We start from the raw sequence: 55,775 nt of genomic DNA on the forward strand, positions 1-55,775 counted from the left end.
TGTGCGGCAGGGCGTTGGAGACGATCGTGGACGACAGGATCGCCACGAACATGCCGAGCAGCAGCCCGGACAGTGCCTCCATGATCTGCCGGTGCGTCATCGGGGCGTCGCCGTGGGAGCCTCCCCCGTGCTTGGCGTGAGCCCGCACACCGGCTGGTGTGGTCGTTGCCATGGGCTTCCTTTTCTTACGTGCTTGCGGGTGTACGGGTGGTCTCTTCGTCTACGGGAGCGGGGAGCCGCAGCGGGGCGGACCGGCAGTCGCCGAAGGACGCGCGCAGACGCGTCATCAGCCGGATCAGCTCGCCGACGTCCTCGTCGGTCCAGTCCGCGAGCCGCTCGGCCAGCAGGTGCGTGGTCCGCCGGGACAGGTCGTCGAGCTGGTGCAGGCCCTCCGGCGTCAGGCGCAGGATGCGCGAGCGCTTGTCCGCCGGGTCGGGGTGCCGCTCGATCCAGCCGCGTGCGGCGACGTGCGCGACATGCCGGCTGGTCACCGACATGTCCACGGCGAGCAGCTCCGCGAGCTTGCTCATGCGCATGTCGCCGTGGCGGCCGAGCAGGGTCAGCACGGCGGCCGAGCCGGCCGGGCAGTCGGGCGGCAGGATCCGCCCCATGTCCCGTTTCACGGCTCCGACGGCACTGAGCTGACGCGCCAGCTCTTCAAACTGCGCCTGCCCGGCCATCACACCTCCCGTATTCGTTGCTTGGGGCAACCATAGGACTGCTTGGTTGCTGAAGGCAAACAAACAGGGGTCCGGCGGCGCAAAAACTTGGCAAAGGCAAGTATTGCGATCGTAAATATGCAGGTGACTGCGGGTGGCGTGCCCCCGTCTGTCCCGGTGGCCCCGCACTTGGGTCGGTCACCGGGATTCGCTAGGGTCTCGGGCCATGGCTAACACCCAGGGCCCCCAGGGCAATTACGACCCCGCAGGCAGCACCCAGATGTTCCGCGCGTTCGTCGACGAGGCCCCCCAGGGGCCCCAGCAGCAGGCGGCCTCCTCCGGCCCCCGGGTCGGTCTGATCATCGGCGTGATCGTGGCGCTCCTGGTGGTCGCCGGCGTCGCTTATCTGGCGGTCAAGTAGGACTCACTCCCACCGGACGGAGACGTCCCGCGTCTCGACGCGCATGCCGACCGGCACCCGCCAGGCGTCCACGCACACCGTCCAGGTGGGGCTCCTGTGCGTACCCGGCGCCACCGCTTGCCGGTGTCCTCGGTCACCGGGTCGCCCCAGGAGAGGTCGGCGGGTGCGGCGGGGGCCGTCGTACGGCTCGGAGCGGGGGCCTGGCTCGGTGAGGCCGCCGGCGGAGTCGTACGGCCGTCCGGGCCGCCGTGGGGTGCCGGGGCTGCCCTCGCCGGTCGGTGCCGGCGCCGGCACCGGTGGCGCGGAGCGCGGGTCACCGGACGCGATCGGTTCCTCCGTACACGCGGCGGAGCCGGTCCCGCGCGGGGCCGTCCCGGGGTGCGCCGCGGCCCTCGTCCCCGTCGAGCGGCACGAGGATCACCGACCCGGACGGCGCCGCGGCCGTCGGGCCGCCCGGCCCCGCGCCGACCGCCGTGTAGCCGCCGCCCGGACCACCGCCCGCGCACGCGGCGAGCATCCCGCCCAGACAGACGACGGCCGCCGACGCTGCCGTAACGGCGCCTCGGCGGCCACGCGTCCATGCCGTCGTACGAAGCATCCCGGTACGAGGCATCCGGTCATGGTGGCTGACGCCTCGTCGGACGGGAAGCCGACGGGAAGCGTCAGTCCGAGATCAGACCTTCCCGCAACTGCGCCAGCGTCCGGGTCAGCAGACGGGAGACGTGCATCTGGGAGATGCCGACCTCCTCGCCGATCTGCGACTGGGTCATGTTGGCGAAGAAGCGCAGCATGATGATCCGGCGCTCCCGGGGCGGGAGCTTGGCCAGCAGCGGCTTGAGGGACTCCCGGTACTCCACGCCCTCCAGGGCCGTGTCCTCGTAGCCGAGCCGGTCGGCGAGCGAGCCCTCGCCGCCGTCGTCCTCGGGGGCCGGGGAGTCGAGGGAGGAGGCGGTGTAGGCGTTGCCGACCGCGAGGCCGTCGACCACGTCCTCCTCGGAGACACCGAGCACGGCGGCCAGCTCGGTCACCGTGGGGGAGCGGTCCAGCTTCTGGGACAGCTCGTCACTGGCCTTGGTGAGGGCCAGGCGCAGCTCCTGGAGCCGGCGCGGGACGCGCACCGACCAGGAGGTGTCGCGGAAGAACCGCTTGATCTCGCCCACGACGGTCGGCATCGCGAACGTCGGGAACTCCACGCCCCGTTCGCAGTCGAACCGGTCGATCGCCTTGATCAGGCCGATGGTGCCGACCTGGACGATGTCCTCCATCGGTTCGTTGCGCGAGCGGAACCGCGCCGCCGCGTAGCGGACCAGCGGCAGGTTCAGCTCGATCAGGGTGTCCCGGACGTACGCCCGCTCGGGGCTGTCCTCGCCCAGCGCGGCCAGGCGCAGGAACAGCGAGCGGGACAGGGTGCGGGTGTCGATGGCGGCCGTGACCTGCGCGGCCGGGACAGCTTCGGCGGCCGGGCCGGCGGCCGGGGACGGCACGGCTTCGAGGGCCGTGACACCCTCGAAGCCGTCGAGGACGTCGAGAGCGTCGAGCTCCTTGGGCGCTGCCTCGCTCAGCGTGGGCGTCAGCACCTTCGAGCTGCCCTGGTCTGCGGACATGCCACCCCCTTTGGGTCGCGGGACGGTCGCGGCGGCGCCGTCTCTTTCCGAGCGACGCAGCCTTCACCTGAATACCGGAGCCGGAGCCCCGGCAAACGCGCTTCCCGCAGAATGTCACATGTCGGCAACGCGCTGTACCGACATGTCGACATGTCAGATCGGAATCGGCCCTGCAAACAAGGGGTCTGACGGGATTTCGGGGCCGAAGTGTCGGCAACAGCCCTGGTGAGCGATTCGCCCGCGCCGGTTAACGCTCGATCGGGTTTGCGATGCAGTGGTGTTCGGGGCGTGCTTCCGTGCGCCCGCTATGCATCAGCCGCCACGGCGTCTGCTGCGGTTATGCGTCGATCCGATTTGCGGAACGCAGCCGCTGGAAGCTACGGGCGAGGAGGCGCGAGACATGCATCTGGGAGACGCCGAGTTCCGCGCTGATCTGTGACTGGGTGAGATTGCTGTAGTAGCGCAGGAGGAGGATGCGCTGTTCTCTCTCGGGGAGCTGGACGAGGAGGTGGCGGACCAGGTCGCGGTGTTCCACGCCGTCCAGGGCCGGGTCCTCGTAGCCGATCCGGTCGAGCAGTCCGGGCAGCCCGTCGCCCTCCTGGGCGGCCTCCAGCGAGGTGGCGTGGTACGAGCGTCCCGCCTCGATGCAGCTCAGCACCTCGTCCTCGCTGATCCGCAGCCGCTCGGCGATCTCGGCGGTGGACGGCGAGCGGCCGTAGAGCGTGGTCAGGTCCTCGGTGGCGCTGTTGACCTGCACCCACAGCTCGTGCAGCCGGCGCGGGACGTGGACCGTGCGGACGTTGTCCCGGAAGTACCGCTTGATCTCGCCGACCACGGTGGGCATCGCGAAGGTGGGGAACTGCACGCCCCGGTCGGGGTCGAAGCGGTCGATGGCGTTGATCAGCCCGATGGTGCCGACCTGGACGACGTCCTCCATGGGCTCGTTGCGGGAGCGGAAGCGGGCGGCGGCGTAGCGTACGAGCGGGAGGTTCGCCTCGATCAGCGCTCCCCGCACCCGGTTGTGCTCCGGCGTGCCGGGGGTGAGGTCCTTCAGTTCGGCGAACAACACCTGGGTCAGGGCCCGGGTGTCCGCGCCGCGGCGCTTCTCGGGGGCCGGCGGGGTCGGAGTGGGCGCCTCTTCCTGGGGCGGCGCAGTACTGGCCGACACGGTCAACGCCACCTCTTCATCGGTCAATCATCCGTCAAAAGCGGTCATAGCATCACAAGACATGTGCACCGTGTGCAAGCACCCGATAACCTCGTGTTGTGGTTCAAACGCTGATGAATTGGGTACGCATCGCACGAAAAACCCCTCGCCGGACGGCGAGGGGTTCCGGCGGGCGCGGGGCTCAGAACGGGTAGTCGGCGATCACCCAGGTGGCGAACTCCCGCCACAATGCGACGCCCGCCTGGTGGGCCGGGTGCTCCAGATAGCGCTTGAGGGCGTCGGCGTCCTCGACGGCCGAGTTGATCGCGAAGTCGTAGGCGATCGGCCGGTCGCTGATGTTCCAGGCGCACTCCCAGAAGCGCAGCTCCTCGATCTGGCCGCCGAGGGCCCGGAAGGCCTCCGCGCCCGCCACGACCCGCGGATCGTCGCGCTCGACGCCCTCGTTGAGCTTGAAGAGGACCAGATGGCGGATCATGGGGTGTGCCTCAGCTCTTTCCTCCGTGGGCGACCCAGGTCATGAAGTCGCCGACGGCCTTCGCGGCGTCCGATATGCCCTCGAAGCCTATCTGCACGTAGTCGGCCGCCTTGGCCGGATCCGTGATGATCACGTACAGCGCGAAGACCACGAGCACGTACACGGCGATCTTCTTGGCGTTCACCGCCATCGCGGCCTCCCCTGTACCAGCGCCCTCGGGCCCCTGCTGCCCGCCGGCCGCGAGTGTAACGTTCGGCCTTCCGTGTACGGCCAACAGCGCGCCGTCCCACGCGGCTTGTGTCCGGAACGCGCGAAAGGCCCCGTCGTTCGACGGGGCCTTTCGGTGAGCGGTAGCGGAGGGATTTGAACCCTCGGTGACTTGCGCCACACTCGCTTTCGAGGCGAGCTCCTTCGGCCGCTCGGACACGCTACCGAGGGAGACCCTACAGCACGGGGGGCCGTGGTTCGAAATCGATATCCGGCGGCGGCTCAGCGGGCACGGAAGAACTCGGTGAGCAGCCGCGCGCACTCCGCCGCGAGCACGCCCTCGATGACCTCCGGCCGGTGGTTGAGCCGGCGGTCGCGCACCACGTCCCACAGGGAACCGGCCGCGCCCGCCTTCTCGTCCCGGGCGCCGTAGACCACCCGGTCCACCCGGGACTGGACGAGCGCGCCCGCGCACATCGTGCACGGCTCCAGCGTGACGACGAGCGTGCAGCCGGTCAGCCGCCACTCGCCGAGCCGGGCCGCCGCCCGCCGGATCGCCAGGACCTCGGCGTGGGCCGTGGGATCACCGGTGGCCTCACGCTCGTTGTGCCCGGCACCGAGCACCGTCGTACCGTCCGGGGACAGCACGACGGCGCCGACCGGGACGTCCCCGCCCCGGACGGCCAGCCCGGCCTCGTCCAGGGCGAGCCGCATCGCGGCCCGCCAGGGGTCCCGCACCGGGTCCGGCGTGCCCCGCGCCCGCTGTGGCGTGGTCAGCGGACGGTCTCCAGCACCTCCGAGGCGCCCAGGGCCTCGGCGATCGTGTTCAGCGCGTCGTCGGCGTCCAGCGCGCGCAGCTCCTTCTCGCTGATGCCCAGGTCGTCCAGGATCTCGCTGTCGCCCACCGGGCTGTGCGGCACCGCGTCGCCGGCGGCACCTTCCTCCTCGTCGTCCTCGGACTCGCCGTCCTCGGTGCCGTCGAGGTCCAGGGCGTCCAGGTCCGGGCCGTCGTCCGCGCCGGGCTCCCGGCCGAGCAGCTCGTCGGTGAGCAGCAGCTCCCCGTACGCGCTGCGCTGGGCGGCGGCGGCGTCCGAGACGTAGATGCGAGGGTCGTCCTCGCCGTCCACGCGGACGACGCCGAACCAGGCGTCCTCCTGCTCGATCAGGACGAGCACCGTGTCCTCGTCGGGAGAGGCTTCCCGGGCCAGGTCGGCCAGATCCGACAGGGTCTCCACATCGTCGAGCTCTGTGTCGCTCGCTTCCCACCCGTCTTCGGTGCGCGCGAGCAGTGCGGCGAAGTACACCGTGACTCTCCCACTGGTCATAGGCGTGCCGGTTGGGGGTCCCCCCGGCGGAGGTACTTGGGCGGAGAGAGCTGGGCTCCGAGCCCCACCCACTCGGAATCGTGGCAGAAACAAGCCGTCCAGGGGACGTCTTCGGCTCCCTGTGTCTGGCTGTTTCGATCGTGGATCCGTGATCGGCTCACCAGCGCGCTCATTGCCGCCACCTGCGGATCGTACGCGGCTTTTCCCGGCGCTCACGCACGCCCGCCTCCCGACACCGGCGCGGGCGTGGCTCCTTCGTCCCACGAACGGCCGTGGATCTACCAGCGGAACGTCCGCATACGCATCGCGTGGCGCAGCCGTGCGGCCTTGGCGCGTCGGGGCTGGACCCGGGCGCGCAACGCACGCGCTTCGGCGAGTTCCCGCAGGAACTGCGCCCGGCGGCGCCGGCGTTCGGTCTCGCTCTCGGGCTTGTCGGAATCGGTCCGCGCGGAGCGCGCAGCGGGGCCGGCCGTGTCGCCGGTGGGCCCGGAGGCGTCCGCGGGCAGGTCAGGCAGGTCAGACACGTCACACCACCCCAGTCCGTCCCTCCCACTTTCCCCCGGATGGCCGGTTTGACGCCAGCGTGAGGGCGGTCCGGGGCGCAGGTACCGTTAGGGGCATGCGTCTCCATGTCGTCGACCACCCCCTGGTCGCCCACAAGCTCACCACTCTGCGCGACCAGCGCACGGACTCCGCGACCTTCCGGCGGCTCGCCGACGAACTGGTCACCCTGCTCGCCTACGAGGCCACGCGGGACGTGCGCACCGAGGCCGTCGACATCCAGACGCCGGTCGCGGTGACCACCGGCGTCAAGCTCGCCCGTCCCCGCCCGCTGGTGGTGCCGATCCTGCGGGCCGGTCTCGGCATGCTGGACGGCATGGTCCGGCTGCTGCCGACGGCCGAGGTGGGCTTCCTGGGCATGATCCGCAACGAGGAGACGCTCCAGGCGTCCACGTACGCCACGCGCATGCCGGAGGACCTCTCGGGCCGCCAGGTGTACGTCCTCGACCCGATGCTGGCCACGGGCGGCACGCTGGTCGCGGCGATCCAGGAACTGATCAAGCGCGGCGCCGACGACGTCACGGCGGTGGTCCTGCTGGCCGCTCCCGAAGGCGTCGAGGTCATGGAGCGGGAGCTGGCGGGGACGCCGGTCACCGTGGTCACGGCGGCCGTCGACGACCACCTCAACGAGCTCGGGTACATCGTGCCGGGGCTGGGGGACGCGGGGGACCGGCTCTACGGGGCGGCGGAGTAGGTCTTCGCCCCCCCCGGGGTGCGGCTCGATCGCCCCTTCCCTTCAGCAGCTCTTCTTCGGGGAGGCCGTCGGGGCGGGCTCGCTCAGCTTGGCCAGGGCCTGATCGGCCGCCCCCTGCTTGGCCAGCCCCTTGAAGGCGTCGCCGATGACGAGGTCGAGGTCGGCCGTCCTGCGGCTGTCGGCGCGCAGTTGCGCACCGTCGAGCTGGGTGCCGAGGACGCGCAGTGAGGTGTCCCGCGCGGCGGCGGAGCCGAGGAGTATCCCGGCGCCCTTGACCTTCTTGTCGTACTGCTTCGACGCGTTGCCCACGTCGCCGATCTTGAAGCCGCGTTTCCTCAGCTCGTCCGCGGTGGTCTTGGCGAGCCCCGTGCGCTTGGTCGCGTTGTAGACGTTCACGGTGATCTGGCCGGGCCTGGGCAGGGCGTGCACCCGGGCCGCCGGGGCCGCGGCCGTTTTGGTCCGGCAGTCCTTCGTGGCGCCTGTCGCCGTGTACTTGTCGCCGCCTCCGGTGAAGACGTCGACGAGCTGGAGCGTGCCCCAGCCGATCAGGCCGAGTGCGGTGACGGACGCCACCGCGACGGCCACGAGCCTGCCGCGCCGCCGGGGCGGACGCATCCGAGGGTATTTGTCCCCCGTGACGCGGTACTGGCCGCCCATGCCGGGGGGAGTCAGCATGCTCATGGGCGCAGCGTAGTGCGCCCGAGCGGCGATGCCTATCAGATGATCAGTCGATGCCGCTGGATGCCGCCCAGCGGAACCCGAAAGGGCCAACGGCCCTGCCGCGCCGGGTCAGTCGAGTTCGAGCACGCGCGCGTGCAGCACCTGGCGCTGCTGGAGGGCGGCGCGGACCGCGCGGTGCAGGTCGTCCTCCAGGTAGAGGTCGCCCTGCCACTTCACGACGTGCGCGAAGAGGTCGCCGTAGAACGTCGAGTCCTCCGCCAGCAGGGTCTCCAGATCGAGCTGCTGCTTGGTGGTGACGAGCTGATCGAGGCGGACCGGGCGCGGCGCGACGTCCGCCCACTGCCGGGTGCTCTCCCGGCCGTGGTCGGGGTACGGCCGGCCGTTTCCGATGCGCTTGAAGATCACACGGAAAGCCTACCGGCCAAGACGTTCCGGGCGCAGCCATGGCGACGGAGTGCGAGGCTTGAAAAGATGGATCAAACCGGGCATATCGGTAACTACGGGGACAGGGGTCGGAGATGAGTGACAGCGAGACCGTGCCGCCCGCCGGCCCGCGGGGGGCGCCCGCACTGCCCGAAGAGGCCCGGAAGATCGCCGCCGGTTACGCCTTCACCGGCCCCGCGCTCGATCTCGGTGCCCTCCTGTGGGACGGGGCGTGTCGCGCCGACGCGCCGGTCCGCATCCCGCTGTCCGTGCTCAACCGGCACGGGCTGGTCGCGGGCGCCACTGGCACCGGCAAGACCAAGACCCTCCAGCTGATCGCCGAGCAGTTGTCGGCCCAGGGCGTGCCCGTGTTCCTCGCGGACATCAAGGGCGACCTGTCCGGCATCGCGCGGCCGGGGCAGCCGAACGAGCGGGTGCGCAAGCGGTCCGCCGACGTGGGCCAGGAGTGGGCCCCGGCCGGCGTCCCGGCGGAGTTTTTCGCGCTGGGCGGCCTCGGCCACGGCATCCCCGTACGGGCCACCGTCACCAGTTTCGGCCCCGTGCTGCTGTCCAAGGTGCTCCGGCTGAACCAGACCCAGGAACAGTCCCTCGGCCTGATCTTCCACTACGCCGACACCAAGGGCCTGGAGCTGATCGACCTCAAGGACCTGCGCGCGGTCGTCGCCTTCCTCACCTCCGACGAGGGCAAGGCCGAACTCAAGGGCATCGGCGGCCTGTCCGGTGCCACGGCCGGGGTGATCCTGCGCTCCCTGACGGCCTTCGAGGCGCAGGGCATGGCGGACTTCTTCGGCGAGCCGGAGTTCGGCACGGCGGACTTCCTGCGCACGGCGGAGGACGGCCGGGGCATCGTCTCGGTCCTGGAACTCGCGGCGGTCCAGGACAGACCGCTGCTCTTCTCGACGTTCCTGATGTGGCTGCTCGCCGACCTCTTCCACGACCTGCCCGAGATCGGCGACGCCGACAAGCCCAGGCTGGTGTTCTTCTTCGACGAGGCGCACCTGCTGTTCGACGACGCGTCCAGGGCGTTCCTGGAGTCGATCACCCAGACGGTCCGCCTGATCCGCTCCAAGGGCGTCGGCGTCTTCTTCGTCACCCAGACGCCCAAGGACGTGCCCGGCGACGTCCTCGGCCAGCTCGGCAGCCGCGTCCAGCACGCCCTGCGCGCCTTCACCCCCGACGACCACAAGGCCCTGCGGGCGACCGTGCAGACCTTCCCGAGGTCGGCGTACGACCTGGAGGAACTGCTCACCGGGCTGGGCACCGGCGAGGCCGTGGTGACCGTGCTCGGCGAGACCGGCGCCCCGACCCCGGTCGCCGCCACCCGGCTGCGCGCCCCGCGGTCCCTGATGGGCCCGGTGGACCCCGCCGAACTGGACCGGGCGGTCCGTGACTCCCCGCTCCACGACCGTTATGCACAGGCTGTGGACCGCGAGTCGGCGTACGAGCGGCTGAGCGCCGCCCGGCCGGCGGAACAGCCGCGGGAGCCGGCCGCCGCGCGCGCTCCCCAGGAGGAGCCGTCGCTGGTCGAACAGGTCGTCGGCAGCGGGATGTTCAAGTCGCTGGCCCGTTCGGTCGGCACCCAGCTCGGCCGTGAGATCACCCGCTCCCTCTTCGGCACCGCCCGGCGGAGGCGGTAGTCCGCCCCCGCCGGTGCCGGGTCAGCGGTCCCGCTCCTCGGGCGACCGCTGGGGTTCCGGTGTCCGCTGGTCCGGCCGGGATGCCGTACCGCGCCGGGCCTCCGCGCGCAGCAGGGCGCGCAGGACGGCGTAGGGATCCTTGGGCATGGCTGTGCTGCTCCTTGCGTCGAGCCGACTGACCTTGCGGGGACGCGGGTCCGTCAGCAGCGCAGGACCACCGTGCGCAGCAGGGGCGCGGTGTACGGCGCCCGGGGCGCGGCGGGGCCCGGCCGGGCCGCCGCAGCGGCGGGCGCCGGGACGGGGAGGGGTGCGAGGCGTTCGGGCGTGTCGGCCCGGTGGATCGCGCGGGCGGGCGGCCGTAGCGGTGTGTCGAGGACATCGTGCTCGGCCGTCTCGGCGGCCACGGCGAGGTCCGGCACCGCCTGGGCCGGCACGTGCGCGCCGGGCACCCACAGGGCGAGGAGCAGCACGAGGACGCGTAGCCAGGTACGGCCCCGGGGCGTGCTCCTGCTCCTGCTCACACCCCCTGTTTTCCCGCGGCACGCGGGAAGCGCAGCACGTCGGGGACGAGATCCACCCGTCCGGAGTACGTGGGTGGGAGAGAGGTTTACGGCGGTGGCCGTCGCGGGGCGGGGCATGGGCGTCGGGCCGGGGTCGCAGCGGGGAGTACGGCGTTGGTCACAGGGTCTGCGGTACGTGGCGCGCCCGGCGGCGGATGCCGAACGCGGTCACGATCTCCACGATGCCCACCACGACCAGCCAGATCCCGCCGACGAGGGTCAGCACGGCGACCGACTTGAACGGCGAGTCGATGAGCACGATCCCGGCGATGAAGGTCAGGATCCCGAGGAAGATCTGCCAGCCCCGGGCGGGCATCCGGGAGTCGTGCACGGCGGCCAGGGTCTGCGTGATGCCGCGGAAGAGCCAGCCGATGCCGATCCACAGGGCGAGCAGCAGGATCGACTGCATGGGCCCGCGGAAGCAGAACAGGCCGAGCAGGATGGACAGCGCGCCGCTGATGAAGGCGAGGACGCGCAGGGAGGTCGCCCGGTGCGTGCCGAACGCGGCCACCAGTTGGAGGACCCCGCTGTACAGCAGGTAGAGGCCGAACAGCACACCGGCGGCCACCAGGGAGGGGCCGGGCCAGACCAGCACCAGGACGCCGAGCACCAGGGAGCCGACCCCGGTGAGCAGGACGATCTGCCAGGCGGCCCGCGACAGGGCGTGCAGCGGGCCCTCGAACGGCGGCTCCGGCTCGTGGTGGGTGCCGGGCGGCGCCGCGGCGGGGTGGCCGCCCGGTGACGCCCCCGCGTGAACGTGCCGGTCGTCGTACGCACGGTCCCGCTCGGGACCGCTGCTCGGTACCTCGCTCATGCCCCATGCTGAGACCGGCCGGGCGGCGCGGGCCAGCGGGGTGGGCCGAGCGGGTGATCGGGGGACGGGGCGGGGCGGCGACCGTCCCGGCCGGGGCGTGGGCGGGGCGGGCGCCTTACCTCTTCGCCGCCTTGGCCGCCTTCGCCGCCGCCTTCATCTCCTGTTTGTGGGCGCGGACCTTGGCCAGGGACTCGGGGCCGGTGATGTCGGCGACGGACCGGAAGGACTTCGCTTCCCCGTAGGCTCCCGCGGCCTCCCGCCAGCCCTCGGGCGCGACGCCGAGCCGCTTGCCGAGCAGGGCCAGGAAGATCTGCGCCTTCTGCTTGCCGAACCCCGGCAGGTCCTCCAGCCGCCGCAGCAGCTCGGCTCCGCTGTCCACGCCCCGCCAGACCGCCTCCGCGTCCCCGTCGTAGTGCTCGACGAGGTACTGGCACAACTGCTGGATCCGCTTCGCCATCGAGCCCGGGTAGCGGTGCACCGCGGGCTTCTCGGAGAGCAGCGCGGCGAAGGCCTCGGGGTCCATCGCCGCGATCTCGTGCGCGTCCAGGTCGTCCGTGCCGAGCCGGTCGGCGATGGTGCGGGGTCCCTTGAACGCCCATTCCATGGGGATCTGCTGGTCCAGCAGCATCCCCGTCAGCGCGGCGAGCGCGGAGCGTCCGAGCAGCGCGTCGGCCGCGGGGTCCTGGGCGAGGTGCAGGGTGACGTCCATGCGTCGATGATCCCGCGCGCGGGACGGCTCCGCCCGCCGGGTGGCCACTCGCCCCCGGTGGTCCCCGGCCCGCCCGCCGCCGCTCACCGCGCGCGCCAGTACCCCAGGGCGTGCACCCGGTGCTTCGGCACACCGAGGTCCTTGCGGACGTGGGCCGCGAGCGTGCGGGTGGTCGCGGTGTCGCAGGCGATCCAGACGTACGGGTGCGGGGTGCCGGCGAGGACGGCGGGCAGCTCGGCGCGGACCCGTTCCACCAGGTGGGCGCCCGCGTCCCGGCGCGGCACCGCCCGCACCTCGTGCCGGTCGGCCTCGGTCCGGCAGGGCAGCCCCGCCGGGTCCCCCTCGAACCAGACGGTGGCCGGGGCCGGGCCCAGCGCGCCGAGCAGGGAGTTGAGCGCGGGCAGCGAGGCCGGGTCGCCGATCGCGACGACGTGGGACGGCGCCGGTTCGGGGTCCCGGAAGCCGGTGCCCTGGACGGTGGCCTCGATCGTGTCGCCGGGCCGCGCGGCCCGCGCCCAGTCGGAGGCCGTGCCCGCGTGCAGGGCGAACTCCAGGCCGAAGGTGCCGGCGGCGGGGTCGGGGTCGACCAGGGTGTAGGCGCGCTGGTGGGGCCGGCCGTCGGCGGAGAACCACAGCCGTACCCACATGGTGGGGTGGACGCCGGTCGCGGCGAGCAGTCCGCCGTCGCTCAGCCGGAGCCGCCGGTACCGCGGTGTCACGTCCTCGGCGTGGAGAACGGTCAGCAGGAAGTCCTTGGCGCCCAGCAGTCTGAGGACCGCGCCTTCCCAACCCCGCCCCTGCCCCATGGCTCCTCCATCGTTCGCGTACGATTCCCGCACAGAAGTTAGGCAAGGCTAACCTAAAGAGCAAGGCGCAGGAGATTCCCGGGTGACCATCGAGACCTACCGCGACGCCTGGGGCATCCCCCACCTGCGGGCGTCCAGCGCCCGTGAACTCGCCCGCGCCCAGGGCCGGGTCACCGCCCACGACCGGGCCTGGCAGCTGGAGGTCGAACGCCACCGCGCCCAGGGCACCTCCGCCTCCTTCCTCGGCGCCGAGGCGCTCTCCTGGGACGTCTTCGCCCGCCGGGCCCGGCTCGACGACACCGCCCGCCGCTGCTTCGCCACGCTGGAGCGGCGGGACCCGGAGACGGCCGACTGGGTGCGGGCGTACGTCGACGGGGTCAACGAGGGGCTGCCCAACGGCGCCGGCCGCGCCCCCGAGTTCGCCCGTGCCGGTCTGGCCCCCGGCCGCTGGCAGCCGTGGACGCCCCTCGCCGTCTGGCTCGGCACGCACATCCTCTTCGCGGGCTTCCCGGCCAAGCTCTGGCGCGAGCGGGCGATACGGCACCTCGGCCCCGAGGCGGTCGGCCTGTTCGCCACCGACGGGCCCGGTACGGCGGGCAGCAACGGCTGGCTGGTCACCGGCGACCGCACGGACACGGGGCACGCCCTCATCGCCGGCGACCCGCACCGCTTCATCGAAGCCCCCGGCGTCTACCAGCAGATCCACCTCTCCTGCCCCGAGTTCGACGTCGTCGGCCTGGCCGTGCCCGGCGTCCCCGGCATCGCCCACTTCGGCCACACCGGCACGGTCGCCTGGGCCATCACCAACGCCATGGCCGACTACCAGGACCTCTACCGCGAACGGCTCCGACGCACCGGCGCGGGCATCGAGGCCCTGGGCCCGGACGGCACCTGGCACCGCGCCACCCGCCACACGGAGACCGTCCACATCGCGGGCGAGGCCCCCATCGAGATAGAGCTCGTCGAGACACCCCGGGGCCCGGTGATAGCCGGGGGACCGGAGGGACTTGAGGCGATCGCCGCGCGCCCACCGGAGAACGCGGACGCCTTCCGGCGCGCGACGAGGAGGCCCGCCGACCCCGCTCCCAACTCCTCCCCGCCCCCCGCCGCCTCCCCGGCCGGCACGTCCGAGCGTCGGTCCGGGAGGTCCGCCGAGGCGGGCCCCGTGCGCGGACGCGGGGACGCCGAGGGCGGGGACGTACCGCCGGGGCCCCGCGCATCCGGCGGCGAAAGCCGCGCCGGTGGTGCGGGTGGGAGCGAGGACCCGGTCGACGGCGCCGCCGAGGCGCTCGCCCTGCGCTACCCGCCCCGCGTGACGGGGGACCTCGGGTTCAGCGCCCTCCTCCCCCTTCTCCGCTCCCGCACGGTCGCCGACATCGACACGGCCCTGGACGCCTGGACCGAGCCGGTCAACGTCGTACAGGCAGCCGACACCGCCGGAGGCACCCTGCACCGCGTCGCCGGCCACGTCCCGCGCCGCGCCGAGGCCAACCGCCTGAAGCCGGTCCCCGCCTGGGAGCCCGGCCATGAATGGCAGGGCGCGCACGAGACGCCGTACGCCCGCCCGGCGACCGAGAACGGCATCGCGGTGATGGCCAACGCCCGCGGCCTGGCCGCCCCCCTCGGCGTCGAGTTCGCCCCGCCCCACCGCGCCGCCCGCATCCGCGCCCTGCTCGACGCGCGCCCCACCTGGAGCGCCGACGGCATGCCCGCGATCCACACCGACACCCACCTCGGTTCCGCCGCGGCCCTCCTGGATCGCCTCGCCGCCCTCACCGGACTCAGCCCGGCCGCGGCGGCCCTCCGGGACCGTCTGCTCGCCTGGGACCGCCGGATGGCGGCGGACAGCACGGACGCGGCGGCGTACGCGGCGGTGCGGAGCGCGGTCGTGCGCCGGCTCGCCGCCCACCCGGTGTTCGCCCCGCTCACCGAGCCCCCGGCCTACCCGGACGTCCTGCTCCCGTGGCTGGCCCTCGTCCCGCGCGTCGGCCACGCCCTCGAACACCTCCTGCGCGCCGGGGACCTGTACGGCATCGACCGCGCGGCAGCCGTCCGTGGCGCCCTGGAAGAGGTCGCCGCCGCACCCCCCACCGGTCCCTGGTCGGCCACCCACCGCCTGGCCCCCTGGACGGCGCTCCGGCCGGCCCCCGGCCCCGGCGCGGACGGCCCCGGTCTCGCCGGTGACCACGACTGCGTGCTGTGCACCTCCGCCGTGCCCGGTCTCACCGACCGCACCGCCCGCGGCCCGGCCGCCCGCTACGTCTGGGACCTGGCCGACCGCGCCAACAGCCGCTGGGTGGTCCCGTTCGGCGCCGACGGCGTACCCGGCGCCGCCCACCACCGCGACCAACTCCCCTTGTGGACCGCGGGCGAACTGGTCCCGGTGGTCACCGACTGGACCCGGCTCACCCCCGAACCCATGGACGAACCCGAGGAAACCCAGGAGACCGAGGAATCCGATGACTGACCTGCACGTCCAGCACATCGACGGTTACGGCACCGTCCGCGTCCGTCCCCTCGACCCGGAGGGCGACGCGGACCTGATCCACGCCTGGGTCAGCGACGAACGCGCCGCGTTCTGGGGGATGAACGGCCTCACCCGGGACCGGGTCGCCGAGGTCTACGCCCACATGGACACGCTCGACACCCACCACGCCCACCTGGTCACCGTGGACGGCGGACCGGCCGCGCTCCTCCAGACGTACGAGCCGTCCGCCGACCGGGTCGGCGAGTGCTACGACGTCCGCCCCGGCGATCTCGGCGTCCACCTCCTCCTCGCTCCCGCCGGTCCCGCCGGCGCGCGCCCCGGCTGGACGTCCGCCCTGGTGAAGGCGATCACGACCTACGTGCTGCTGGTCCTGGACCGCCACCGGATCGTGATCGACCCGGACGTGCGCAACGCCAAGGCCATCGCCCGCTTCGAACGCCAGGGCTTCGAGCGGGGCCCGGCCGTCGTCCTCCCCGAGGTCGACCTGCCCGACGTGTACCTGCCTCGGAAGCACGCGCAACTCGCCTTCCTGGACCGGGCGGCAGCCTTCCCCGGGTGACGACGCCCGACGACGGGATCGCGCTCCCCCTCTTGCTCCTCGCCCCCACCGGCCGCCGAACCGCCCCGACCTGGTGAGCACGCGGCCGGTTCCCCTCGTACCTACGGGGAGGCACGGGTGCACGGTGGGAACGGAGGCTGACGGTGCTGCGCGACGCGGACAACGACGGAGCCCACGGCGGAGACCGTGAGCGAGCCCGGGACGGCGACCGGCGACCGCGCGGCCGACGCGGCCCGTCCCGGCGCCCGGCAGAGACGTTCCTGCTGCTCCTCCTGCTCCCCGCGCTCCTCCCCGCCCTCCTCCTCGGCACGGCGGCGCCCGCCTCGGCGCACGCCGTCCTGCGCGCGACGGACCCCGCCGACGGAACCGTCCTGCGCACCGCCCCCCGCCACGTCACCCTCGCCTTCACCGAGTCGGTCGGCCTGCTGACCGACTCCTTCCGGGTCTACGACCCCGCGAACCGCCGCCTCCGCACCGGCCCCGCAGGCCACGCCGCCGACCGCTCCGACACCGCGCGCGTCACCCTCCCCGCCCGGCTCGCCACCGGGACGTACACGGTCGCCTGGCGGGTGGTGTCCGCCGACAGCCACCCGGTGTCCGGCGCGCTCACCTTCTCGGTCGGGAAACGCACGGCTGCACCGGCGGCCCTGCCCCAGGACCGCACGGAGAACGGGGCCACCACGGCCCTGCACACCATCGCGCGCTACCTCGCCTACCTCTCCCTGGCGCTCCTCCTGGGCACGGCCGCGTTCGTGGCGTACTGCCGCCCGCCGACGACGGCCCACCTGCGCGCCCCCGCCCTGGCCGCCGCGGTGACCCTGGTGGCCTCCACCCTCGCCGTGTACCTCCTGCGCGCCCCCTACGAGGAGGCCGCCTCCCCGACGACCGCCTTCTCCCTCTCCGCCCTCACCCACACGGCGACGACCCGCCCCGGCCGGCTCCTGCTCCTCCGCCTGGCGCTGCTGCTCCTGGCCGCGGTCGCCGCGGTCCTCCTCGGAACCCTCCGCGTCCGCCTCCCGCGCCGCGCCACCCTCGCGGCGGCCGCGGCCCTCGCCGTCGCCCTGGCCCTGACCTGGTCGGCGTCCGACCACGCCTCGGCGGGCGTCCAGGTCCCGGTGGCGATCGTCTCGTCCACCCTGCACCTGCTGGCCACGGCGGCCTGGCTGGGCGGCCTGGCCGCGCTCCTGTGGACACTGCGGCGCGCCCCGGGAACGGCTGCCGTCCCGCCGGCCCGGGTCCCGGCCCGCTTCTCCCGCCTGGCGTTCACATCGGTGGTGGTCCTGGTCGTCACCGGCGTCTACCAGTCCTGGCGCGGCCTGGGCTCCTGGCAGGCACTGACCGGCACGACGTACGGCCGCACGCTCCTGGCGAAGCTGGCGCTGGTCACCGCGCTGCTCCTCGCGGCGGCCTGCTCCCGCACCTGGACCGCCCGCCTGACCCGTCCCGCGGGGGCCGCCGTCCGCGCCCGCGTCCCCGAACCGGCCTCGGGCCCACCGCTCCCCGAGTTCCCCCCGGAACCGCCCCCGGCCCCGCCGCTGCGCCTCCTGCGCCGCTCGGTCCTCCTGGAGGCGGTGGCCGCCGCGCTGGTCCTGGCCCTGACCACCCTCCTGACCGGCACCGTCCCCGGCCGCGCCGCGACGGAGTCCGCCCCGTCCGCGCCCTTTGCGGCGACGGGCGTCCAGACGGCCTCGGTCATCACGATCCCCTTCGACACCGGCGCGCCCGGCGGCCACGGCAAGGTCCAGATCACCCTGGACCCCGGCCGCGTCGGCACCGGCTCCCTCCAGGCGGTGGTCTACGGCCCCGACGGCGGCCTCGCCACGGTCCCCGAGCTCCGCGTCACCCTCACGCTCCCGGCACGGCGCCTGGGCCCCCTGGACACCCGGCTCACCGATCGCGGCGGCTACTGGTCCACCCCCGCCTTCACCGTGCCCCTGCCCGGCACCTGGACCGTGAAGGCGACGGTCCGCGTGTCGGACCTGGACCAGGTGACGGTGTCGGCACCCGTGCGGGTGACGCGGTAGGTGCGAGGGGGGCCGGATGGGGTCAGACGGCGTGCAGGAAGAGCTGCGGGGACCAGCCGGTGCAGTGTCCGGGACCCGCCTCGTCGATGGCGCCGGCGCACGCCCTGACCTTGAAGTTCCAGTCGCCGCGCGCGGGCGCGTCGACCGTCGCGACCCGGTACTCGCCCATGCGCAGCTGCCAGCTGTACCAGCCGAGCCGTGACGGATACGTGTACCGGACCTCGTAGTAGGAGTAGTGGGGGCTGGAATAGCCGCCGTAGTACACCCTCAGCGTGTTGGCGCACCCGTCGAAGCGGGCACCGGCGTACGGGGTGTCCGCGTACTTGAACCGCTTGGGCGTCCCGCCCAGGTCGGTGCCGCCCCCCGGCGCGTACGCGTCCTCGGACGCGCACTGGCCCGCCGGGGCGGAGACGGACACCCGTGCCTGCGCCGCGGTCGCCCTGCCGCCCACGAGGACGACGGGGACCAGCAGAGCCGCGGCAGCAGCCACAACAGGGAACGAACGCCCCAAGGCCCTCACCTCCAGCGAAAGAACCTCAGCCACCACAGTGCCCTTTCGCCCCACAGGTCGCATCCGCTGACCTGGATCACCGGCCGCAGGCGCATCCGGTCGCCGTCGGGGTCTCCTCGGTGCCCTGGCCGGTGCAGCAGCCCTCGCCGGTGGCGTCGGGGCCGGCGCTCCTGCCGAGGGTGTCGGCGTCGGCCTTCACGACGTACACCTCCCACGGCTCCTTGCCGGGTCCGTGGACCCAGACCTTGTCCTGGAGGGCGTAGCAGCAGGAGGTGTCGTTCTCCTCGAAGGCGGCCAGGCCGGCGTCCTTGAGCCGGGTGGCGGCGGCGTTGACCTGTTCGGTGGACTCGACCTCGACGCCGAGGTGGTCCAGGCGGGTCTCCTCGCCGGGCTCGCCCTCGATCAGCACGAGCTTGAGCGGGGGCTCGATGACGGCGAAGTTGGCGTAGCCCTCGCGCCGCTTGGCCGGTTCGGTGCCGAACAGCTTCGAGTAGAAGGCGATCGACGCTTCCAGGTCACTGACACGCAGGGCGAGCTGAGCGCGGGACATGACGGGCTCCATCCGTTGTATTGATGTCTGTCGATGCAAGATTGCGTGCTGGATCGAAGACTGTCAACATAGAGGAATGTCGAATCAAGAGCTGAGGGTGCTCGGTCAGAGCGATGGCGCCGGAGCGTGCTGCCCCGGGCTGCTGACCGCTCCCCTGGACGAGGACCAGGCCGTGGAGCTGGCGAAGGTGTTCAAGGCGCTGGGCGATCCGGTGCGGCTGCGCCTGCTGTCGATGATCGCCTCGCGGCCGGGCGGCGAGGTCTGCGTCTGCGACCTGACCCCGGCCTTCGACCTGTCCCAGCCGACGATCTCGCACCACCTGAAGCTGCTGCGGCAGGCGGGCCTGATCGACTGCGAGCGGCGCGGCACCTGGGTCTACTACTGGCTCGTCCCGGAGACGACCGACCGGCTCGCCGGCATCCTGACCCGTCCGGCCGGCGAGCCGCTGCCCGAGCGCACCGCGCCGGCCGGAGCCGCGTCGTGAGCCCTGCCGCCTGGTTCTGGGTGACGCGTTGGCCAAGGTGACCGTCACCGGAGTCTCCCTGCCGATCGCCCTGGGCCTGCTCGTGATGATGTACCCGGTGCTGGCCAAGGCCCGCTACGACCGCCTCGCCACCGTCACCCGCGACCGCCGCCTGCTGCTGCCGTCCCTGCTGCTCAACTGGATCGTCGGCCCGGCGCTCATGTTCGCGCTGGCGTGGCTGTTCCTGCCGGACCTGCCCGCCTACCGCACCGGCCTGGCCATCGTGGGCCTCGCCCCTGTCCTCATCGGCCTGGTGTACGTCGCCCTGTACGCCCGCCGCTGCTTCACCGCCCCCGCCGCCCCCGCGCCCCAAGAGGAACCCACCCATGCCTGACAGTGCCACGCCGTCCGTGCTCTTCGTCTGCGTCCACAACGCCGGACGCTCCCAGATGGCCGCCGCCTTCCTCACCCACCTGGCAGGCGACCGCGTCCAGGTCCGCTCCGCCGGCTCCGCCCCCGCCGACACCGTGAACCCGGCCGTCGTGCAAGCCATGGCGGAGGTGGGCATCGACATCACGGCCGAGGTGCCCAAGGTGCTCACGGTGGAGGCGGTCCAGGCGTCCGACGTCGTGATCACCATGGGCTGCGGCGACACCTGCCCGGTCTTCCCCGGCAAGCGCTACCTCGACTGGGAACTCCCCGACCCGGCCGGGCAGGGCGTTGAAGCGGTCCGCCCGATCCGCGACGAGATCGAGCAGCGCGTCCGCGGCCTGGTCGACGAGATCGCCCCGGCGAACTGACCGTGGGTACGGCCGCCAAGCTCATCCATGTGACCGGAGTCATGCTCAGGAAGGTCGCTTCGGCAAGTCGGAGACGCCCTCTGGGCACCGCTGGAGCGGGCCGGGAACCCCACTGAGACGGAAACCGAGACGGGCGAACGCCAGAGGGCCGGACCAGTTGACGTGGTCCGGCCCTCTGGGCTGGCGGAGGATACGAGATTCGAACTCGTGAGGGGTTGCCCCCAACACGCTTTCCAAATGTTCGTATGGGGTTCCGGCGGGGGTCGTGGGCGTCCTGACCTGCGGCGGAGCGTTCAGGGCGGCCTTGTCCGGACGGGGCTGGATGGGGGTGAACGCAACCAGAACTGCAACCATGCGGCCCGGGTAACGGGTGAGACGGTGGCGGCAGAGCGGTCAGCCAGCGTCCACAGAGCAGCCGGCTCACTCCCTGCTCCGCGCACCTGGGCCGGCCGCCCAACGATCTGCCCGCCTGTACACTCATCCCTCGAAAGTGCTTGCCCCTGGGCTTGCGCGAAGTTTTTCGGTGACCATAGCGGTGGGGAAACGCCCGGCAACATTCCGAACCCGGAAGCTAAGCCTGCCAGCGCCGATGGTACTGCGAGGGGGACCTCGTGGGAGAGTAGGTCGTCGCCGATCTTTGTTTGAGGGCCGCTTCGCCTCGCGGGGCGGCCCTCGTCGTTTATTCGTGAGTGTCGTCGTAGGGGCCGAGGAAGCGCTCGCCGTTGAAGTGCACCATGTGTGTCTCGTCCTCCGCGACCCAGACTTCCGTTTCCCACGCGATGTCGGCTGCGAACCGGCGGAACTTCATCTTCGTCGGGAAAGCAGTGACGAAGACCAGTCCCGGGCGCGCTCCCTCGAAGAGCTTCTTGAGCTGCGCGACCCGCAGACCGTTGACTGGCCCGGTCGAGGTGACTGCCTCTACAAGCACCAGCCAGTCCCTCTCCGTGTAGTGAATGACCACGTCAGGCATCTTGCCGTGAGCATCCACGACCACGCCGAGCTCGGCGAGGTACTCGCGTTCGTTGACGATCCACTTGGAGCCCGTATCGCCCAGGTAGACGACCGTGCCTCCCGGGGTGAACTGCGATGCGAAGCGTTCGACGACAGCCCCGATGAGTTCGCTGTGCTCGCCAGGGCTGAGCACGACCTCCCTCCCGTTGGGAAGCCTGACGGGGACTCGATGAACCGACCTCTCGGCAGCCCAGAGCTCGATCAGCTTCTCCCATTCGGTGTGGAATTCGTCAAGCGAGTCCTGCCATGTCGAAGTTCCGTAGGTCGTTAGCGCCCTTATAGCCAGCTGGCTCGGGTGGTATCGGTTGTTCTTATCGTTTGTGGCCCGTCCAGGGGCGTCAGAATTCTTGACGAGGATGCCGGCATCGATGAGATGGTGGACGGATTCCTTGCGCACTGACTCGCGGCTGTTAGGGGCGTACCTGCTCGGGTCCTTCGTCCCTTTCGGGATGTCGGGGTAGTGGGCGACCATCCAATCCATGCACTCGGTGATGCCGAGGGTGTTGGAGCTCGCCTCCGTCCATTCCTGATCCGGGCGAAGGTCGAGCATTGCAAGCAGGACCAGCGCGGTCCGGGTGTTCTGCTGCTTCTGAGGCATCCCTATGGCGGCGAGAATATCCCTCGCCTCTTCGAGCTTCTTTTCTTGCTGTGCCTTTGTCACTCGCTGGCCCTCCCCAGTCACATCGATGCAGTGAGTGTTGCTCAGGCTACAGGGCATCGGGGAGCACGCTGCCAGTCGAGGGGGCCCATCTTGAGGGACGTCAACTTTCAGCCATGTCGACCTTGATCAGTCATTCTGCGGCGGTACTCGTGGACCCTACGCTTCGCCGGACGAGACGGTCTCCTCCAGCTCCAGATGACGTTCGACGAGGTCGTCGAGTTTCTCTTGATCGGGCCACCCATCCTCTATCCACTCGCCACCGATTGCTTGCAGCTGGGCCTCGCTTGGGTAGCGGAGGTTCCGTAGGTCGGTCGCGTTCACCTGGGTGTGGCCGCTGAACCGACGAATGAGCCGGTCTAGCAGGGTGGAGTTGAGCCAGAAACAGAGACCGCGTGCGACGTCCTTGGGGAGTCCGGCCCCTGCCCTGTGGAACACGTTTACGTGATTCTCGAATCCAATCCGAGGGCCGGGGGTCACTTCCGGATCGAATACGGTAGCGACCACTCGGCGCTTCTCCTCCTTGGAGGAGAGGCGTTTCACCACAACGTAATACCCGGATGGGAAAGTCATCTTATGGGTGTCTGGGGTGAGCATGATCGCATTGTTTTTCTTGGCGCCGGGCACAGGCCAATAGATTCCGCCGTTACGCATGTGAAGCGGATAGATGAGGGGAACCGTGCCCTCCTCCGGGTCGGCTCGCAGGTGCTCCTTGGAGCGGAAGTCCACAACGCGCCCCGTCGAAACCTGGCAGTCAATTTGTGTGAGAGTTGCGGGAAGGTTGGCATGGGTAGCCGCGAGCTGTGCGTCTTCCTCATCTGCGCTGATGTGGATGAAGTGCTCGCCGTCTTCCGGATTCACCATCTCGCTGTACTCCACCGAGCGGCTGCGGATTGCACCGCCGTAGCTGTGACTTGAGGAAACGATGATGGATCCTCGGTCGGATGTGTCGGTGCGCGTTGCCGAGAAGATCACGTTCTCCTGGAGCACGTCCGTATCGGCGAATACCTTATTTCGCGATTCAAACAGGTGCACGCGGTCAATGCGCATGCGGTCCAGAAGATACTTGCGGAACGGTCGGAAGTAAGGGCCGTTCGCAAAACTCCGGGGCGTGATGGCGACGAGCTGGCCGCTTGGGGCGAGGAGGTGAATCCCCAGTGCCATGAATGCCGAATAGAGGTTCGAGGTCTCTGTGCAGGCCGCAGCAACTGCCCTGCGCTCACGTGAGTTGGCGGCCAGCTTCTTGTAGGGGGGGTTCATGACTACGAGGTCGAACGGACCCCGATCCTCACCGAACAGTCCTGCATCCTCGGTCGCCCAGGTGATGAAGTCGTCCTTCACCAGGGTGGTCTCGACCCTTCCGCCGGTCGCTTGGGCCGTGCTCGCGCAGTCTTCCAACGTTGCAGAGAGGGTCTTGTGAAGCTGTGGATCGTTCTCGCATACGGTCACGTTGATCTGGGCTTGTGGGTGTTCGCGGAGGATGCGCGATACGACCGAGGCAGTCAGAGACCCCGCCCCAGCACCGGGGTCGAGGAGCCGAATCGGGGCTGCGCCGTCTAGCCGCGCCAGCGAGGCAATGAAGTCCGCAGCGGGGGCAGGCGTGAAGTACTGACCGCGCTTCGCACGCTCCTTGGGGTCAAGAGCCGAAGATGACTCCTGCCTCCTCGCTTCCGTGCGGGTCACAAGATCCGTTTCCGCTGCTGCTACCTCTGCTACCTCTGCTGCCATGGGCACAGCGTAGCCAGATCGCGCCGGATCCGATGAGCCTGTGGAAAACCCTTCGGGTGATCGCTTCTACCGGATGCACGGCTGCTCGCCGAGGGCTGCAAAGTGGAGCGCGAAGCTGTCGGTCAGACTTGCGGACGCGGCCTTTACCTTGGTCGGGGTAGCGAGGGGCGGGAAGCCAATAATCCCGGATTCGGTGTCTGCCCCATTCCCTGGGTGAGGAGAAAGGGGCGCGGCCCGCCGCGGTTGTCTGACTACAGCTCGCGCAGGCCGGTCAGGACTCGCCCGATGAGCATTGGGGCGGCTTGCTGACCGCCGGAGCCGGGCTCAGCAAGGGTGATTCTGGGACGAGCGGGAACCTCTGCCCAGACGACCTTTCCTGGGTATGGCTGTGAGTAGCCCCAGCGGCTGGCCATGGCCTGGATGAGGACGAGCCCGCGGCCCCCGCCGGCGCTGGCGTCATGTGGGCGAGGTGCCGGCGGTCGTGGGTCGGGGTCGCTGATTGCGAGGATAACGCCATAGTCGATGGGCCAGAGCATGAGCCTGATCGTGCCGAGGTCGGTGGATTCGGACGTGTCCGTCGGCTGCCGGCCATCCGATCAACCAGTCGGCGATCTGGCGCATCGAGAGCGGCAAACCTCATCGCAGGGTCAACCTCGACGAGGCGCTCGGCTTCTGCAAGGTTTTCGACATCACCATGCAGGACCTGATCGGACCGCCAGGAGAGCTGGCCACGCCCCGCATCCGCCAGCTCGCCCGTGAGTACGTCCAGATGACGCTGGAGTACCGCCAACTGCGAGCGGCGATCGACCGGAACCAGATGTACCTGCACGAGATCCAGATGGAACTCGACGCCTACGGGGACAAGGGGCCCGAGCAGAGAGGACAGGTCGACGAACTCCTCCGGCTCGAAGAGCGAGCCGCGATGAAAGGCCGACACCCGTCCCGGGCACACCTGCGAAACCAGGAGCAGTCACCCGCTGGCGAGTAGCCGGCCGTTGCCACCTTTTACGGCGCTACGAACGCCGAGAAACCTCACGCGCGGCGACCTCTGTCGCCGACGATCACCCACCCATCCATCCCTGAACGACGACGCCAGCCAGGCCGACGGGAGTTGCCGCTCCCGCGACGCCGCGATGCTGGCGGGAGGAGTACCCCTTGTCGCAGTCCGCCCTGCCCATTTTCCAGATAGCCCAGCTCCCGGACGTCCCCGAAGACGCCCTGCGCACCCTGATGGCCGCGCGGCGATCCGCCGGCGACACAACCCTGGTCGCCCTCACCGTCGCCGAGGCCGCCCGCCGGATCGGCATCGGCCGCACCAAGCGGTACGAGTACGTCGCCTCAGGCGAGATCGCTTCCGTCAAGATCGGCAGCTTGCGCCGCATACCAGCAGAGGCAGTGAACGACTTCCTGGCCCGCCGCCTGTCGGCAACCGACTTCGGGGCCGCCGCGTGACTCGAGCCTCCGCACCGAAGTCCCGCCAGCCCAATGGGGCCTCGTCCATCTTCCAGGGCAAGGACGGCCGTTGGCACGGCTACGTCACCGTCGGGACCAAGGACAACGGCAAGCCCGACCGGCGCCACGTCAGCCGCAGGACCCGCCCCGAGGTCACCAAGCTCGTACGCGAGTTGGAACGGCAGCGCAACAAGGGCACGGTCCCCAAGGCGGGCCAGAGCTGGACACTGGGCAGCTGGCTGACGCACTGGGTGGAGGACATTGCCGCCGCGCACGTCTCGGAGAACACCATCGACGGCTACCGCGTCGCGGTGAACCACCACCTCATCCCCGGCCTCGGCGCCCACCGCCTGGAGAAGCTCGAACCCGATCACCTGGAGCGCTTCTACAAGAAGATGCAGGACTCCGGCAGTGCCGCAGGCACCGCTCACCAAGTCCACCGCACCGTGCGCACCGCACTCAACGAGGCGGTCCGCCGCGCCCACCTTTCTGCCAATTTAGCCGCGATCGCCAAAGCCCCGCGCCTGGAGGGAGAAGAGGTCGAGCCGTACACGGTCGAGGAGGTCCAGCGCCTCCTCGCCGAAGCGGGCAAGCACCGCAACACCGCCCGCTGGGTCATCGCGCTCGCCCTGGGCCTGCGCCAGGGCGAGGTCCTCGGTATGCAGTGGGACGACGCCGACTTCGAGCTCGGCGTCATCCGCGTACGCCGTGGTCGGCTGCGGCCCCGCTACAAGCACGGCTGCGGCGACCGCTGCGGACGCAAGCCCGGCTTCTGCCCTCAGAAGATCAACACCCGGCGTGAGACGAAGAACGCCAAGTCCCGCGCCGGTCAGAGGCCCATCGGCGCCCCCGACGAACTCCTCCAGCTCCTGCGCCAGCACAAGGAGGAGCAGGCACGTGAGCGAGCCCGGGCCCGTGACCTGTGGACGGAGAAGGGGTACGTGTTCACGTCGCCTACTGGCGAGCCCCTGAATCCGAACACGGACTACCACAAGTGGAAGGAGCTGCTGAGGGCCGCAGGCGTCCGAGATGCCCGCCTTCACGACGCCCGCCACACTGCGTCGACGGTCCTGCTCATCCTCGGCGTCCCCGACGCGGTCGTCGACGCCATCATGGGCTGGGAGCCCGGCAAGTCCGCCCGAATGCGCCGCCGCTACCAGCACCTGACCAGCCGCGTCCTCAAGGACACTGCTGCCAAGGTCGGCGGCCTCCTGTGGGGCACGGACCAGACTCCGAAAAGTGCTGCGTCGGAGGCTGGCCAGAGCCCCGTCCCTGCCGAACTGGTGGTGCACGTTGCCCGCCTCGGCGGGCGACGGGTTCCCTTCCTTCACCGTGAGCACGCCGACGAGGTCGTCGCACGGTGGAGCGAGGACTGGCCCGACCACACGGCCGAGGTCGAGGAATGGGACCGCTGGCGCTGGGAACAGCAGGACCCCGACGGCGCGAGCGCCATCCGCGACCGCGTGCCGGAGCGGGCCGTGGTCTTCCACGCCCGAGCTCTGTTCCTCCCCGGTGGCGACCGCGCGGCGACAGGACTCCCCGAGCAGTGGTCGGTGCCGGCCTGGGACTTCGAGACCGACCGCTACACCGACCGCGCCTCGGCCTGGCGCACGGCTCGCCGCCCCGGCTCGGGCCAGGAGGTCGAGGCCCAGGTGCGAGGCACGGATAAGGCGGCCGTCGAGGCTGCCTTCGCCGAGGCTTGCGCACAGGCTGTGGACCGCGCCCGGCATCCGGGGAAGTACGGCGACACCGACGAGTGGTGACCTTGAGGGTGGCCGAACCACTGCGTGGTTCGGCCACCCTCAAACGTTCAGGCCCCAGGTTTCCCGTCCAGTACGCCCAGGTCAGAAGGGTGCCGCTGGTGGGGCCTCACCGTCAAAGCTCTGCGGGGCGGGCTGACCGGAAGCGACGCTTCTGTTCATCCGCTCCCCACGGCTCCGCATAGTGCATCTCAGCCAGGACCGTCCGCAGGTCGGTGTGTTCGAAGTGGCCCTTGTCGGCCAGGTGGATGATCACGCCCACCAGCTCGCGATACGTCCGCAGGCGGCCCACCTCGAGCCCGTATCCGTCCCAGTGCTCTGCCGGACGGCACCGATAGTGGTGCACCACCCACTGGGCGCGGGGTGGAATGTCGCGTGGATTGATGCTGTGGGCTTCGAAGTCATTGGGTTCGGCAGCGGCGATCCGCTCTCGCCGGCCCCGCTCGAACGCCTCACGGGCTTCATGTGCCTTCTTGTGCTCGCCGCTGCTGAGTGACAGCTCGCCCTCGCCCGGGGCGACCTCTTGGCCGCACTGCTGGCAGTAGGCCGTGATCTCCGCAGTCAGCTGCCGTCGGGCTTCGCTGTACGGCTCGCCCGTCTCAGCCATCCGGGCTCGGATTTCCTGCTTGCGGGCGCGACCTCTGGTCATCGGGTGTCCTCGCTGACGGAGCCCCACACGCACCGTCGCACCACGGTTGACCTGGGCAAACAGCCTCGTGCGAGTCGGTGACCCTTGTCCTCGTCGCTACTGGCGGTGTGGGCGCGTCTGTAGCTCGGAAGCGGGCGCGCACGAGGCGCCGCTACGAGCGGAGTATAGCGACACATGGCCTTGCGGCGCGCTGCTCGTCGAAGCGGTGCCGAGCTCGCCGTCGCGCGCTGGGCGGTCAGTTTTTTGTTAGGCGCAGCGCCAAAGCGCGAAAGGGGTGACGGCAACTGCAACCACACACGTCGAAGGGCCCCACTGCGAACAGTGGGGCCCTTCGACAACGTGCCTGGTGAGGCACTGGCGGAGGATACGAGATTCGAACTCGTGAGGGGTTGCCCCCAACACGCTTTCCAAGCGTGCGCCCTAGGCCTCTAGGCGAATCCTCCGCCGGAAACATTACATGACCGAGGGGAGTGCTCGCGAACTCGTTCCCGCAGGCCGTCCCCGGGTGGGGTCGCGGGCCCGATCGGGTTCGGACCGCCGCCCGCCATCGGGTACTGTGGGGCACAGCCCCTCACGCGGCGCTATCTGACTGAACTCCCCCAGGGCCGGAAGGCAGCAAGGGTAGGTCGGCTCTGGCGGGTGCGTGGGGGGCCCTTGCGTTCCGGGGCCCGGGGTGCGCGTCCGGGGCGGGCCCGGTTGTCAGTGGGCGCCATTAACCTCGTATGCGTGTCGTCTCTCGCGCTGTACCGCCGCTATCGCCCGGAGACCTTTGCCGAGGTCATCGGGCAGGAGCATGTCACCGACCCGTTGCAGCAGGCGCTGCGGAACAACCGGGTCAATCACGCGTACCTGTTCAGCGGTCCGCGCGGATGCGGCAAGACGACCAGCGCGCGCATCCTGGCCCGCTGCCTGAACTGTGAGCAAGGTCCCACCCCGACGCCCTGCGGAGAGTGCCAGTCCTGCCGCGACCTCGCGCGCAACGGACCCGGATCGATCGACGTCATCGAGATCGACGCGGCCTCCCACGGTGGTGTGGACGACGCCCGTGAGCTGCGCGAGAAGGCCTTCTTCGGCCCCGCGAGCAGCCGCTACAAGATCTACATCATCGACGAGGCCCACATGGTCACGTCGGCCGGCTTCAACGCGCTGCTGAAGGTCGTCGAGGAGCCCCCCGAGCACCTGAAGTTCATCTTCGCGACCACCGAGCCCGAGAAGGTCATCGGGACCATCCGGTCGCGGACCCATCACTACCCGTTCCGGCTGGTGCCGCCCGGCACCCTGCGGGACTACCTCGCCGAGGTGTGCCAGAAGGAGGACATCCCGGTCGAGGACGGCGTACTGCCGCTCGTCGTGCGCGCGGGCGCCGGCTCCGTGCGTGACTCCATGTCCGTCATGGACCAGCTCCTCGCCGGTGCCGGGGCGGACGGTGTGACGTACGCCATGGCCACCTCCCTCCTCGGCTACACCGACGGCTCCCTGCTCGACTCCGTCGTGGAGGCCTTCGCCACCGGTGACGGCGCCGCCGCCTTCGAGGTGGTCGACCGGGTCATCGAGGGGGGCAACGACCCGCGCCGCTTCGTCGCCGACCTGCTGGAGCGGCTGCGGGACCTGGTGATCCTCGCCGCCGTGCCCGACGCCGTGGAGAAGGGGCTCCTCGACGCCCCGGCCGACGTCCTGGAGCGGATGCAGGCCCAGGCCGAGACCTTCGGCGCCGCCGAGCTGAGCCGCGCCGCCGACCTGGTCAACGAGGGTCTGACCGAGATGCGCGGCGCCACCTCGCCCCGCCTCCAGCTGGAACTGATCTGCGCCCGCGTCCTGCTCCCCGCCGCCTACGGCGACCAGCGGTCCGTGATGGCCCGGCTCGACCGCCTGGAGCGCGGCATCGGCTTCTCCGCCGGCGCCGGTGCGCCGGCCATGGGGTACGTCCCCGGCCCCGAGGCCCACGGCGGCGCCCTCGCACCGGGCGCGGGTGCCGGTCCGGGTGCGGGTGGCTCGCCCGTGCCGCCCGGCGCGGGGCCCGCGGCGGCTCGCGCGGCGGTCCGGGCCGTGGGGGGACCGGCCGGGTCCGGTACGCCGGCCGTGGTTCCGGCCGGTCCGGGTGAGTCCGCTCAGGTCGCCCCCGTCGCCCCGGCCGCTCCGGTGCCTACGACTCCTGCCCCTGCCCCTGCCCCTGCGGCCACGCCCGCGCCAGCGCCCGCTCCAGCCGCCCAGACTCCGGCTGCCCCCGCCGCTCCCGCTCCCGGCGCCTGGCCCACCGCCGCCCCCGCCGGCGGCGGCCGACGCCCCGGCGGCTGGCCCACGGCCACCGCTCCCGGCGGTCAGCCGGGGCAGAGCCAGGGCGCAGGGCAGGGTCCCGGCCGTGCGGCTGCGGCCCAGCCCCAGCCGGCCCAGCCCGCGCCCCCGGCCGCCCCGGCCCCGGCGCCCCAGACCCCCGCCCCGGCCGCTCCCACCGGGGGTCTCGACCCGCGCGGGCTCTGGCCGAACATCCTGGAGGCCGTCAAGAACCGCCGCCGCTTCACCTGGATCCTGCTCAGCCAGAACGCCCAGGTGACCGGCTTCGACGGCACGACCCTCCAGCTCGGCTTCGTGAACGCCGGCGCGCGTGACAACTTCTCCGGCAGCGGCAGTGAGGACGTGCTGCGGCAGGCGCTGGCCGAGCAGTTCAACGTGCAGTGGAAGATCGAGGCGGTCGTCGACCCGTCGGGCGGCGGTTCCGCTCCACCGGTCGCCGGTGGCTACGGCGGAGGCGGAGGCGGCGGCTACGGCGGCTCCTCCGCCGGTGGCCATGGCGGCGCCCCCGGCGGCGGTGGCTACGGCGCCCCGGCCGCGCCCCGCCCCGGAGCCTCCCAGCCGTCCCCGCAGCCGCCCGCCGCCCCGCGCAGCGGCGCCCCCGCCGCGCCTGCCGCGCCCGCCCCGGCACCCCGGCCGGCCGCCGCGCCCGAGCCGCCGCCCGTCTCCCCCGAGGACGACATCCCGGAGGACGACGACCCGGATCTCGACGAGTCGGCGCTGTCCGGGCACGAGCTGATCGTGCGGGAACTGGGGGCGACGGTGGTGGAGGAGTTCTCCAACGAGTGAGGGCCCGCGGACGGGGAACGGCTCGCTTTGGAGGAAAGTCCAACAAACCCGGCGCCCGGGCTTCGGCAACCTTGCCATTAGGCTGACCCCGTGAAGGTCCTCGTCATCGGCAGCGGCGCCCGCGAACACGCCCTGTGCCGCTCCCTGTCCCTCGACCCCGACGTCACCGCGCTGCACTGCGCCCCCGGCAACGCCGGCATCGCCGAGGTCGCCGAGCTGCACCAGGTCGACGCGCTCGACGGTGCCGCGGTGGCCGCGCTGGCCACCGGCCTCGGCGCCGAGCTGGTCGTCGTCGGCCCGGAGGCCCCGCTGGTCGCCGGCGTCGCCGACGCCGTCCGCGCCGCGGGCATCCCGGTCTTCGGCCCCTCGCGGGAGGCCGCGCTGATCGAGGGGTCCAAGGCCTTCGCCAAGGACGTCATGGCGGCGGCCGGCGTGCCGACCGCCCGCTCCTACGTCTGCACCACCGCCGAGGAGGTCGCCCAGGCCCTCGACGCCTTCGGCGCCCCCTACGTCGTCAAGGACGACGGTCTCGCCGCTGGCAAGGGCGTCGTCGTCACCTCCGACGCCGAGGCGGCCAAGGCGCACGCCGCCGAGTGCGAGCGCGTGGTGATCGAGGAGTTCCTCGACGGTCCCGAGGTGTCCCTGTTCGCCATCACCGACGGCGAGACGGTCGTCCCGCTCCAGCCCGCCCAGGACTTCAAGCGCGCCCTGGACGGCGACGAGGGCCCGAACACGGGCGGCATGGGCGCGTACTCGCCGCTGCCGTGGGCCGACCCGAAACTGGTCGACGAGGTGCTGGAGACGGTGCTCCAGCCGACCGTGGACGAGATGCGCCGCCGGGGCACGCCGTTCTCCGGGCTGCTCTACGCCGGTCTCGCGATCACCTCGCGCGGGGTCCGGGTCATCGAGTTCAACGCCCGCTTCGGCGACCCGGAGACCCAGGTCGTGCTGGCCCGGCTGCGGACCCCGCTGGCCGGTGTCCTGATGGCCGCCGCCACCGGCAACCTCGCCGACCTCGCGCCGCTGCGCTGGAGCGATGACGCGGCCGTCACCGTCGTCGTCGCCTCGCACAACTACCCGGGCACCCCGCGCACCGGCGACCCGATCACCGGCCTGGACGAGGTGGCCGCCGAGGACGCCCCGCACGCGTACGTGCTGCACGCCGGCACCAAGCGGGACGGCGACGCGGTCGTCAGCGCGGGCGGACGCGTGCTGTCCGTCACGGCCACCGGTCAGGACCTGGCCGAGGCGCGCGAGCGGGCGTACCGGGCGGTGGGCCGGATCCGGCTCGACGGCTCGCAGCACCGCACCGACATTGCGGCGAAGGCGGCGAAGGCGGCACAGACGCAGGCGTGACCACGGCCGGTACGGCTCCCTCGTACCGCCCCTCGCACCCCCTCAGGCCCCGGAGACAATCCGGGGCCTGATCTTTGCTGTCTGTCACCCAGCTCTGACCAAAGCCATTCCATCGAGTGAGCAATCGCCCATATGGCTGACGGGGGCCGGTGCCCCAACTAGGGTGCCGCGCAAGCGTTCCGGCACTTGGCCCACCGGCATTGCGATGTCAGTGGCGGGTGCCACAGTGGGGGAGTGAGCAAGACCAGGGCAGCACGCGATCGCCAGGGAGGGGGCGAGATCGGCACGTGAGCGGAATCGGTGTGGAGGCGGGCGCGCAGGCCGCGCGCTCCCGGGCCCTCGCCGTGCTGCGGGTCCGGGGCCGGGCGCTGGCCGTGGCGCTGCTGCCCGCGGGCACCGAGGTCATCCTGCTGACCGGTGCTTCCACCGGCCGTCTCGTCGGCCCGGGGTGGGACGCCGCCCGGTGGGTCGTCGGCGTGCTCGCGGTGCTGGTGCTGCTGGCCGCGGCCGGTATCGCGGTGGTCGTGGCCCGGGCCCGCCCCGCCATGAGTCCCACGGTGCCGGTCCCGGAGGGCTCGGCCCCCGACCTGTACGGGATGGTGCGCGACCTCGCCGACCGGCTGGACGTGCCGGCGCCCTCGGCCATAGCGCTCACCCCGGACTGCGACAGCTGGCTGGAGGACCGGGCCCACTCGGCCCACGGACCGCCCCCGCGTCCGGCGCCCGACGAGATAGCGGGCCCCGGCCGCCGTCGGACCCCGGTCGCGCCGGTCCTCGTCATCGGCTCCCCGTTCCTGTGGTGGATGCGCGTCGGCGAGCTGCGCGCGGTCCTCGCCCCGGTCATCGCCGGTACGGGCCCCTCGGCCCACCCGGACATAGCCGCCGCCCGTCGCTTCGTGCGCGGGCTGGACGCGGCCGTGGCCGTCGCCTCGACCGGGGGCCGCCGCCCGCTGACCCGCGGGGTGTGCGCCGCCCTCGGCTGGGTGGCCCGGCTGCTGCTGCGCGGCTGCCGGGAGCACGCGACCCAGATGGAGCGCGGGGTCGCGGCGGCAGCCGCCGAGCGCGCCCAGGCGGTGGACTACGGCCTGCGGATCGTCGCGCAGGAGCAGGTCGGGCTGGCGTACGCCGGCTGGGACCGGCTGCTGACGAGGGTGGCGCTGCCGGCCTGGCGCATGGGGCGGTGGCCGTCCCGGCTCGACGCGGGGGTGGTGGCGGCGCTCACCGAGCTCTCCCGCCGGGACCGGCTCGCCGAGGGCTTCGCCTCCCGGCTCGGCGAGCGGCCCGCGTGCGACCTCCTGGAGGAGCCCGGCGCGGTCGACGAGGCCGCCTCCCTCCTCGCCGCCCGGCTCTTCCACGGCGGTCCCGCCGAGTCGGGCCCCGACTGGGCGCCGGTGGACTGGCAGGCGTATCCCGAGGAGGTCGTGGACCGCACCTGGCGCGCCGAAGCGGCCCGCCTGCACCGCGTCCTGGACACCCTCGGCGTCCGCCCCTCCCCGGACCCCCGGACCCCCGGCCCCGGCGGCCCCACCCTGGCCCGGGTCCTGGACCACCTCACGGCTACCGCCGAGGACGGGGGCTGGGGCGAGATGGACGCCGACGCGGGTACCGGTGCGGGTGCGGGTGCGGCGGGTCCCGGGGCCGCCGGGTCTCCCGCAGCGACCGGCGTGGTGGCCTGTGGGGCTTCCGGCGCCGGAGGAAACGGCGCTGGGACCGACGTGAGTGCCGTGGCTACCGGGGCCTCCGGTTCCGCCTCCCGCCCGGACCAAGCCGCTCCGGGCGCCCAAGGCGCCGTGGCCGCTGGGGCCCCTGGCGCCGGAACCGACGGCGCCGGCCCGGAGGCGACGGGTGCCCCGGCCCCCAGCGCTTCTGCCTCCGGAACCGACGGCGCCGGCACGGGGCCGACGGACGCCCCGGCCGCTGGGCCTGCCGCTTCCGGAGCGGCCGGCACCGCCCCGGGTGCGACGGGCGCCCCGACTCCAAGCCCTTCCGCCTCCGGGACCGGTCCCTCCGACTCCCAGGCCGACGACGCCGCCAGACCAGCCCCCACCGATGCCCCTGCCGGTCCCCCCACCGATGCCCCTGCCGGTCCCCCCACCGATCTCTCCGCCGCCGACAGTGCCCCCGCCGCTCGGGAGCCCGGCCCCCAGCTCCCCTTCGGTGAGGAAGAAGACCCCACCACCGAGCGCAGTGCCGTTCTCGCCGCCGGGCTGAGTGCCGAGCTGGCTCGGGAGGAGGCCGCCGGGGTGGACGCGAGCGCCGCGGGCCGGCGGAGTCCCGTCAGTGCCCAGTGGGACGAGTTCGCCTGCGGGCTGCCCCTCTTCCCGCTGCAACCCCAGCGCACCGCCCGCGAGCTGCTCGCCGACCACGTCACGGCGATGGTGTGCTGCGCGGCCGTGGACACCGCCGGTGCCGTCCCCGCCCTGGACTGGCTGGACGGTCCCTCCCTGCTGCTGGGCGGTGAGCGGGCCGCCGACCTGGCCCCCAAGGTCCTGACCCTCATCGAGGAGGGAGACCCGGGCCCGCTGCGCGACTGGCTGGCCGCGTCCGGCATACGCCCGGAGAAGCCCGTACGTCTCGTCTGACCGGACCGTGAGCCTGCCGGTCCCGCCGGTCCGCGCGTCGCACTCCGTAACGGAAAGGCGACTTCCAGTTCAGGTCAATTCGGCACGACTAGTGACTGTCCCCGTGCGTTATGTGATGTGCTGGGACCGACCACGCCTTTGGCAAAGGCACGCGACATACGACAGTACGGCCGAGCACAGCGAGAACAGTGAGCACCACCGAGACAGGCACGGGGGCCTGAGGGAGGGGAGCGACCATGGCCTCGGACCACATCCGCCGCTGGGAGTCCGGAGCACTCGCGCACGCCGTCACGGACCCCTTCGGACAGGGCCCGGTGCCCTGGCTCCGCGGCAGTGAGACGTACTTCGACGACACCGGCCACGTCGTGCCCTGGTACGTCGACCCCAGCCCGCAGCAGCTCACCGGCGGCGACCGCGCACGCGTCCCGGCGCCCCGCGCGTCCGGGCCCGGCCCCCGCTCGGCCGACGACGTGCACCGGCAGATCAAGGGCTTCACCTCCACCGGCGCGGTCGCGCCCGGCGAGGCGATCGACTTCCACATCACGGTCGACCCGCCGCAGCAGTTCAGCGTGGACATCTACCGCATCGGCCACTACGGCGGCGACGGCGCGTCCAAGATCACCACCAGCCCCCGCCTCTCCGGCATCGTCCAGCCCCCGCCGCTGACCGCCGACCGCACGGTCTCCTGTCACCACTGGTGGCTGTCCTGGCGCCTCCAGGTGCCCTCCTACTGGAGCATCGGTGCCTATGTGGCCGTCCTGACCACCACCGACGGCTACCGCTCCCACGTGCCGTTCACGGTCCGCGACGACCACCCCGCCGACCTCCTGCTGCTGCTGCCGGACATCACCTGGCAGGCGTACAACCTCTACCCGGAGGACGGCCACACCGGCGCCAGCCTCTACCACGCCTGGGACGAGAAGGGCCGGCTGCTGGGGGAGGCCGACGCCGCGACCACCGTCTCCTTCGACCGGCCGTACGCCGGCGCGGGCCTGCCCCTGCACGTCGGCCACGCCTACGACTTCATCCGCTGGGCCGAGCGCTACGGCTACGACCTCGCCTACGCCGAGGCCCGTGACCTGCACGCCGGCCGGATCGACCCCACCCGCTACCGGGGACTGGTCTTCCCGGGCCACGACGAGTACTGGTCGGTGCCGATGCGCCGGGCCGTCGAGGACGCCCGCGACCGTGGCACCTCGCTGGTCTTCCTCTCCGCCAACACCATGTACTGGCAGGTGGAGCTGGGCCCGTCCCCGTCCGGGGTCCCGGACCGGCTGCTGACCTGCCGCAAACGCAAAGGCCCCGGCCGACCGGTGCTGTGGCGCGAGATCGACCGGCCCGAGCAGCAGGTGGTCGGCATCCAGTACGCGGGCCGGGTCCCCGAGCCGCACCCGCTGATCGTCCGCAACGCCCGCCACTGGCTGTGGGAGGCGACCGGCGCCCACGAGGGCGACGAGATCGCGGGCCTGGTCGCCGGTGAGGCGGACCGTTACTTCCCACGCACCCCACTGCCCGAGCACGACGAGCGCATCCTGCTCGCCCACTCCCCCTACACCGACAACGACGGCGTCCTGCGCCACCAGGAGACGTCGCTCTACCGCGCCCCCTCGGGCGCCTGGGTGTTCGCCTCCGGCACCTTCGCCTGGTCCCCGGCCCTGGACCGTCCGGGCCATGTGGACGCCCGGGTCCAGCGCGCCACGGCGAACCTGCTGGACCGCATCTGCAAACGCGACTGACGCGACTGACACCTTGCGACCCGCACCCGGCACCCCGGCCGGCACCCCCGGGCGCGCCCTATCACCCCCATACGGGAGAATCGAGGCATTGGACAGAACCACGGGGAGGAACCGTGTCCGGATTCGTAGAAAAGCCCGAGCCGATCGAGGTTCCGGGCCTGGTGCACCTGCACACCGGAAAGGTGCGCGAGCTGTACCAGAACGAGGCGGGCGACCTCGTGATGGTCGCCAGCGACCGCATCTCCGCGTACGACTGGGTGCTGCCCACGGAGATCCCCGACAAGGGCCGCGTCCTCACCCAGCTCTCCCTGTGGTGGTTCGACCAGCTCCGCGACCTCGCCAGGAACCACGTCATCAGCACCGAGCTGCCCGAGGGCGCCCCGGCCGACTGGGCGGGCCGGACGCTGGTGTGCAAGTCCCTGAAGATGGTCCCGGTGGAGTGCGTGGCCCGTGGCTACCTCACCGGCTCCGGCCTCGTCGAGTACCAGGAGTCCCGTACGGTCTGCGGCCTCGCCCTCCCCGAAGGCCTCGTCGACGGCTCCGAACTCCCCGCACCGATCTTCACCCCGGCCACCAAGGCCGAGGTCGGCGAGCACGACGAGAACGTCTCCTACGAGGAGGTGGCCCGTCAGGTCGGCGCCGAGACCGCCGCCCAGCTGCGCCAGGCCACGCTCGCGGTGTACTCGCGCGCCCGGGACATCGCCCGGGACCGGGGGATCATCCTGGCCGACACCAAGTTCGAGTTCGGCTTCGACGGCGACACGCTCGTCCTCGCCGACGAGGTCCTCACCCCGGACTCCTCCCGCTTCTGGCCGGCCGACCAGTGGCAGCCGGGCCGCGCCCAGCCGTCGTACGACAAGCAGTTCGTGCGGGACTGGCTGACCTCGCCGGCGTCCGGCTGGGACCGCAAGAGCGAGCAGCCCCCGCCGGCGCTGCCGGAGGAGGTCGTGGCGGCGACCCGGCAGAAGTACGTGGAGGCGTACGAGCGGCTGACGGGCACCAGCTGGTCGTAGGGCATGAAGAAGACCCCGGTCCAGTGGACCGGGGTCTTGTTCCCGAGCGGACGACGAGGCTCGAACTCGCGACCTCAACCTTGGCAAGGTTGCGCTCTACCAACTGAGCTACGTCCGCGTTGCGCCGTGGCGCGAGAGCAACTATACCCAACCTCGCGCGCGTGTGAGACGCACTGCCGCGTGACGGTTCTCGGCACCGAGTTCCGTGGCCGCCGAGGAGGGGCGCTTCCGCGCGGTTCCCGGTGACGGCGCGGCCCGCCCGGCGATCTCCGCGACCGGCGTTCCGTCGGCGGCCGGCTCCAGCGCCTCGGTCTTCCGCGTGGTCGCCGGCGAGTCCCCGGCGGAGGTCGCGTCGGCGGCCAACTCCGGGTCCGCTTAGCGGTTTCCGGAGTGCGCGGTGCGGATGATCCCGGCGGGCCGCGGGGGTCTGACGGCCTCCGGGACGACCCCGCGACCGCCGGTCGCGAGCGCCTGTTCCGCACATCCGGGCCGCCCGTGGCCGATGACGATCAGCGTCTGACAGCCGGGCAGTTCGGCACGCGGGGATGTGGCGACCCTCACATCACCGGCGCCTCGGAGCCGCCCGCCGCCTCGGACGGCAACAGGCGTACCGGAGCACCCACGAATTCACTTCTTTCACAAGGGCCACGGACTCCGCCGGGTTCGGCGAACAACGAAAAGACCCCGGTCCAGTGGACCGGGGTCTTCTTCCCGAGCGGACGACGAGGCTCGAACTCGCGACCTCAACCTTGGCAAGGTTGCGCTCTACCAACTGAGCTACGTCCGCACTGCTCCCGATCGGCTCCCACCGATCGGTGCGAGCACCAGCCTACCTGATCCACCAGCGTGGTCGTGTCGGCGGTGCAGAGCGGGTGACAGGAATCGCACACTGCGCCTTCCCCCTGGAAGGGGGATGTTCTACTACTGAACTACACCCGCACGGTCCTCGGGATCCGGCCTGTCGGCCTCGCCCCTCGGCGTGCTCCAGACATTAGCTGATCAGCAGGGGGGTAGCGCAAGTCGAGTCCCCTGGAGGCCCCGTATGCCCCAAGTGCACGGTCCCCAGGGCCCCCTGACGGACCCTGGGGACTCGCCCCTTCGCGGGCTCACTGCGCGGCGCTGAACGCCTCGTAGACCTTCTTCGGGATGCGTCCACGGGCGGGGACGTCCATCTTGTTGGCCTGGGCCCAGGCGCGGACGGCCGCCGGGTCCGGGGCGACCTCCGTCTGCTTGTACGCCTTGCCGGACCGCGACCGCTTGCGGCCGGCCTCGACGTAGGGCGCGAGCGCCTTGCGCAGTTTCTCGGCGTTGCTTTCGTTCAGGTCGATCTCGTACGACTTGCCGTCGAGTCCGAAGGCGATCGTCTCCGCCGCTTCCGAGCCGTCGATGTCGTCAAAGAGAGTGACCACGACCTTTTGCGCCACGAATATCGGTCCCTTCGTGCGGCACGTCGTTACAGCTCAACGCCGACGACATGCCGAGTATCGGCTATTGCCAATTCATTTGTACAGTGCCCGGCAATGCAAAGTGAAGCCCGACTAAATCCGTCCGCGTGTCCGGGCGCAATAGGTGTGGGGGACGGACTGTGGAACTTTCCCAGAACTTTTCACGGGTGTGCGGCTTCGACACCCGATCGTGATGCGCCTCACGTACTTTCCTCCAACTCTACTCGCGTAGAAATTTTGTGCGGGTAGTCTGAAGGAACCTGCTCAGCACCACACACCGGGAGTGCCAGTGGCACGCGTCGTAGTCGACGTCATGCTCAAGCCGGAGATCCTCGACCCCCAGGGCCAGGCGGTCCAGCGTGCGCTGCCGCGCCTGGGTTTCGAAGGGATCTCGGACGTACGTCAGGGAAAGCGTTTCGAACTGGAAGTTGACGGGCCGGTCGACGAGGCCGCGCTCGCCCGCATCCGCGATCTTGCGGAATCCTTCCTCGCCAACACCGTGATCGAGGACTTCACGGTCCGGGTCGACGAAGTCGCGGAGGCGGCCAAGTGACCGCTCGTATTGGCGTCGTCACTTTCCCGGGAAGCCTGGACGACCGGGACACCCAGCGCGCGATCCGTATCGCCGGGGCGGAACCAGTCGCCCTCTGGCACAAGGACAAGGACCTCAAGCAGGTCGACGCCGTCGTGCTGTGCGGCGGTTTCTCCTACGGCGACTACCTCCGGGCCGGCGCCATCGCCCGCTTCTCGCCGGTGATGGAGCCGCTCGTCGAGCAGGCGAAGGCCGGGCTGCCGGTCCTCGGCATCTGCAACGGCTTCCAGATCCTCACCGAGGCCCACCTCCTCCCGGGCGCGATGCTCGGCAACGACCACCTCCACTTCATCTGCCGCGACCAGAAGCTGCGGGTGGAGAACGCGGAGACCTCCTGGACCGCCGACTACCGCGCCGGCCAGGAGATCCACATCCCGCTGAAGAACATGGACGGCCGGTACGTCGCCGACGAGTACACGCTCGACAAGCTGGAGGCGGAGGGCCGCGTCGCCTTCCGCTACCTGGACTTCAACCCGAACGGCTCGCTGCGGGACATCGCCGGCATCACCAACGAGGCCGGGAACGTCGTCGGCCTCATGCCGCACCCCGAGCACGCCGTCGAGCCGCTGATCGGTACCGGTCGTACCGACGGGCTCCCGTTCTTCACCTCGATCCTCAAGAAGCTGGTCAACGCATGAGCCGGACGCCTCTGGACACGGTCGAGCACGCGGCCGCGACCCCCGACGTCGAGCTGCCCTGGGCCGAACTCGGCCTGAAGAAGGACGAGTACGAGCGGGTGGTGGAGATCCTCGGCCGCCGCCCCACCGGCGCCGAGCTCGCCATGTACTCGGTCATGTGGTCCGAGCACTGCTCGTACAAGTCCTCCAAGGTCCACCTGCGCCAGTTCGGCGAGAAGGCGCCGCAGAGCGACGCGCTGCTCGTCGGCATCGGCGAGAACGCCGGGGTGGTGGACGTCGGCCAGGGCTACGCCGTCACCTTCAAGGTCGAGTCGCACAACCACCCGTCGTACGTCGAGCCCTACCAGGGCGCGGCCACGGGTGTCGGCGGCATCGTCCGCGACATCATCGCGATGGGCGCCCGCCCGGTGGCGGTCGTGGACCCGCTCCGCTTCGGCGCGGCGGACCACCCCGACACCAAGCGCGTCCTGCCCGGCGTGGTCGCGGGCATCGGCGGCTACGGCAACTGCCTGGGCCTGCCCAACATCGGCGGCGAGGTCGTCTTCGACGCCTGCTACCAGGGCAACCCGCTGGTCAACGCCGGTGCCATCGGTGTGATGCGGCACGAGGACATCCACCTCGCGAAGGCTTCCGGCGCGGGCAACAAGGTCATCCTGTACGGCGCCCGGACCGGCGGCGACGGCATCGGCGGCGCGTCGATCCTGGCCTCCGAGACCTTCGACGACGCCAAGCCGTCGAAGCGGCCCGCCGTGCAGGTCGGCGACCCCTTCCAGGAGAAGCTGCTCATCGAGTGCACCCTGGAGGCGTTCCAGGAGAAGCTGGTCGTCGGCATCCAGGACCTCGGCGCGGCCGGTCTGTCCTGCGCCACCTCCGAGCTCGCCTCCAACGGCTCCGGCGGCATGCGCGTCACCCTGGACGACGTCCCGCTGCGCGACTCCACGCTCTCGCCCGAGGAGATCCTCATGAGCGAGTCGCAGGAGCGCATGTGCGCCGTCGTGGAGCCGGACAAGGTCGACCGCTTCCTGGAGATCTGCGAGAAGTGGGACGTCATCGCCACCGTCATCGGTGAGGTCACCGACGGCGACCGGCTGGAGATCTTCTGGCACGGCGAGAAGATCGTCGACGTCAACCCGCGCACGGTCGCGCACGAGGGCCCGGTCTACGAGCGCCCCTACGCGCGCCCCGAGTGGCAGGACGCCCTCCAGGCCGACGACGCGAACAAGCTGCCCCGCCCCGAGACGGGCGAGGAGCTGAAGGCCCAGGTCCTGAAGCTGGTCGGTTCGCCGAACCAGGCATCCAAGAAGTGGATCACCTCGCAGTACGACCACTTCGTGCAGGGCAACACCGTCCTCGCCCAGCCGGAGGACTCCGGCATGATCCGCGTGGACGAGGAGACCGGTCTCGGCGTCGCCATCGCGACGGACGGCAACGGCCGCTACGCCAAGCTGGACCCGTACACGGGCGCCCAGCTCGCCCTGGCCGAGGCCTACCGGAACGTGGCGACCACCGGCGCCAAGCCGCTCGCGGTCTCGGACTGCCTGAACTTCGGCTCGCCCGAGGACCCGGCGGTCATGTGGCAGTTCGCGGAGGCCGTGCGCGGTCTCGCCGACGGCTGCCAGCAGCTCGGCACCCCGGTGACCGGCGGCAACGTCTCGCTCTACAACCAGACCGGCGAGGCCGCCATCCACCCGACCCCGGTGGTGGCCGTGCTCGGCGTGATCGACGACGTCGCCCGCCGCACCCCGGTCGCCTTCCAGGAGGAGGGTCAGCTGATCTACCTCCTCGGCGACACCCGGGAGGAGTTCGGCGGCTCGGCCTGGTCCCAGGTGATCCACGACCACCTGGGCGGCCTGCCCCCGCAGGTGGACCTGGAGCGCGAGCGCCTGCTGGCCGAGATCCTGATCTCCGCCTCCCGCGACGGCATGATCGACTCCGCGCACGACCTGTCCGACGGCGGTCTGGTCCAGGCCGTGGTGGAGTCCGCGCTGCTCGGCGGCAAGGGCGCGCGTCTGGTCGTACCCGACGGCCTGGACGCCTTCACCTTCCTGTTCTCCGAGTCGGCCGGCCGCGCGATCGTCGCCGTGCCGCGCTCGGAGGAGGTCCGCTTCAACGACATGTGCGGTGCGCGCGGTCTGCCGGCCACCCGGATCGGTGTCGTCGACGGCGACACGGTCGAGGTGCAGGGCGAGTTCACCCTCTCCCTCGCCGAGCTGCGCGAGGCCCACGAGGGCACGATCCCGGCGCTGCTGGCGTAAGCGCCCGGGGCCCACGGCCCGTACGGCACGCCGAAGCCCCCGCCCGGACCCATGTTCCGGGCGGGGGCTTCCCGGCTCACCGCAGCGATGTCGGAGATCCGGCACGGCCGACGCCGACTCCGCCGACCGGATCATGCACAGCAGCCCCGTGACCGAGGGCCCGGCAGGCGCGCGGTGGAGGTTCGGGAAGCGTCTTCGGCCGCAGGCGTAACCCCGTGCGGCCCGGGTAAGAAGGGGCTTGCCAACCCGGACGTGCGCGCGGGGTGGCGGGGGAATCGGCGACATCCGTGAGTGAGCCCGGGGGAGCGGCCGGATGGAGATCAGGTTCGAGGCGGCCGGAGCCGCCCGCGAGGAAGAACTGCTGTCCCTGTACGACTGGCTGGCGGCCGACCGCGCCCTGCGCGGCCAGGTCCGGGTGACCCGGGTCGCCGAACCCGGCGCGGGCACCGGGCGGATGGGCCCGGGGGTCGACCTGGTCCTCGCGGTGCTGTCCGCCGCCAGCGGCCTGGGGCAGCTCCAACTGTCGTACCTGGCCTGGCGGCAGAGTTTCAGGCCCCAGGCCCGTATCACCATCGACGTCACCGGAGCCGACCCGGACCGGGTGGCCGAGCTGCTGCGCGGCTTCGGGCAGGACGGCGACGACGCGGACGGGGAGCCGCGGTGACCGACGCCAAGGACCCCGGGACGGTCGAGAGTTTCGGCCGGATCGACCCGGAGCGCTCCGCCTGTGTCCTGATCGGCGTGGACGACTACGCGCACCTGGACCCGCTGCGCAGTGTCAGGCTCAACCTCACGGAACTTCGGGCCGTGCTCACGGACCCGGACATCTGGGGCATCCCCGACGACGGCCGGCGGATCCGAACGGTGTCCAACCCGACCTCACCGGCCGAGCTGGTCCGCCCGATCCGGGAGGCCGCCGCGCTCGCCGAGGACACCCTGATCGTCTACTACGCCGGTCACGGCCTCAGGGACCGCCACGAGCAGCAGCTGCTGCTCACCCTGCCCGACTCGGTTGAGGACCAGCCGGACACCTGTGTCCGCTCCGGCGACGTCCGCCGCGCCATCCGCGACACGGGCTCCGCGCTGCGCCGGGTCCTGATCCTGGACTGCTGCTACAGCGGGCAGGTGCTGACCGAGATGACGGACGGCCACCGGCACGTCGTGGAGATGGCCGTGTCGACGCTGAAGGACGTCGAGGGCTCCTACGTCATGACGTCCGGGCCGCGCGACCGGCCCTCGCACGCCCCCGACCCCAAGCGCTGCACCCTGTTCACCGGCGCCCTGGTCGACGTCATGCGCGAGGGGTTACCGGACGGACCGGAGCTGCTGGGTCTGCACGACCTCTTCCTGGAGGTCAAGAAGCGCATCCTCACCCTCAAGCCCGAGGTGCCGCAGGAACCACAGGACCAGGACAGCAACGGCGTCGGCGCCCTCGGTTTCGTCCGCAACGCCGCCGTCCGGTCCCGCTGGTCCCCTCCTGTCCGGCAGCCCCCTCCCACCCGCTGGCAGCGCGTCCGCACCCCGGTCCTGTCGCTGACGGCGGGCGTCCTGGGCCTCGCCCTCGGGCTGGGCGCCCCGCCGCTCGTCGACTGGTGGCACGACACCCACCCGGCAGCCGCCGCCGGTCCCTGCGCGGTCCCCTCGCCCTCCGATCCGGCGGCACCCCGCGCGGTGCTCCTCGACCACTCCGACGCCCTGGACAAGAAGAACGTCTACTACGAGAAGATCGCGGGCCTGTCCGCCCTGGCCCTGGTCTCGCAGGGCAAGGACGTCAGGGCGCTGGCCCTCGCCGACAACTCCCCGGGCCGGGTCTGGCCGCTCACCCTCGGATCCCCCTTCGAACTGGACCCCGTCCCCGGCACGTCGGTGCCGCTCCGCCGCGCCGACGGCACGAAGTTCCCGATCGAAGGCGACTGGTACGACGGCGAGGGCATGGTCGTCGAGAAGGGCGGCAGGACCATGCTGATCGCCTCCGAGACCGACCCGGCCATCCGCCGCTTCGATGTCGCCACCGGCCGGCAGATCGGCAAGGACTTCCCCATCCCGAAGGACCTGCGCTTCTGGCCCCAGGGCTCCGCGCAGACCGGCCGCAGCATCGAGTCACTGGCCGTCTCCCCGGACGGCCGCCATCTCTACGCCGGCTGGGAGGCACCCCTGGCGAAGGACGGCGACCAGCGCGGCCGGGGCATCATCCGCATCCAGCGCTACACCGGAAAGGCCGGTGGCGCCTACGCGCCCGACGGGCAGTACGCCTTCATGGCCGATGACGGCATGTACCTGTCCGAGCTGAACGCCATCGACGACAACGGCAACCTGCTCGCACTGGAACGCCAGTACACCGCGGGACTGGGCTCGGAGATCCGGATCGTCCAGCTCTCCCTCGCCCACGCCCAGAACGTCACGGAACTGACCTCCCTGTGGCACCAGCCGCCGAAGATCTTCGCCGCCGACGAGCTGGTCGTCGACCTGGCCACCTGCCCCGTGGGCGGCCGGGGCCAGGTCGCCGCCCCGGCCTCGTCCGTCCAGCACCCGCTCCTCGACAACGTCGAGGGCATGGCCCTCGGCACCCCCTGGACGTCCGGCCGCTACAAAGGCTGGCGCCCGCTGTACCTGGTCTCCGACGACAACGACAGCGACGACCAGATCACCCGTCTGTACGCGTTCGCGGTGAAGCTGCGCCCGTGAATAGGGTCACCGCCATGCCCACGGCCAAGAAACGCACCAGGACCTACGACCCCGTCAAGACCCGTACGGCGGTCCTCGCCCAGTTCACGAGCGTGCGGGACGCCGTCCGCACCCTCACTCCCGAGCAACTCGCCCTGCCGACCCGGCTCGGCGCCTGGACCGTACGGGACCTGATCGCGCACATCGGCATGGCGGTCACCGCCGTCGAGCGGGCCCTGGAGCGGCCCGCCCCGCCCCGGCAGACCGTCACCGTGGCCGAGTGGCCGTTCTCCACCGGGTCGCACGCCGCCGCCATCGCCGACTTCACCCGGGACCTGGCCACCGCCCACCCGGACCTCGGTACCTACCTCGACGACGTCGACCGGAAGCTGCGCGCCCTGCTGGACGAGCACCCCGGCGGCCGGCTGCTGGAGACCGGCGCGGGTGCCCTGCCGCTGGGCGACTACCTCGTCACCCGCGCCCTCGAACTCGTCGTCCACACCGACGACCTGAACGCCGCCGTCCCCGGCCTTCAGGTGCCGTACGACCGGCAGGCCCTGGCCGCCACCACCCGGCTGCTCGCCGACGCCCTCGCCGTGAAGGCGCCCGGCGGCTCCACCGAGGTGCGGGTGCCGCCGTACGCGGTCGTGCAGTGCGTCGAGGGCCCCCGGCACACCCGGGGCACCCCGCCCAACGTCGTGGAGACCGACCCGCTGACCTGGATCCGGCTCGCCACCGGCCGTACGGCCTGGGCGGACGCGCTGGCCGCCGCCAAGGTCAGCGCGAGCGGGGAGCGGGCGGACATCGGGGGGCTGCTGCCGGTCATGGCGTAGCGGAACCCGGGCCCGCCCGCGTACGTCGAATCACCATGAACCGGTACAAGCAACGTGTGACCCTGGCGGTGGCCGCCGTGCTCCTCCCGTTCACGGTGGCCTGTGGCGGCGAGAAGGCGGACAGTGGAGCGGTGAGCGTGCAGCAGCCGGTGACCGGGATCGACTGGCGGGTCGACGGCATCACCGTCGGCGCCGCCACCCGGCACGCGCCCGCCACCGCCCGCCTCCGCATCGACGAGGACGGCAAGGCGGCCGGCAACCTGGGCTGCAACCAGTTCAGCGCCCGCGCCACCGTGAACGGGGACCGCATCACCATCGGTGACCTGCGCACGACCAGGATGGCCTGCGGCGAGGAGCGCATGGCCTTCGAGCGCGCCCTCGCGCGCATCCTCACCACCGGCACGCTCACCGCCAGGGCCGACGCCGGGAAGGCGACGCTCACCGATGGCGACGGCGACCGCGTCCACCTCAGCCGGAGCACCCCCGGATGATGTGCGACACCTCACTCACGAATGCGGCGAAGACGCCCGTGACCGGCCCCGTACGGCCCGTCCGGAGCCCCCGTCGGCCGCTGGGATATCGCTCTGACCAGGCAAAACGCGGAATCACCCAAGGTGATCCAAACCGTCCGTCCCGTTAGGGGCGCGTATCCCCAATTCGGACCAGTGGTCGACCTCGCCTACACTCGGTTGCGTGCCACGTGGTGACGGTCGACTCAATCACGATCTGCTTCCCGGCGAGAAGGGCCCCCAGGACGCTTGCGGCGTCTTCGGCGTCTGGGCTCCGGGTGAAGAGGTCGCAAAGCTCACGTACTTCGGGCTCTACGCCCTCCAGCACCGGGGTCAGGAATCCGCGGGAATCGCGGTCAGCAACGGCTCCCAGATCCTCGTCTTCAAGGACATGGGCCTGGTTTCCCAGGTCTTCGACGAGACCTCGCTCGGTTCGCTCCAGGGTCACATCGCGGTCGGACACGCCCGCTACTCGACCACCGGAGCCTCCGTGTGGGAGAACGCCCAGCCGACGTTCCGTGCCACCGCGCACGGCTCGATCGCGCTCGGCCACAACGGCAACCTGGTCAACACGGCGCAGCTCGCCGAGATGGTCGCCGACCTCCCGAACGACAACAACAGCCGCTCCACCCGGGTCGCGGCGACCAACGACACCGACCTGCTGACGGCCCTGCTGGCCGCCCAGGTCGACGAGGACGGCAAGCCGCTGACCATCGAGGAGGCCGCGCACGCGGTGCTCCCGAAGGTCAAGGGCGCGTTCTCCCTCGTCTTCATGGACGAGCACACCCTCTACGCCGCCCGTGACCCGCAGGGCATCCGCCCGCTGGTCCTCGGCCGGCTGGAGCGCGGCTGGGTGGTCGCCTCCGAGACCGCCGCGCTGGACATCACCGGCGCGAGCTTCGTCCGCGAGATCGAGCCGGGCGAGTTCGTCGCCATCGACGAGAACGGCCTGCGCAGCTCCCGGTTCGCGGAAGCGAAGCCCAAGGGCTGTGTCTTCGAGTACGTCTACCTGGCCCGCCCGGACACCGACATCGCCGGCCGGAACGTCTACCTCTCCCGTGTGGAGATGGGCCGCCGGCTGGCCAAGGAAGCCCCCGTAGAGGCCGATCTGGTCATAGCGACCCCGGAGTCGGGCACGCCGGCCGCCATCGGTTACGCGGAGGCCTCGGGCATCCCCTTCGGCGCGGGTCTGGTGAAGAACGCCTACGTCGGGCGTACGTTCATCCAGCCCTCGCAGACCATCCGCCAGCTGGGCATCCGGCTGAAGCTGAACCCGCTGAAGGAAGTCATCAAGGGCAAGCGCCTGGTCGTCGTCGACGACTCGATCGTGCGCGGCAACACCCAGCGGGCCCTGGTCCGCATGCTCCGCGAGGCCGGCGCCGCCGAGGTCCACATCCGGATCTCCTCGCCGCCCGTGAAGTGGCCCTGCTTCTTCGGCATCGACTTCGCCACCCGCGCGGAGCTCATCGCCAACGGCATGTCGATCGAGGAGATCGGCACCAGCCTCGGCGCCGACTCGCTCGCCTACATCTCCATCGACGGCATGATCGAGGCGACCACCATCGCCAAGCCGAACCTGTGCCGCGCCTGCTTCGACGGCGAGTACCCGATGGAGCTGCCGGACCCGGAGCTGCTCGGCAAGCAGCTGCTGGAGACCGAGCTGGCGGCCGGTCCGGCCGCGACCGCGGCGACCGACGCGATCCGCCGCCCGTAAGTTCTGCCGTACGACACGAAAGTTCTCACCCCATGTCTGAGACGACTGGTGCCAGCTACGCAGCCGCGGGCGTCGACATCGAAGCGGGAGACCGCGCCGTAGAGCTCATGAAGGAGTGGGTGAAGAAGACCCAGCGCCCCGAGGTGCTGGGCGGCCTCGGCGGCTTCGCCGGGCTCTTCGACGCCTCCGCCCTCAAGCGCTACGAGCGCCCGCTGCTCGCCTCCGCCACGGACGGCGTCGGCACGAAGGTCGACATCGCGCGCCGGATGGGTGTCTACGACACCATCGGCCACGACCTGGTCGCCATGGTCATGGACGACATCGTGGTGTGCGGTGCCGAGCCGCTGTTCATGACCGACTACATCTGTGTCGGCAAGGTGCACCCCGAGCGTGTCGCGGCCATCGTGAAGGGCATCGCGGAGGGCTGTGTGCTGGCCGGATGCGCCCTGGTGGGCGGTGAGACGGCCGAACACCCCGGTCTGCTGGGCGAGGACGACTTCGACGTCGCCGGCGCCGGTACGGGCGTCGTGGAGGCCGACCGGCTGCTCGGCGCGGATCGCATCCGCACGGGTGACACCGTGATCGCCATGGCGTCCTCCGGGCTTCACTCGAACGGGTACTCCCTGGTCCGCCACGTGCTGCTGAACACGGCGGGCCTGGCCCTGGAGTCGGAGGTGGCCGAGCTGGGCCGCACCCTCGGCGAGGAGCTGCTGGAGCCCACGAAGATCTACTCGCTGGACTGCCTGGCACTGACCCGCACGGCCGAGGTGCACGCCTTCAGCCACATCACCGGTGGCGGGCTCGCCGCGAACCTGGCCCGGGTGATCCCGGACGGGCTGCACGCCGTGGTCGACCGCTCCACCTGGACCCCGGGCGCGATCTTCGACCTGGTCGGGACGACCGGGAACGTGGAGCGCCTGGAGCTGGAGAAGACCCTCAACATGGGCGTCGGCATGATGGCGATCGTCCCGGAGGAGTCCGCGGAGGTCGCCCTCGCGACGCTGGCCGACCGGGGTGTCGACGCCTGGGTCGCCGGTGAGATCACCGAGCGGGGCGACAAGACCACCGGCGCGGAGCTGGTGGGGGACTACGCGGTCTGACCTGGCGGACAGCACAGAAGCCGGTCGGTGGCTGTGCCACCGACCGGACTCATGCTCAGTGCAAGGTCAAGCGCCTCGACGGTGCTGTGCGGGACCCTCGTCCTCGTCCTCGTCGTCCTCATAGAGGTCGGCGTAGCGGGAGTACAGGTCGTCGTCGTCATGCTCATCGTCCGTGAAGCGGTCGCCGTTCGGCGACTGGTTCGACGTCGATGCGCCCAGCTCCTCGGCCAGGCGTGAGAGGTCCGTCCCGCCGCTGTTGTACTTCAGCTGGCGGGCGACCTTCGTCTGCTTGGCCTTGGCCCGGCCGCGCCCCATGGCTCGACCCCCTCAACGACGGGGCTCGACGGCCCCAGAGTCTGACACGCGTTCATGATCTGGAACGGACTCTCCATGGAGAGGCCGGTCCGTAGGGCTTCCACGGTACCTGAGCCCGCGCCCATACGGTACGTCGCCCGCAGCACGCGCGTGTGCCCAGGACCTTCGAGGCGCCCTGTCCTCGCTGGTCAGTGGCGATTTTAACCACTTATCGGGGAACGACCCGCCGGTGGAAGTGAGAGTTCTCTCCAAGTTCCCGCCGACGGGTACCGCTCATGTGTGCGATCGGCTCAGTGCGCGGCGCGGGTCGCGCGGGCGTCGGCCATCCGCTGCTCGGCGATCCGGTCGGCCGCGGCGGCCGGCGGAATCCCGTCCTCCTTCGCACGTGCGAATATGGCCAACGTGGTGTCGAAGATCTTCGCCGCCTTCGCCCTGCACCGGTCGAAGTCGAACCCGTGCAGCTCGTCGGCCACCTGGATCACCCCGCCGGCGTTCACCACGTAGTCCGGCGCGTAGAGGATCCCGCGGTCGGCGAGGTCCTTCTCCACACCCGGGTGAGCCAGCTGGTTGTTGGCCGCACCGCAGACCACCCGGGCGGTGAGCACCGGGACGCTGTCGTCGTTCAGGGCGCCGCCGAGGGCGCAGGGCGCGTAGATGTCGAGCCCCTCGACCCGGATCAGCTCCTCGGTGGTGGCGACGGCCGTGACCCCCGCCGGGTACTGCTCCAGGATCCGCTGGACGGCGTCGGCGCGCACGTCCGTGATCACGATCTGAGCGCCCTCGTCCCGCAGGTGCTTCACCAGATGGCGGCCGACCTTGCCGACGCCGGCGACGCCGACCGTGCGACCGCGCAGCGAGGGGTCGCCCCACAGGTGCTGGGCGGAGGCGCGCATGCCCTGGTAGACGCCGAAGGCGGTGAGCACGGAGGAGTCGCCGGCGCCGCCGTTCTCGGGGGAGCGGCCGGTGGTCCAGCGGCACTCGCGGGCCACCACGTCCATGTCGGCGACGTACGTGCCGACGTCGCACGCGGTGACGTAGCGACCGCCGAGGGAGGCGACCATGCGGCCGTAGGCGAGGAGCAGCTCCTCGGTCTTGGCGCGCTCCGGGTCGCCGATGATCACGGCCTTGCCGCCGCCGTGGTCCAGCCCGGCCATGGCGTTCTTGTAGGACATGCCGCGCGCGAGAGCGAGGGCGTCGGCGACGGCCTCCGCCTCGGTCGCGTACGGGTAGAAGCGCGTGCCGCCGAGGGCGGGGCCCAGGGCGGTGGAGTGGATGGCGATCACGGCCTTGAGGCCGCTGGCGCGGTCCTGGCAGAGCACAACCTGCTCATGGCCGCCCTGGTCCGCGTGGAACAGGGTGTGCAGGACATCAGCAGGCGCGCCGGTTACGTCGGTCACTGTGGTGACTCCTGTGTACTAGCGGCGAGTGGGGTGCGGTCCCCGTACGGGTGGCGGGGAACCGTGGCATGAGCGTAGAGCCTCGGTTCACTCACCATCCGCGCAGTGTTCAGGATCACTCTCCGGAGCCCGCTGTGCACGGATGCGCGTGGCACGATTTGCAGTGGTTTCGAGCCGGGTCCGGTGGGGAGGGAGCAGGCGTGCCGAAGGTGTCCTCCGTGGTCGTCCCCTATGCCGCGTACCTGCGCGTGTACGAGCCGCTGGGCGCCTTCCCGGAGCCGGAGCGCGGTCACTGGGCGCGCTACGCCCGCCGCTCCGACCGCCCCTCGTACCAGGACGAGCTGCGCCGCTCCCTGGCCGGGCTGCTGCCCGTCCCGCCGATCGCGGTGCCGGTGCACGAGAGCAGCGACGCGTTCGTGCTGGAGGTCGACGGGGTGGTCTGCGTGTGCCCCTGGCGGACCCGGCTGCGCGGCTGGCAGGCCCTTCAGGAGCTGGCCGAGGAGCTGCCCCCGCCGGTGCTGGACGCGGTGCTGCCGCCGGTGGTGCGCCGGCAGGCCGCCCAGGACTACGAGCGCTGGCTCGCCCGCAACCCCGATGCCCGCCCGTGGATCCGCACGGCGACCTGGCAGGTGCCGCTGAACTGGTTCGTGCTGGTCTCGGACGAGGAGCGGCGGTACGACAAGGGGACCGCGGAGGTGCCCCCGGTGCTGCGCTACCGCACGCCGATGGTGCAGGCCCGGCGTCGGGTGGCGAGGGCGCTGCGCACGCTGAAGGACACCGTCGAGGAGGGTCCGCTGATCGACGGTCTGGTGGACGTCGGCCGCTGGCTGGAGGAGTTCCACCCGCGCTCGCTGGTGGAGCTGGACTACGGCGGCCTGGTGCACGTGCTGCCGGCCGGCGAGCTGGAGGGCGACCACTCGGCGGCGGACGTGGCGGCCGGGATCGAGGCGCTGCGCCGGGGTGACGGGGCGGCAGCCGGGGAGGCGTACGGGCGGCTGGTGGACCGGTGGCGGGCGGTACGGGACCGGCGTTCCGCGAACTGAGTGACCTGCGTCACGGTCAAATCGGTGAGGGAGGACGTACGTTCTACTCGCCTAGACCACCTGACGGGGCGTCGGTTCCGGTCCGGACGTATGTCTCAAGGGTGATGGACGGCACTTACCCGGCTCTTGCGCCTCTTGGCACCCCTCGTGCCAAAATAGGACAAGGAGTCCGGGGAGGACTCCATCCGTCCACCTGTGCTCCATGTTGGGCGGATTTCTCAGCATTGCACGCTTTGGGGGGTCTGGTGACTCCTGATCGTCCTGTGACTGATCGTCACAGTGGCGTGACTGTCCGCTATGGCATGGTCCATCGGCTTCCGTCGCTGATGAACACCTGGGAGGGCAATTCCATCGGTTTGGCCGACGCGGCTGGACAGATGGTGTAGTTGTAGTGCCGAGGACAAGCCGTTCGTCCTATAACCGACTCGACTCGCGTCCGCCATTTCGGGCAACGCGGGTCAAGGTGCAGAATTTAGAGGAAAGAACCGAGAAGGTTCGGTTCTCCCGAGGAGGCCGCTCATGACCGCTCGCACCCCTGATGCCGAGCCGCTGCTGACCCCGGCTGAGGTCGCCACCATGTTCCGCGTCGACCCCAAGACGGTCACGCGGTGGGCGAAGGCCGGCAAGCTCACGTCCATCCGTACGCTCGGCGGGCACCGCCGCTACCGCGAGGCCGAGGTCCGCGCACTGCTCGCGGGCATTCCGCAGCAGCGCAGCGAGGCCTGAACAACTCCATAACCGGGCAAGACGGTCGGTTCCCCCAACTGACCGAGGCGCCCGAAACCCTAGCTCCAAGCGACGCGGGACCTGCCCCAACAGGCCCCTCGCCCAAGCCGAAGAGAACGTTGTAGGCAAGCGACACAGGGTGCGTCGTAGATCGCGCTGGACTCCGCCGGGTCCAGCGCGATCTTTTTGTGCGCAGGTCGGGACCGTGGGCGGCTCTTGTGAGCGTCCTTGTCGGAGTCTGGGGAGGGCTGTCGGAACGGCTGTGCGCGGCCCCGGGGAGCGGTGCAATTGCACATATTAAATTGACCCGTTGTATGACGGGGGTAAGTACCGCTGTTTCAAAAACTCATGCGGTGACTCCCGTCACATGCCCGGACGCTTGTTGCCTGCGGCTCGTATGCGTTAGAGGAGGGCGTCCGGACGAGGCGCGTGCCCCAGAGTCCCACGCCTGTACGGAGGTTGGGGCCGGCGGAGGTCAGGTGCGACGCGTGGCCTCGCCGTCCTCGGGAGCCTCCTGCTCGGCCTCCTGGGCCTGCGGGGCGGCATCCATCGCCAGCCGCAGGAGGCGGTGGCAGATGGGGCAGTGGCGGGTGAGGTGCCGGTAGGAGGAGGCGGCCGACAGATGCGCCCTCAGGAGCGCCCGCGTCTCGTGCCTGACCGACGCCGCCATACGCCACCTCCGGGGGCCGCACAGAGGGAACGAGCCCTGCTCCCTGAGTACCGAGGGAATGTGACGCCGTCAAGACGGCGCGGGCTCTGCGAGCTTCCCCCTCCAGCGCCGGGCGGGCTGGTTCCCACCGGCCGGCGACATGACGGAGGCCCGCTGTCCTGCGGGGACGCGGGCCTGGGCTTCCGGGATGCGGCTGAGGCCTCTTGCGGCCCTGGCGGGGATACGACTGAGGCCCGCACCCCTCGCGGGATGCGGGCCTCAGCTTCTGTGCGGTCCTGACGGGATTTGCTGTGTCGGATTGCGGCTCCGCCGCGGGCGCGGCCTCTGTCGCGGTCTGACGGGGATACGACTGAGGCCCGCACCCCTCGCGGGATACGGGCCTCAGCCTCTATGCGGTCCTGACGGGATTTGAACCCGCGGCCTCCACCTTGACAGGGTGGCGAGCACTCCAAACTGCTCCACAGGACCAGGTTTCGCGGCGCTTTTTCCTGCGTTGCGCTGCGAGAAGAGACTGTACAGGAGGGTGAGGGTCCTGGTCGAACTCACCCTCCGTACGGGAGCGGTTACGGGGCGGCCGCGTCGATCGCCTTGACGATCCGCTTGTCGGAGACGGGGTACGCCGTGCCCAGCGCGTGGGCGAAGTAGCTCACCCGCAGCTCCTCCAGCATCCAGCGGATCTCCAGGACGGCGGACGGCACCGGGCGGCCCTTGGGGAGCTGTTCCAGGAGCCAGGCGTACTCGTCCTGCATCTCGTGGACCTTCTCCATGCGGGTCGTGTCCCGCTGGGCGTTCGTCGGCATCTGCTGGAGGCGCCGGTCCGCGGCCACCAGGTAGCGCATCAGGTCCGGCAGGCGCCGTATGCCCGCCCAGGTGACGAAACCGGGCTTCACGAGGGCGTCCAGCTGCTTGCGGACGTCCGTCAGGTTCGCGAGCAGCGCGGGGCTGCCGACGGCCTTCAGACGGCGCTCACAGGCCTGCCAGGCGGCGAGGACCTGCTGCACCTGGGCGACCGTGCGGACCGTGGTGTCCACGATCTCCGCGCGCACCCTGTCGTACAGCTTCCGGTACGACTCCTCGTCCCACGCCGGCCCCCCGAAGTCCCCGATCAGCTTGTCCGCCGCGGCCATCGCGCAGTCGTCGAACAGGGCCTGGATCGATCCGTGGGGGTTGGCCGAGAGGGCGAGTTTCTGGGCGTTCGTCAGCTTCTCGGACGCGAACTTCGCCGGATTCACCGGGATGTTGCGCAGGATGAGGCGGCGGGTGCCCTTCCACATGGCCTCCGCCTGCTCCGCCTCCGTGTCGAAGAGGCGGACGGAGACCGTGTCGCCGTCGTCCACCAGCGCCGGGTACGCCTTGACCGGCTGGCCGGCCCGGCGTGTCTCGAAGACGCGGGTGAGGGTGCCGATCGTCCAGTCCGTCAGGCCCTTGCGCTCCAGCGACTCCCCGCCCTCGCGGGAGGCGGTCGCCGCCGCGGCCTGCGACAGGGCCTTGCGTGCCTTCGGCTTGAGCTGGAGCTTCAGCGTCTCCAGGTCCTTGTCCTCGGCCAGCTTCCGGCGCCGCTCGTCGACGATCCGGAAGGTGATCTTGAGGTGGTCGGGGACCTTGGCCCAGTCGAAGTCCTCCGCCTCGAACGGAACGCCGACCATCCGCTTCAGCTCGCGCGCCATCGAGACGGTCAGCGGCTCCTGGAGCGGCACCGCCTTCTCCAGGAACGCCTTCGCGTAGTTCGGCGCCGGTACGTAGTTGCGGCGGATCGGCTTCGGCAGGGAGCGGATCAGCTCCGTCACCACCTCCTCGCGCAGGCCCGGGATCTGCCAGTCGAAGCCCTCGTCCGTGACCTGGTTGAGCACCTGGAGCGGGATGTGGACCGTCACACCGTCGGCGTCCGCACCCGGCTCGAACTGGTACGTCACCCGGAACTTGAGCTGCCCCTGCCGCCAGGTGTCGGGATAGTCGGCCTTGGTGACCGCCTCCGCGGACTCCCGGATGAGCATCTCCCGCTCGAAGTCCAGGAAGTCCGGCTGCTCGTGCCGCTTCCGCTTCCACCAGGAGTCGAAGTGGGCGCCGGAGACGACGTGTTCGGGCACCCGCTGGTCGTAGAAGTCGAAGAGCGTGTCGTCGTCGACCACGATGTCCCGGCGCCGGGCGCGGTGCTCCAGCTCCTCGACCTCGCTGAGCAGCTTGCGGTTGTCGGCGAAGAACTTGTGGTGCGTGCGCCAGTCGCCCTCCACGAGCGCGTTGCGGATGAACAGCTCGCGGGAGACCTCCGGGTCGATCCGGCCGTAGTTCACCTTCCGCTGGGCGACGATCGGGACGCCGTACAGCGTGACCTTCTCGTACGCCATCACGGCCGCCTGGTCCTTCTCCCAGTGCGGTTCGCTGTACGTCCGCTTGAGCAGGTGCCCGGCGAGCGGTTCGACCCATTCCGGCTCGATCTTGGCGTTGACCCGCGCCCAGAGGCGGCTCGTCTCCACCAGCTCGGCCGACATCACGAACTTCGGCTGCTTCCTGAACAGCGCCGAGCCGGGGAAGATCGCGAACTTGGCGTTGCGGGCGCCCAGGTACTCGTTCTTGTTGCCGTCCTTCACGTCCTTCATCCCGACGTGGGAGAGGAGGCCGGCGAGGAGGGAGACATGGACGCGGTCGGCGGGGGCGTCGTCCTCGTTGAGATGGATGCCCATCTGCTTGGCG

At 71.2% G+C, this 55,775-nt stretch carries 53 protein-coding genes, 6 tRNA genes, 1 rRNA gene, 1 other RNA gene and 3 pseudogenes (2 of these 64 only partly in view); 30 read left to right on the forward strand and 34 right to left on the reverse strand.

Annotated elements, in window-relative coordinates:
- Together AQJ11_RS18095 and AQJ11_RS18100 are read right to left on the reverse strand one after the other, a co-directional pair.
- On the reverse strand, positions 1–100 hold the beginning of the coding sequence (locus AQJ11_RS18095; protein ID WP_059263788.1) for an MFS transporter. 2,372 nt of this gene lie to the left of the window's left edge; the window shows 100 of its 2,472 coding nt (coding positions 1–100); it begins with the start codon at positions 98–100; its stop codon lies beyond the left edge, outside the window.
- Between the two features lie 85 nt (positions 101–185).
- Positions 186–680, reverse strand: coding sequence for a MarR family winged helix-turn-helix transcriptional regulator (locus tag AQJ11_RS18100; protein WP_014673644.1), 495 nt, complete (start codon positions 678–680; stop codon positions 186–188).
- Positions 681–885: 205 nt separating this feature from the next.
- Between AQJ11_RS18100 and AQJ11_RS18105 the strand changes: the two genes are divergently transcribed.
- Positions 886–1,080 (forward strand): hypothetical protein, encoded by a 195-nt coding sequence (locus AQJ11_RS18105; protein ID WP_059263728.1) that lies wholly within the window; start codon positions 886–888, stop codon positions 1,078–1,080.
- 313 nt (positions 1,081–1,393) lie between these two features.
- Here the strand turns inward: AQJ11_RS18105 and AQJ11_RS51100 are convergent, their stop codons facing one another.
- The 9 genes from AQJ11_RS51100 to AQJ11_RS18155 all read right to left on the reverse strand — a co-directional run bounded on the left by AQJ11_RS51100 (position 1,394) and on the right by AQJ11_RS18155 (position 6,383).
- A complete protein-coding gene (locus tag AQJ11_RS51100; RefSeq protein ID WP_244218283.1) occupies positions 1,394–1,693 on the reverse strand; it encodes a hypothetical protein in 300 nt (99 codons plus the stop codon).
- Between the two features lie 49 nt (positions 1,694–1,742).
- Positions 1,743–2,684: an RNA polymerase sigma factor SigF gene (locus tag AQJ11_RS18120; protein WP_014673642.1), complete on the reverse strand. Its 942-nt coding sequence runs from the start codon at positions 2,682–2,684 to the stop codon at positions 1,743–1,745.
- Between the two features lie 337 nt (positions 2,685–3,021).
- On the reverse strand, positions 3,022–3,858 hold the full coding sequence (locus tag AQJ11_RS18125; protein ID WP_041665339.1) for an RNA polymerase sigma factor SigF: 837 nt from the start codon (positions 3,856–3,858) through the stop codon (positions 3,022–3,024).
- Between the two features lie 175 nt (positions 3,859–4,033).
- Complete coding sequence (locus AQJ11_RS18130; RefSeq protein WP_014673640.1) at positions 4,034–4,327, reverse strand: Dabb family protein; 294 nt, start codon at positions 4,325–4,327, stop codon at positions 4,034–4,036.
- 10 nt (positions 4,328–4,337) lie between these two features.
- Positions 4,338–4,517, reverse strand: a complete 180-nt coding sequence (locus AQJ11_RS18135) for a hypothetical protein (protein ID WP_014673639.1) — start codon at positions 4,515–4,517, stop codon at positions 4,338–4,340.
- A 158-nt stretch (positions 4,518–4,675) separates the two neighbouring features.
- Positions 4,676–4,760, reverse strand: a tRNA-Ser gene (locus AQJ11_RS18140).
- A 56-nt stretch (positions 4,761–4,816) separates the two neighbouring features.
- Positions 4,817–5,248: a tRNA adenosine(34) deaminase TadA gene (gene tadA, locus AQJ11_RS18145; protein WP_015493289.1), complete on the reverse strand. Its 432-nt coding sequence runs from the start codon at positions 5,246–5,248 to the stop codon at positions 4,817–4,819.
- A gap of 59 nt (positions 5,249–5,307) precedes the next feature.
- Positions 5,308–5,838 (reverse strand): tRNA adenosine deaminase-associated protein, encoded by a 531-nt coding sequence (locus tag AQJ11_RS18150; protein WP_014673637.1) that lies wholly within the window; start codon positions 5,836–5,838, stop codon positions 5,308–5,310.
- A 299-nt stretch (positions 5,839–6,137) separates the two neighbouring features.
- Positions 6,138–6,383: a hypothetical protein gene (locus AQJ11_RS18155; RefSeq protein ID WP_014673636.1), complete on the reverse strand. Its 246-nt coding sequence runs from the start codon at positions 6,381–6,383 to the stop codon at positions 6,138–6,140.
- 95 nt (positions 6,384–6,478) lie between these two features.
- Here AQJ11_RS18155 and upp point away from each other — a divergent pair, with 95 nt between their 5' ends.
- A complete protein-coding gene (gene upp / locus AQJ11_RS18160) occupies positions 6,479–7,114 on the forward strand; it encodes a uracil phosphoribosyltransferase (protein WP_014673635.1) in 636 nt (211 codons plus the stop codon).
- A 42-nt stretch (positions 7,115–7,156) separates the two neighbouring features.
- Here the strand turns inward: upp and AQJ11_RS18165 are convergent, their stop codons facing one another.
- Complete coding sequence (locus tag AQJ11_RS18165) at positions 7,157–7,795, reverse strand: LytR C-terminal domain-containing protein (protein ID WP_244218284.1); 639 nt, start codon at positions 7,793–7,795, stop codon at positions 7,157–7,159.
- 108 nt (positions 7,796–7,903) lie between these two features.
- Entirely contained in the window at positions 7,904–8,200 is a 297-nt protein-coding gene (locus AQJ11_RS18170; protein WP_059263731.1) for a type II toxin-antitoxin system VapB family antitoxin, read from the reverse strand.
- A gap of 113 nt (positions 8,201–8,313) precedes the next feature.
- On the opposite strand from AQJ11_RS18170, the gene AQJ11_RS18175 reads away from it, so the two are divergent.
- Complete coding sequence (locus AQJ11_RS18175; protein ID WP_059263732.1) at positions 8,314–9,876, forward strand: helicase HerA-like domain-containing protein; 1,563 nt, start codon at positions 8,314–8,316, stop codon at positions 9,874–9,876.
- Between the two features lie 21 nt (positions 9,877–9,897).
- Here AQJ11_RS18175 and AQJ11_RS52130 read toward each other — a convergent pair whose 3' ends face one another.
- The 5 genes from AQJ11_RS52130 to AQJ11_RS18195 form a co-directional block, all read right to left on the reverse strand.
- Positions 9,898–10,023 carry a hypothetical protein gene (locus AQJ11_RS52130; RefSeq protein WP_257726427.1) on the reverse strand — a complete coding sequence of 42 codons (126 nt, stop codon included), beginning with the start codon at positions 10,021–10,023 and terminating at the stop codon, positions 9,898–9,900.
- Between the two features lie 53 nt (positions 10,024–10,076).
- Positions 10,077–10,397 carry a hypothetical protein gene (locus tag AQJ11_RS18180; protein WP_159061673.1) on the reverse strand — a complete coding sequence of 107 codons (321 nt, stop codon included), beginning with the start codon at positions 10,395–10,397 and terminating at the stop codon, positions 10,077–10,079.
- 157 nt (positions 10,398–10,554) lie between these two features.
- Positions 10,555–11,250, reverse strand: a complete 696-nt coding sequence (locus AQJ11_RS18185) for an HdeD family acid-resistance protein (RefSeq protein ID WP_014673630.1) — start codon at positions 11,248–11,250, stop codon at positions 10,555–10,557.
- Between the two features lie 115 nt (positions 11,251–11,365).
- A complete protein-coding gene (locus AQJ11_RS18190; RefSeq protein ID WP_014673629.1) occupies positions 11,366–11,959 on the reverse strand; it encodes an HhH-GPD-type base excision DNA repair protein in 594 nt (197 codons plus the stop codon).
- A gap of 83 nt (positions 11,960–12,042) precedes the next feature.
- Entirely contained in the window at positions 12,043–12,765 is a 723-nt protein-coding gene (locus AQJ11_RS18195; protein ID WP_014673628.1) for a siderophore-interacting protein, read from the reverse strand.
- 82 nt (positions 12,766–12,847) lie between these two features.
- On the opposite strand from AQJ11_RS18195, the gene AQJ11_RS18200 reads away from it, so the two are divergent.
- The 3 genes from AQJ11_RS18200 (at position 12,848) to AQJ11_RS18210 (ending at position 17,836) form a co-directional block, all read left to right on the forward strand.
- Complete coding sequence (locus AQJ11_RS18200) at positions 12,848–15,232, forward strand: penicillin acylase family protein (RefSeq protein WP_059263734.1); 2,385 nt, start codon at positions 12,848–12,850, stop codon at positions 15,230–15,232.
- Entirely contained in the window at positions 15,225–15,812 is a 588-nt protein-coding gene (locus AQJ11_RS18205) for a GNAT family N-acetyltransferase (protein WP_014673626.1), read from the forward strand. The genes AQJ11_RS18200 and AQJ11_RS18205 overlap by 8 nt, the downstream gene beginning before the upstream one ends.
- A gap of 143 nt (positions 15,813–15,955) precedes the next feature.
- Complete coding sequence (locus AQJ11_RS18210; RefSeq protein ID WP_059263735.1) at positions 15,956–17,836, forward strand: copper resistance CopC/CopD family protein; 1,881 nt, start codon at positions 15,956–15,958, stop codon at positions 17,834–17,836.
- A 22-nt stretch (positions 17,837–17,858) separates the two neighbouring features.
- On the opposite strand, the gene AQJ11_RS18215 is transcribed toward AQJ11_RS18210, so the two are convergent.
- Positions 17,859–18,326, reverse strand: a complete 468-nt coding sequence (locus AQJ11_RS18215; RefSeq protein WP_014673624.1) for a hypothetical protein — start codon at positions 18,324–18,326, stop codon at positions 17,859–17,861.
- A 97-nt stretch (positions 18,327–18,423) separates the two neighbouring features.
- A complete protein-coding gene (locus AQJ11_RS18220) occupies positions 18,424–18,897 on the reverse strand; it encodes an ArsI/CadI family heavy metal resistance metalloenzyme (RefSeq protein ID WP_059263736.1) in 474 nt (157 codons plus the stop codon).
- A 76-nt stretch (positions 18,898–18,973) separates the two neighbouring features.
- Between AQJ11_RS18220 and AQJ11_RS18225 the strand changes: the two genes are divergently transcribed.
- From AQJ11_RS18225 to rrf, 4 genes and pseudogenes are all read left to right on the forward strand, one after another.
- Complete coding sequence (locus tag AQJ11_RS18225) at positions 18,974–19,381, forward strand: ArsR/SmtB family transcription factor (RefSeq protein ID WP_059263737.1); 408 nt, start codon at positions 18,974–18,976, stop codon at positions 19,379–19,381.
- Positions 19,382–19,391: 10 nt separating this feature from the next.
- Positions 19,392–19,655: pseudogene (locus AQJ11_RS18230) on the forward strand (ACR3 family arsenite efflux transporter); the annotation flags it as partial.
- Positions 19,656–19,746: 91 nt separating this feature from the next.
- Complete coding sequence (locus AQJ11_RS18235; RefSeq protein WP_059263738.1) at positions 19,747–20,160, forward strand: arsenate reductase ArsC; 414 nt, start codon at positions 19,747–19,749, stop codon at positions 20,158–20,160.
- Between the two features lie 519 nt (positions 20,161–20,679).
- Positions 20,680–20,796: ribosomal RNA gene (gene rrf, locus AQJ11_RS18240) — 5S ribosomal RNA — on the forward strand.
- A gap of 43 nt (positions 20,797–20,839) precedes the next feature.
- On the opposite strand, the gene AQJ11_RS18245 is transcribed toward rrf, so the two are convergent.
- Positions 20,840–21,832 carry a BsuBI/PstI family type II restriction endonuclease gene (locus AQJ11_RS18245; RefSeq protein WP_079082342.1) on the reverse strand — a complete coding sequence of 331 codons (993 nt, stop codon included), beginning with the start codon at positions 21,830–21,832 and terminating at the stop codon, positions 20,840–20,842.
- A gap of 156 nt (positions 21,833–21,988) precedes the next feature.
- Positions 21,989–23,557 (reverse strand): Eco57I restriction-modification methylase domain-containing protein, encoded by a 1,569-nt coding sequence (locus tag AQJ11_RS18250; RefSeq protein WP_059263739.1) that lies wholly within the window; start codon positions 23,555–23,557, stop codon positions 21,989–21,991.
- Between the two features lie 577 nt (positions 23,558–24,134).
- Here AQJ11_RS18250 and AQJ11_RS18255 point away from each other — a divergent pair.
- From AQJ11_RS18255 to AQJ11_RS18265, 3 genes and pseudogenes are all read left to right on the forward strand, one after another.
- A pseudogene (locus tag AQJ11_RS18255) lies at positions 24,135–24,545 on the forward strand (XRE family transcriptional regulator); the annotation flags it as partial.
- A gap of 167 nt (positions 24,546–24,712) precedes the next feature.
- Positions 24,713–25,009, forward strand: a complete 297-nt coding sequence (locus AQJ11_RS18260) for an excisionase family DNA-binding protein (protein WP_059263740.1) — start codon at positions 24,713–24,715, stop codon at positions 25,007–25,009.
- Positions 25,006–26,772, forward strand: coding sequence for a tyrosine-type recombinase/integrase (locus AQJ11_RS18265; RefSeq protein WP_059263741.1), 1,767 nt, complete (start codon positions 25,006–25,008; stop codon positions 26,770–26,772). Before AQJ11_RS18260 ends, AQJ11_RS18265 begins: the two co-directional genes overlap by 4 nt.
- A 112-nt stretch (positions 26,773–26,884) precedes the next feature.
- Here the strand turns inward: AQJ11_RS18265 and AQJ11_RS18270 are convergent, their stop codons facing one another.
- Both AQJ11_RS18270 and AQJ11_RS18275 read right to left on the reverse strand, forming a co-directional pair.
- Positions 26,885–27,418, reverse strand: coding sequence for a hypothetical protein (locus tag AQJ11_RS18270; RefSeq protein WP_159061674.1), 534 nt, complete (start codon positions 27,416–27,418; stop codon positions 26,885–26,887).
- A 355-nt stretch (positions 27,419–27,773) separates the two neighbouring features.
- Positions 27,774–27,861: transfer RNA gene (locus AQJ11_RS18275), tRNA-Ser, on the reverse strand.
- A 119-nt stretch (positions 27,862–27,980) separates the two neighbouring features.
- On the opposite strand from AQJ11_RS18275, the gene ffs reads away from it, so the two are divergent.
- From ffs to AQJ11_RS18305, 6 genes are all read left to right on the forward strand, one after another.
- Positions 27,981–28,077, forward strand: an RNA gene (gene ffs / locus AQJ11_RS18280) — signal recognition particle sRNA small type.
- Positions 28,078–28,144: 67 nt separating this feature from the next.
- Complete coding sequence (locus AQJ11_RS18285) at positions 28,145–30,496, forward strand: DNA polymerase III subunit gamma and tau (RefSeq protein ID WP_059263743.1); 2,352 nt, start codon at positions 28,145–28,147, stop codon at positions 30,494–30,496.
- Between the two features lie 90 nt (positions 30,497–30,586).
- Positions 30,587–31,852 (forward strand): phosphoribosylamine--glycine ligase, encoded by a 1,266-nt coding sequence (gene purD / locus AQJ11_RS18290; protein WP_059263744.1) that lies wholly within the window; start codon positions 30,587–30,589, stop codon positions 31,850–31,852.
- Positions 31,853–32,139: 287 nt separating this feature from the next.
- Positions 32,140–34,434: a hypothetical protein gene (locus tag AQJ11_RS18295; protein ID WP_208616550.1), complete on the forward strand. Its 2,295-nt coding sequence runs from the start codon at positions 32,140–32,142 to the stop codon at positions 34,432–34,434.
- Between the two features lie 236 nt (positions 34,435–34,670).
- Positions 34,671–36,170, forward strand: coding sequence for a N,N-dimethylformamidase beta subunit family domain-containing protein (locus AQJ11_RS18300; protein ID WP_059263746.1), 1,500 nt, complete (start codon positions 34,671–34,673; stop codon positions 36,168–36,170).
- A gap of 113 nt (positions 36,171–36,283) precedes the next feature.
- Entirely contained in the window at positions 36,284–37,183 is a 900-nt protein-coding gene (locus AQJ11_RS18305) for a phosphoribosylaminoimidazolesuccinocarboxamide synthase (RefSeq protein WP_014673612.1), read from the forward strand.
- Positions 37,184–37,228: 45 nt separating this feature from the next.
- Here the strand turns inward: AQJ11_RS18305 and AQJ11_RS18310 are convergent.
- The 5 genes and pseudogenes from AQJ11_RS18310 to AQJ11_RS18325 form a co-directional block, all read right to left on the reverse strand.
- Positions 37,229–37,301 (reverse strand) — tRNA-Gly (locus AQJ11_RS18310).
- 23 nt (positions 37,302–37,324) lie between these two features.
- A pseudogene (locus tag AQJ11_RS51105) lies at positions 37,325–37,756 on the reverse strand (DNA-binding response regulator); the annotation flags it as partial.
- 141 nt (positions 37,757–37,897) lie between these two features.
- Positions 37,898–37,970: transfer RNA gene (locus AQJ11_RS18315), tRNA-Gly, on the reverse strand.
- An 80-nt stretch (positions 37,971–38,050) separates the two neighbouring features.
- Positions 38,051–38,122, reverse strand: a tRNA-Gly gene (locus tag AQJ11_RS18320).
- 167 nt (positions 38,123–38,289) lie between these two features.
- Positions 38,290–38,607, reverse strand: coding sequence for a histone-like nucleoid-structuring protein Lsr2 (locus AQJ11_RS18325; protein ID WP_014673610.1), 318 nt, complete (start codon positions 38,605–38,607; stop codon positions 38,290–38,292).
- A gap of 310 nt (positions 38,608–38,917) precedes the next feature.
- Between AQJ11_RS18325 and purS the strand changes: the two genes are divergently transcribed.
- The 9 genes from purS (at position 38,918) to purM (ending at position 48,933) form a co-directional block, all read left to right on the forward strand.
- A complete protein-coding gene (purS, locus tag AQJ11_RS18330; RefSeq protein ID WP_014673609.1) occupies positions 38,918–39,181 on the forward strand; it encodes a phosphoribosylformylglycinamidine synthase subunit PurS in 264 nt (87 codons plus the stop codon).
- Positions 39,178–39,858, forward strand: coding sequence for a phosphoribosylformylglycinamidine synthase subunit PurQ (gene purQ, locus AQJ11_RS18335; RefSeq protein WP_014673608.1), 681 nt, complete (start codon positions 39,178–39,180; stop codon positions 39,856–39,858). The genes purS and purQ overlap by 4 nt, the downstream gene beginning before the upstream one ends.
- Positions 39,855–42,113: a phosphoribosylformylglycinamidine synthase subunit PurL gene (purL, locus tag AQJ11_RS18340; protein ID WP_014673607.1), complete on the forward strand. Its 2,259-nt coding sequence runs from the start codon at positions 39,855–39,857 to the stop codon at positions 42,111–42,113. Before purQ ends, purL begins: the two co-directional genes overlap by 4 nt.
- A gap of 313 nt (positions 42,114–42,426) precedes the next feature.
- On the forward strand, positions 42,427–42,777 hold the full coding sequence (locus AQJ11_RS18345) for an effector-associated constant component EACC1 (protein ID WP_059263747.1): 351 nt from the start codon (positions 42,427–42,429) through the stop codon (positions 42,775–42,777).
- The gene (locus AQJ11_RS18350) at positions 42,774–44,798 is read left to right on the forward strand and encodes a caspase, EACC1-associated type (RefSeq protein WP_059263748.1); all 2,025 of its coding nucleotides are present in this window, start codon (positions 42,774–42,776) and stop codon (positions 44,796–44,798) included. Before AQJ11_RS18345 ends, AQJ11_RS18350 begins: the two co-directional genes overlap by 4 nt.
- 14 nt (positions 44,799–44,812) lie before the next feature.
- Entirely contained in the window at positions 44,813–45,610 is a 798-nt protein-coding gene (locus AQJ11_RS18355; protein ID WP_059263749.1) for a maleylpyruvate isomerase family mycothiol-dependent enzyme, read from the forward strand.
- A gap of 35 nt (positions 45,611–45,645) precedes the next feature.
- Entirely contained in the window at positions 45,646–46,101 is a 456-nt protein-coding gene (locus AQJ11_RS18360) for an META domain-containing protein (RefSeq protein WP_059263750.1), read from the forward strand.
- A 202-nt stretch (positions 46,102–46,303) separates the two neighbouring features.
- The gene (gene purF / locus AQJ11_RS18365; protein WP_014673602.1) at positions 46,304–47,833 is read left to right on the forward strand and encodes an amidophosphoribosyltransferase; all 1,530 of its coding nucleotides are present in this window, start codon (positions 46,304–46,306) and stop codon (positions 47,831–47,833) included.
- 32 nt (positions 47,834–47,865) lie between these two features.
- Positions 47,866–48,933, forward strand: a complete 1,068-nt coding sequence (purM, locus tag AQJ11_RS18370) for a phosphoribosylformylglycinamidine cyclo-ligase (protein WP_079082343.1) — start codon at positions 47,866–47,868, stop codon at positions 48,931–48,933.
- A gap of 66 nt (positions 48,934–48,999) precedes the next feature.
- Here purM and AQJ11_RS18375 read toward each other — a convergent pair whose 3' ends face one another.
- On the reverse strand, positions 49,000–49,248 hold the full coding sequence (locus AQJ11_RS18375) for a DUF3073 domain-containing protein (protein ID WP_014673600.1): 249 nt from the start codon (positions 49,246–49,248) through the stop codon (positions 49,000–49,002).
- Between the two features lie 290 nt (positions 49,249–49,538).
- Positions 49,539–50,645 (reverse strand): Leu/Phe/Val dehydrogenase, encoded by a 1,107-nt coding sequence (locus tag AQJ11_RS18380; protein ID WP_059263751.1) that lies wholly within the window; start codon positions 50,643–50,645, stop codon positions 49,539–49,541.
- Between the two features lie 200 nt (positions 50,646–50,845).
- Between AQJ11_RS18380 and AQJ11_RS18385 the strand changes: the two genes are divergently transcribed.
- Both AQJ11_RS18385 and bldC read left to right on the forward strand, forming a co-directional pair.
- Entirely contained in the window at positions 50,846–51,688 is an 843-nt protein-coding gene (locus AQJ11_RS18385) for a DUF8083 family protein (RefSeq protein WP_059263752.1), read from the forward strand.
- 519 nt (positions 51,689–52,207) lie between these two features.
- Positions 52,208–52,414 carry a developmental transcriptional regulator BldC gene (bldC, locus tag AQJ11_RS18390; RefSeq protein WP_003949541.1) on the forward strand — a complete coding sequence of 69 codons (207 nt, stop codon included), beginning with the start codon at positions 52,208–52,210 and terminating at the stop codon, positions 52,412–52,414.
- A 475-nt stretch (positions 52,415–52,889) separates the two neighbouring features.
- Here the strand turns inward: bldC and AQJ11_RS18395 are convergent, their stop codons facing one another.
- The 3 genes from AQJ11_RS18395 to hrpA all read right to left on the reverse strand — a co-directional run.
- The gene (locus AQJ11_RS18395; protein WP_014673597.1) at positions 52,890–53,084 is read right to left on the reverse strand and encodes a DUF6274 family protein; all 195 of its coding nucleotides are present in this window, start codon (positions 53,082–53,084) and stop codon (positions 52,890–52,892) included.
- Between the two features lie 393 nt (positions 53,085–53,477).
- Positions 53,478–53,552 (reverse strand) — tRNA-Asp (locus AQJ11_RS18400).
- Between the two features lie 95 nt (positions 53,553–53,647).
- Positions 53,648–55,775: the 3' portion of an ATP-dependent RNA helicase HrpA gene (gene hrpA / locus AQJ11_RS18405; RefSeq protein WP_059263753.1), read on the reverse strand. 1,817 nt of this gene lie beyond the right edge of the window; 2,128 of the gene's 3,945 nt are visible here — the last part of the coding sequence; its start codon lies beyond the right edge, outside the window; the stop codon is at positions 53,648–53,650.

The sequence above is a fragment of the Streptomyces corchorusii genome (assembly GCF_001514055.1).
Classification (GTDB): Bacteria; Actinomycetota; Actinomycetes; order Streptomycetales; family Streptomycetaceae; genus Streptomyces; species Streptomyces olivaceoviridis.

What these genes read in the sequence shown, in the direction of transcription:
- AQJ11_RS18100 (WP_014673644.1), bottom strand. Translation starts at nt 680, where the DNA reads ATGGCCGGGCAGGCGCAGTTTGAAGAGCTGGCGCGTCAGCTCAGTGCC.
- AQJ11_RS18105 (WP_059263728.1), top strand. Translation starts at nt 886, where the DNA reads ATGGCTAACACCCAGGGCCCCCAGGGCAATTACGACCCCGCAGGCAGC.
- AQJ11_RS51100 (WP_244218283.1), bottom strand. Translation starts at nt 1,693, where the DNA reads ATGCCTCGTACCGGGATGCTTCGTACGACGGCATGGACGCGTGGCCGC.
- AQJ11_RS18120 (WP_014673642.1), bottom strand. Translation starts at nt 2,684, where the DNA reads ATGTCCGCAGACCAGGGCAGCTCGAAGGTGCTGACGCCCACGCTGAGC.
- AQJ11_RS18130 (WP_014673640.1), bottom strand. Translation starts at nt 4,327, where the DNA reads ATGATCCGCCATCTGGTCCTCTTCAAGCTCAACGAGGGCGTCGAGCGC.
- AQJ11_RS18135 (WP_014673639.1), bottom strand. Translation starts at nt 4,517, where the DNA reads ATGGCGGTGAACGCCAAGAAGATCGCCGTGTACGTGCTCGTGGTCTTC.
- tadA (WP_015493289.1), bottom strand. Translation starts at nt 5,248, where the DNA reads ATGCGGCTCGCCCTGGACGAGGCCGGGCTGGCCGTCCGGGGCGGGGAC.
- upp (WP_014673635.1), top strand. Translation starts at nt 6,479, where the DNA reads ATGCGTCTCCATGTCGTCGACCACCCCCTGGTCGCCCACAAGCTCACC.
- AQJ11_RS18165 (WP_244218284.1), bottom strand. Translation starts at nt 7,795, where the DNA reads ATGAGCATGCTGACTCCCCCCGGCATGGGCGGCCAGTACCGCGTCACG.
- AQJ11_RS18175 (WP_059263732.1), top strand. Translation starts at nt 8,314, where the DNA reads ATGAGTGACAGCGAGACCGTGCCGCCCGCCGGCCCGCGGGGGGCGCCC.
- AQJ11_RS52130 (WP_257726427.1), bottom strand. Translation starts at nt 10,023, where the DNA reads ATGCCCAAGGATCCCTACGCCGTCCTGCGCGCCCTGCTGCGCGCGGAG.
- AQJ11_RS18185 (WP_014673630.1), bottom strand. Translation starts at nt 11,250, where the DNA reads ATGAGCGAGGTACCGAGCAGCGGTCCCGAGCGGGACCGTGCGTACGAC.
- AQJ11_RS18190 (WP_014673629.1), bottom strand. Translation starts at nt 11,959, where the DNA reads ATGGACGTCACCCTGCACCTCGCCCAGGACCCCGCGGCCGACGCGCTG.
- AQJ11_RS18195 (WP_014673628.1), bottom strand. Translation starts at nt 12,765, where the DNA reads ATGGGGCAGGGGCGGGGTTGGGAAGGCGCGGTCCTCAGACTGCTGGGC.
- AQJ11_RS18205 (WP_014673626.1), top strand. Translation starts at nt 15,225, where the DNA reads ATGACTGACCTGCACGTCCAGCACATCGACGGTTACGGCACCGTCCGC.
- AQJ11_RS18220 (WP_059263736.1), bottom strand. Translation starts at nt 18,897, where the DNA reads ATGTCCCGCGCTCAGCTCGCCCTGCGTGTCAGTGACCTGGAAGCGTCG.
- AQJ11_RS18225 (WP_059263737.1), top strand. Translation starts at nt 18,974, where the DNA reads ATGTCGAATCAAGAGCTGAGGGTGCTCGGTCAGAGCGATGGCGCCGGA.
- AQJ11_RS18235 (WP_059263738.1), top strand. Translation starts at nt 19,747, where the DNA reads ATGCCTGACAGTGCCACGCCGTCCGTGCTCTTCGTCTGCGTCCACAAC.
- AQJ11_RS18250 (WP_059263739.1), bottom strand. Translation starts at nt 23,557, where the DNA reads ATGGCAGCAGAGGTAGCAGAGGTAGCAGCAGCGGAAACGGATCTTGTG.
- AQJ11_RS18270 (WP_159061674.1), bottom strand. Translation starts at nt 27,418, where the DNA reads ATGACCAGAGGTCGCGCCCGCAAGCAGGAAATCCGAGCCCGGATGGCT.
- AQJ11_RS18300 (WP_059263746.1), top strand. Translation starts at nt 34,671, where the DNA reads ATGGCCTCGGACCACATCCGCCGCTGGGAGTCCGGAGCACTCGCGCAC.
- purL (WP_014673607.1), top strand. Translation starts at nt 39,855, where the DNA reads ATGAGCCGGACGCCTCTGGACACGGTCGAGCACGCGGCCGCGACCCCC.
- AQJ11_RS18345 (WP_059263747.1), top strand. Translation starts at nt 42,427, where the DNA reads ATGGAGATCAGGTTCGAGGCGGCCGGAGCCGCCCGCGAGGAAGAACTG.
- AQJ11_RS18355 (WP_059263749.1), top strand. Translation starts at nt 44,813, where the DNA reads ATGCCCACGGCCAAGAAACGCACCAGGACCTACGACCCCGTCAAGACC.
- AQJ11_RS18360 (WP_059263750.1), top strand. Translation starts at nt 45,646, where the DNA reads ATGAACCGGTACAAGCAACGTGTGACCCTGGCGGTGGCCGCCGTGCTC.
- purM (WP_079082343.1), top strand. Translation starts at nt 47,866, where the DNA reads ATGTCTGAGACGACTGGTGCCAGCTACGCAGCCGCGGGCGTCGACATC.
- AQJ11_RS18375 (WP_014673600.1), bottom strand. Translation starts at nt 49,248, where the DNA reads ATGGGGCGCGGCCGGGCCAAGGCCAAGCAGACGAAGGTCGCCCGCCAG.
- bldC (WP_003949541.1), top strand. Translation starts at nt 52,208, where the DNA reads ATGACCGCTCGCACCCCTGATGCCGAGCCGCTGCTGACCCCGGCTGAG.
- AQJ11_RS18395 (WP_014673597.1), bottom strand. Translation starts at nt 53,084, where the DNA reads ATGGCGGCGTCGGTCAGGCACGAGACGCGGGCGCTCCTGAGGGCGCAT.